Origin of the sequence: Pseudoalteromonas fenneropenaei (assembly GCF_042643375.1) — a bacterium.
Taxonomy (GTDB): Bacteria; Pseudomonadota; Gammaproteobacteria; order Enterobacterales; family Alteromonadaceae; genus Pseudoalteromonas; species Pseudoalteromonas fenneropenaei.
In genome coordinates this window covers 1-40,579 of record NZ_JBHRSD010000003.1, presented here as the reverse complement: position 1 = coordinate 40,579, position 40,579 = coordinate 1, and the positions used below count along the sequence as shown (strand labels likewise).

The 40,579-nt window shown below is 46.2% G+C and carries 36 protein-coding genes; 20 read left to right on the top strand and 16 right to left on the bottom strand.

Annotated features, from left to right (window positions below):
- Positions 1–481 precede the first annotated feature (481 nt).
- The 4 genes from ACFOEE_RS02920 to ACFOEE_RS02905 all read left to right on the top strand — a co-directional run bounded on the left by ACFOEE_RS02920 (position 482) and on the right by ACFOEE_RS02905 (position 4,762).
- Entirely contained in the window at positions 482–1,435 is a 954-nt protein-coding gene (locus ACFOEE_RS02920; protein WP_377120752.1) for a porin, read from the top strand.
- Between the two features lie 139 nt (positions 1,436–1,574).
- A complete protein-coding gene (phoB, locus tag ACFOEE_RS02915; protein ID WP_377120750.1) occupies positions 1,575–2,264 on the top strand; it encodes a phosphate regulon transcriptional regulator PhoB in 690 nt (229 codons plus the stop codon).
- Between the two features lie 123 nt (positions 2,265–2,387).
- Complete coding sequence (gene phoR, locus ACFOEE_RS02910) at positions 2,388–3,698, top strand: phosphate regulon sensor histidine kinase PhoR (protein ID WP_377120748.1); 1,311 nt, start codon at positions 2,388–2,390, stop codon at positions 3,696–3,698.
- 95 nt (positions 3,699–3,793) lie between these two features.
- The gene (locus ACFOEE_RS02905; protein ID WP_377120746.1) at positions 3,794–4,762 is read left to right on the top strand and encodes a PstS family phosphate ABC transporter substrate-binding protein; all 969 of its coding nucleotides are present in this window, start codon (positions 3,794–3,796) and stop codon (positions 4,760–4,762) included.
- Positions 4,763–4,861: 99 nt separating this feature from the next.
- Here the strand turns inward: ACFOEE_RS02905 and purD are convergent, their stop codons facing one another.
- The 11 genes from purD to rsmD all read right to left on the bottom strand — a co-directional run bounded on the left by purD (position 4,862) and on the right by rsmD (position 16,827).
- Positions 4,862–6,148 carry a phosphoribosylamine--glycine ligase gene (gene purD, locus ACFOEE_RS02900; protein ID WP_377120744.1) on the bottom strand — a complete coding sequence of 429 codons (1,287 nt, stop codon included), beginning with the start codon at positions 6,146–6,148 and terminating at the stop codon, positions 4,862–4,864.
- Between the two features lie 16 nt (positions 6,149–6,164).
- Positions 6,165–6,989, bottom strand: coding sequence for a class I SAM-dependent methyltransferase (locus ACFOEE_RS02895; protein WP_377120742.1), 825 nt, complete (start codon positions 6,987–6,989; stop codon positions 6,165–6,167).
- Positions 6,990–7,085: 96 nt separating this feature from the next.
- A complete protein-coding gene (purH, locus tag ACFOEE_RS02890; RefSeq protein WP_377120756.1) occupies positions 7,086–8,672 on the bottom strand; it encodes a bifunctional phosphoribosylaminoimidazolecarboxamide formyltransferase/IMP cyclohydrolase in 1,587 nt (528 codons plus the stop codon).
- A gap of 294 nt (positions 8,673–8,966) precedes the next feature.
- A complete protein-coding gene (fis, locus tag ACFOEE_RS02885; protein ID WP_005491017.1) occupies positions 8,967–9,257 on the bottom strand; it encodes a DNA-binding transcriptional regulator Fis in 291 nt (96 codons plus the stop codon).
- 2 nt (positions 9,258–9,259) lie between these two features.
- Positions 9,260–10,240 carry a tRNA dihydrouridine synthase DusB gene (gene dusB / locus ACFOEE_RS02880; protein WP_377120740.1) on the bottom strand — a complete coding sequence of 327 codons (981 nt, stop codon included), beginning with the start codon at positions 10,238–10,240 and terminating at the stop codon, positions 9,260–9,262.
- A gap of 323 nt (positions 10,241–10,563) precedes the next feature.
- Positions 10,564–11,442 (bottom strand): 50S ribosomal protein L11 methyltransferase, encoded by an 879-nt coding sequence (prmA, locus tag ACFOEE_RS02875; protein WP_377120739.1) that lies wholly within the window; start codon positions 11,440–11,442, stop codon positions 10,564–10,566.
- An 81-nt stretch (positions 11,443–11,523) separates the two neighbouring features.
- On the bottom strand, positions 11,524–13,377 hold the full coding sequence (rpoD, locus tag ACFOEE_RS02870; RefSeq protein WP_377120737.1) for an RNA polymerase sigma factor RpoD: 1,854 nt from the start codon (positions 13,375–13,377) through the stop codon (positions 11,524–11,526).
- Positions 13,378–13,479: 102 nt separating this feature from the next.
- Positions 13,480–15,237, bottom strand: a complete 1,758-nt coding sequence (gene dnaG, locus ACFOEE_RS02865; protein ID WP_377120754.1) for a DNA primase — start codon at positions 15,235–15,237, stop codon at positions 13,480–13,482.
- A 161-nt stretch (positions 15,238–15,398) separates the two neighbouring features.
- Positions 15,399–15,845 carry a GatB/YqeY domain-containing protein gene (locus tag ACFOEE_RS02860; protein WP_377120735.1) on the bottom strand — a complete coding sequence of 149 codons (447 nt, stop codon included), beginning with the start codon at positions 15,843–15,845 and terminating at the stop codon, positions 15,399–15,401.
- Positions 15,846–15,865: 20 nt separating this feature from the next.
- Positions 15,866–16,081, bottom strand: coding sequence for a 30S ribosomal protein S21 (gene rpsU, locus ACFOEE_RS02855; RefSeq protein ID WP_005491009.1), 216 nt, complete (start codon positions 16,079–16,081; stop codon positions 15,866–15,868).
- Positions 16,082–16,230: 149 nt separating this feature from the next.
- On the bottom strand, positions 16,231–16,827 hold the full coding sequence (rsmD, locus tag ACFOEE_RS02850) for a 16S rRNA (guanine(966)-N(2))-methyltransferase RsmD (protein ID WP_377120733.1): 597 nt from the start codon (positions 16,825–16,827) through the stop codon (positions 16,231–16,233).
- Positions 16,828–17,203: 376 nt separating this feature from the next.
- Here rsmD and ftsY point away from each other — a divergent pair, with 376 nt between their 5' ends.
- The 4 genes from ftsY to rpoH all read left to right on the top strand — a co-directional run bounded on the left by ftsY (position 17,204) and on the right by rpoH (position 22,200).
- Positions 17,204–19,246 (top strand): signal recognition particle-docking protein FtsY, encoded by a 2,043-nt coding sequence (gene ftsY / locus ACFOEE_RS02845; RefSeq protein WP_377120731.1) that lies wholly within the window; start codon positions 17,204–17,206, stop codon positions 19,244–19,246.
- A 117-nt stretch (positions 19,247–19,363) separates the two neighbouring features.
- Positions 19,364–20,041, top strand: a complete 678-nt coding sequence (gene ftsE / locus ACFOEE_RS02840) for a cell division ATP-binding protein FtsE (RefSeq protein ID WP_377120729.1) — start codon at positions 19,364–19,366, stop codon at positions 20,039–20,041.
- A complete protein-coding gene (gene ftsX / locus ACFOEE_RS02835) occupies positions 20,038–21,024 on the top strand; it encodes a permease-like cell division protein FtsX (protein WP_377120726.1) in 987 nt (328 codons plus the stop codon). Before ftsE ends, ftsX begins: the two co-directional genes overlap by 4 nt.
- A 312-nt stretch (positions 21,025–21,336) precedes the next feature.
- Positions 21,337–22,200, top strand: a complete 864-nt coding sequence (gene rpoH, locus ACFOEE_RS02830; RefSeq protein WP_377120724.1) for an RNA polymerase sigma factor RpoH — start codon at positions 21,337–21,339, stop codon at positions 22,198–22,200.
- 84 nt (positions 22,201–22,284) lie between these two features.
- Here the strand turns inward: rpoH and ispB are convergent, their stop codons facing one another.
- Complete coding sequence (gene ispB, locus ACFOEE_RS02825; RefSeq protein WP_377120722.1) at positions 22,285–23,256, bottom strand: octaprenyl diphosphate synthase; 972 nt, start codon at positions 23,254–23,256, stop codon at positions 22,285–22,287.
- Positions 23,257–23,621: 365 nt separating this feature from the next.
- On the opposite strand from ispB, the gene rplU reads away from it, so the two are divergent.
- The 7 genes from rplU to glsB all read left to right on the top strand — a co-directional run bounded on the left by rplU (position 23,622) and on the right by glsB (position 28,157).
- On the top strand, positions 23,622–23,933 hold the full coding sequence (gene rplU / locus ACFOEE_RS02820) for a 50S ribosomal protein L21 (RefSeq protein ID WP_377120720.1): 312 nt from the start codon (positions 23,622–23,624) through the stop codon (positions 23,931–23,933).
- 18 nt (positions 23,934–23,951) lie between these two features.
- Positions 23,952–24,209 carry a 50S ribosomal protein L27 gene (rpmA, locus tag ACFOEE_RS02815; RefSeq protein WP_005490996.1) on the top strand — a complete coding sequence of 86 codons (258 nt, stop codon included), beginning with the start codon at positions 23,952–23,954 and terminating at the stop codon, positions 24,207–24,209.
- 224 nt (positions 24,210–24,433) lie between these two features.
- Entirely contained in the window at positions 24,434–25,588 is a 1,155-nt protein-coding gene (gene cgtA, locus ACFOEE_RS02810) for an Obg family GTPase CgtA (protein ID WP_377120718.1), read from the top strand.
- A gap of 56 nt (positions 25,589–25,644) precedes the next feature.
- The gene (gene folA, locus ACFOEE_RS02805) at positions 25,645–26,136 is read left to right on the top strand and encodes a type 3 dihydrofolate reductase (protein WP_377120716.1); all 492 of its coding nucleotides are present in this window, start codon (positions 25,645–25,647) and stop codon (positions 26,134–26,136) included.
- 78 nt (positions 26,137–26,214) lie between these two features.
- Positions 26,215–26,592, top strand: coding sequence for a DUF3718 domain-containing protein (locus ACFOEE_RS02800; RefSeq protein ID WP_377120714.1), 378 nt, complete (start codon positions 26,215–26,217; stop codon positions 26,590–26,592).
- Between the two features lie 199 nt (positions 26,593–26,791).
- Positions 26,792–27,100, top strand: a complete 309-nt coding sequence (hpf, locus tag ACFOEE_RS02795; protein WP_377120712.1) for a ribosome hibernation-promoting factor, HPF/YfiA family — start codon at positions 26,792–26,794, stop codon at positions 27,098–27,100.
- Positions 27,101–27,233: 133 nt separating this feature from the next.
- Positions 27,234–28,157: a glutaminase B gene (gene glsB, locus ACFOEE_RS02790; protein WP_377120710.1), complete on the top strand. Its 924-nt coding sequence runs from the start codon at positions 27,234–27,236 to the stop codon at positions 28,155–28,157.
- A gap of 64 nt (positions 28,158–28,221) precedes the next feature.
- Here glsB and ACFOEE_RS02785 read toward each other — a convergent pair whose 3' ends face one another.
- Positions 28,222–29,526, bottom strand: a complete 1,305-nt coding sequence (locus ACFOEE_RS02785; protein WP_377120708.1) for an inosine/guanosine kinase — start codon at positions 29,524–29,526, stop codon at positions 28,222–28,224.
- A 288-nt stretch (positions 29,527–29,814) separates the two neighbouring features.
- Here ACFOEE_RS02785 and tadA point away from each other — a divergent pair, with 288 nt between their 5' ends.
- Positions 29,815–30,309, top strand: a complete 495-nt coding sequence (gene tadA / locus ACFOEE_RS02780; protein WP_377120706.1) for a tRNA adenosine(34) deaminase TadA — start codon at positions 29,815–29,817, stop codon at positions 30,307–30,309.
- Here tadA and ACFOEE_RS02775 read toward each other — a convergent pair.
- On the bottom strand, positions 30,300–30,458 hold the full coding sequence (locus ACFOEE_RS02775) for a hypothetical protein (protein ID WP_377120704.1): 159 nt from the start codon (positions 30,456–30,458) through the stop codon (positions 30,300–30,302). The two genes, tadA and ACFOEE_RS02775, sit on opposite strands and share 10 nt — an antisense overlap.
- A gap of 522 nt (positions 30,459–30,980) precedes the next feature.
- On the opposite strand from ACFOEE_RS02775, the gene purL reads away from it, so the two are divergent.
- Complete coding sequence (purL, locus tag ACFOEE_RS02770) at positions 30,981–34,865, top strand: phosphoribosylformylglycinamidine synthase (RefSeq protein ID WP_377120702.1); 3,885 nt, start codon at positions 30,981–30,983, stop codon at positions 34,863–34,865.
- A 68-nt stretch (positions 34,866–34,933) separates the two neighbouring features.
- Here purL and ACFOEE_RS02765 read toward each other — a convergent pair whose 3' ends face one another.
- Both ACFOEE_RS02765 and waaA read right to left on the bottom strand, forming a co-directional pair.
- Entirely contained in the window at positions 34,934–35,482 is a 549-nt protein-coding gene (locus tag ACFOEE_RS02765) for a DUF1415 domain-containing protein (protein ID WP_377120700.1), read from the bottom strand.
- A 6-nt stretch (positions 35,483–35,488) separates the two neighbouring features.
- Positions 35,489–36,748 (bottom strand): lipid IV(A) 3-deoxy-D-manno-octulosonic acid transferase, encoded by a 1,260-nt coding sequence (gene waaA, locus ACFOEE_RS02760; RefSeq protein WP_377120698.1) that lies wholly within the window; start codon positions 36,746–36,748, stop codon positions 35,489–35,491.
- A 158-nt stretch (positions 36,749–36,906) separates the two neighbouring features.
- On the opposite strand from waaA, the gene ACFOEE_RS02755 reads away from it, so the two are divergent.
- Genes ACFOEE_RS02755 through hldE form a run of 3 tightly spaced genes read left to right on the top strand, consistent with a single transcriptional unit; the run spans position 36,907 to position 40,422 of the window.
- Positions 36,907–38,361, top strand: coding sequence for a capsule assembly Wzi family protein (locus tag ACFOEE_RS02755; protein ID WP_377120696.1), 1,455 nt, complete (start codon positions 36,907–36,909; stop codon positions 38,359–38,361).
- Positions 38,362–38,391: 30 nt separating this feature from the next.
- Positions 38,392–38,976: an SIS domain-containing protein gene (locus tag ACFOEE_RS02750; protein WP_377120694.1), complete on the top strand. Its 585-nt coding sequence runs from the start codon at positions 38,392–38,394 to the stop codon at positions 38,974–38,976.
- 3 nt (positions 38,977–38,979) lie between these two features.
- Positions 38,980–40,422 (top strand): bifunctional D-glycero-beta-D-manno-heptose-7-phosphate kinase/D-glycero-beta-D-manno-heptose 1-phosphate adenylyltransferase HldE, encoded by a 1,443-nt coding sequence (gene hldE / locus ACFOEE_RS02745; protein ID WP_377120692.1) that lies wholly within the window; start codon positions 38,980–38,982, stop codon positions 40,420–40,422.
- Positions 40,423–40,579: the final 157 nt, after the last annotated feature.

Here is a 40,579-nt window from a genome sequence, read left to right as displayed (position 1 = left end):
TGGTGAACTCTCGATACTCACTGTGCTTATTAGATCAAAGGGCTAGATCTGTGTCTAGCCCTTTTTCAACAGTCTGAAAAGCCCCGTTAGGGGCTTTTTTTTGGATCAAATTTTTATCAAGCGCCGTGCTTGGGATCAGTTTCTTACTAACAAAAGTGCTGATCAGCCGCTAAAGATCATGGTCTAACGATAATAATTCAATGACTTACAATTAATCGCTGGAAAATCATACAAAATCAGCTGGGCACAGCCCGATCTCCGCAAGTTCGCTTAGTAAAACAACGATCCCAGTAAGATCCTCTTGGTATAAAACTGATCCCAGCGAGCACATGTTAGTATAAAAATGATCCTTAGGCGCTGACTTGATCTTGTCTAGTTAACAGCTAAATTTTAAGCACAGGGTTACACAATCATACTAAGCCCCTAACTTGATGTAGTAACGGTATTGTACTTAATTACTCTAACTCTATGAGACTGCGCCATGAAACCGATTTTACTGTGCTTAGCCTTACCTGCTCTAGTTACTAGTTCCTTCGTACTTGCTGATGATCAAACTGTAAAACTTTATGGTCGGGCACACATAGGTGTGCAACATAGTGATGATGGTACGGGGAGCGAAACTTCCGCAGAAAGCTACGCCTCGCGGCTTGGCGTCAAGGGCAGCAGTGCCATCAGTGAAGGGTTAGAAGGATTTTATAACATCGAGTTTGAAGTCAAAATGTCGGAAAATGCCAATGATGGTAAAGACGCGGAAAATATCACCGCTCGAAATCAGTTTGTTGGGCTGCGTGGTAAGTTTGGCGAAGTGTTACTAGGTCGAGATGACACCTCATTAAAGCGCTCACAAAACAGTTTTGATCTTATGAATGATTTTTCTGCTGATATCAGCAGTCTTATGGCGGGTGAAAACCGCCTTGGTGATACCATACGCTACACCACGCCATCGCTTGCACACTTGCGTTTTGAGGTCAGTTATATTGCCAAAGACAATAGCAAGCAAGGAGGTGAAAGTGGGTTGTCGATGGCGGCCAGCTATGGTGATAGCAAGTTTAAAGAGTTGCCGATATATGTCAGTGTGGCGCGCGATGAAAAAGTAGCGGGTCGCGATACGAGTCGCGTCACAGTGCAAGGTAAAATCGGCAATCTCACCTTAGGTGGTATGTATCAACAAAGCGAAAAGCTGTCCAGTGATGATAAGCAAGACAGCTACGCCGTCAGTGCTGCGTATAAAATCGACAGCTATACACTGCTTGCGCAGTATCAAGACAGCGAAAGTGACGCTGGAAAATTAAAAGACTCAGGCACTGGTACTTCTATTGGGGTTGAAAAGTCGTTATCAAAACAGTTACGTATGTACCTCTGGTACTCACAATTTGAATTAGATAATAATGCCGACCAAGATCATATGGCGTTGACCTTACGTTATGATTTCTAAAGTGAAAAATTATTTGCTTCGGTATTAAAAGGTCGCAATAAAGTTGCTGTTTGTCCACTAAGTCTCTACACTTTCATAAAACTGTCACACTAAGTCATAATAATGACAACAAGTTCGGTAACGAAAGAGATTAGTCGTAATGTCACGTAGAGTACTTGTGGTGGATGATGAAGCGCCAATCAGAGAAATGTTGGTGTTCGTCTTAGAGCAAAACGGATTTCAAGCCATCGAAGCAGAGGACTATGATTCTGCAGTCGCGGCTATGGTTGAACCTTACCCTGATATGCTGTTGTTAGACTGGATGTTGCCAGGCGGCAGTGGCATCCAATTGGCGAAAAAGTTCAAGCAAAGTGAATATACACGCCAAATTCCTATCATTATGCTGACAGCCCGCGGTGAGGAAGAAGACAAAGTGCGTGGTTTGGAAGTAGGTGCTGATGACTATGTCACTAAACCTTTCTCACCAAAAGAATTAATGGCTCGCATTAAAGCCGTTATTCGTCGCGTTTCACCAACTTCGTTAGAAGAAGCAATCGAAGTTCACGGCTTACGGTTAGACCCCGTTTCACATCGTGTAACTTCGGCTGGCAACGAGTTAGAAATGGGCCCAACAGAATTCCGCTTACTGCATTTTTTCATGACTCACCCAGAGCGGGTCTACAGTCGTGAACAATTATTGGATCATGTTTGGGGTACTAACGTCTATGTTGAAGACCGTACGGTGGATGTGCATATCCGTCGTTTACGCAAAGCGATTGCGCCACTTGGCCATGATCGTTTAGTACAGACCGTACGCGGTGCGGGGTATCGTTTTTCAAGCAAACTCTAGGTTTTGGCAAGTTGCCATCACTTTAGCTTGAAAACACACACCATACCCTGATGTGCGTAGACATTGTTGCGATTACCGAGCAACAAGCTTGGGTATATATGTGAGTAAGGGATATCATCCTGTATGTATCGAGTAGTGACCAAACAGGCGTTGTATAGACGCCTGTTTTTGTATTTTTTACCTCTCGCCTTAATTGGCATCTTAATTGGTGCGCCATTTGTATTGTTATTTATCGGTGCGTTTGCGCTGTTACTGTGGCACTACCATCAACTCTATCGTCTCAGTGATTGGTTACTGAACCAACGCAGTTTTAATCCGCCGGAAGGGGAAGGCGCGTGGGAGCAGATCTTTGAAGGGATCTATCATCTCCAGCATCGTAACCGTAAAAAGCGCAATGAACTTGCAGATCTGATCCGCCGGTTTCGTGAAGGTGCAGAAGCCGTTCCTGATGCCGTCGTCGTATTACAGCAAGATTTAAGCATAGTGTGGTGTAATCAGCTGGCGCTGAAAGTGCTTGGCTTGCAATGGCCAACCGATCATGGCCAACGTTTGGATAATTTGATCCGCGACCCCAAATTTGTCAAATACATGCAAGCGCATAATTTTGCTGAGGCACTTGAGCTAGATATCGGCCTTGTCGGTGAGCAAGTGCTGGAATTCCGTGTGATGCCCTATGCGCAAACCCAGTTAATGGTGGTAGTACGAGATATCACGCGTCTTAAGCAACTTGAACAAATGCGTAAAGACTTCGTTGCTAATGTCTCCCATGAATTGCGCACGCCGCTGACGGTGGTTACGGGTTATCTAGAAATGATGGACGCCGATAATATGCCGCCGCCTGCAATGTGGCATAAGGCGCATCTCACTATGATTGAACAGTGTAAGCGTATGGACAGTCTAGTGAATCAGCTCTTATCCTTATCTCGCATTGAAGGTGCGCGCAAGCAAGACAAAGACAAAGCTGTGGATGTACCTAATATGCTGCGGATCATTGCCACCGAGGCCAACTCCCTGAATCAAGACAAACAGCATCAAATCGAGTTTCGTGTTGATGCGCAGTTGGATGTGAAAGGGGCTGCGGATGAACTGCGCAGTGCCTTTTCTAATTTAGTGTTTAATGCCATTCACTACACAAAACCGCATGGTTCGATTCAGGTTGATTGGCAACTGAAAGAGGGTAAACCTTACTTTGCAGTCACCGATAATGGCGATGGTATTGCACCTGAGCACTTACATCGTTTAACCGAGCGCTTTTATCGTGTTGATAAAGCCAGAAGCCGTAAAACCGGTGGTTCGGGCCTTGGCCTTGCTATTACTAAACACGTTTTATCGCGTCATGATTCGCAGCTTAATATTGTCAGTCAGGTTGGTAAAGGTTCTTGTTTTTCCTTCAGTTTACCCAGCAATAAAGCGATTGTGCTGGAAAAAAACTAAGGTCATAAAATTGTCATACTGTAGTCATGTATTTGTCATTTAAACGACGCACAATGGTTCGCGTTAAGTTAATGGGACACACTTGGAGTCACCCAATGAAATTTAAAAATCTCGTCGCGGCAATGGGCGTTGCTGTTACTACGCTGGTGTCAGCACAAGTTACAGCTTTGGACAACACTTTACCTGAGTATCAAAAGACGTCAGGTATTTCTGGTAACTTCTCTTCAGTTGGTTCAGATACTCTAGCCAACATGATGACGTTTTGGGCGGAAGAATATAAGCGTATTTATCCAAACGTGAATATTCAGATCCAAGCGGCGGGTTCTTCTACTGCGCCACCAGCTCTAACCGAAGCGACAGCAAACTTTGGCCCAATGAGCCGTAAGATGAAGTCAAAAGAAATCGAAGCATTTGAAAAGCGCTACGGTTACAAGCCAACTGAAGTGCGTGTTGCAATCGATGCGTTAGCGGTGTTCGTACACAAAGACAACCCAATCGAAGGTTTGACGATTGACCAACTAGACGCGATTTTCTCTTCAACCCGTAAATGTGGTGCAGACAGCGAAATCAATCGTTGGGGCGATGTTGGTCTACAAGGTGAATGGGCAGCTCGCGATATGCAGTTGTACGGTCGTAACTCAGTATCTGGTACTTACGGTTATTTCAAAGAGAAAGCGCTATGTAAAGGCGATTTCCGTAACAACGTGAATGAGCAACCAGGTTCTGCATCAGTTGTACAATCTATTTCTTCGTCAGTGAACGCAATTGGCTACTCTGGTATCGGTTATAAGACTTCAGGTGTGAAAACAGTACCACTGGCGAAAAAAGGTGATGCGTTTGTGGATGCAACACTCGAAAACGTTGCAACCGGTAAATACCCAATGTCACGTTTCCTCTATATCTACGTGAACAAGCACCCGAACAAACCACTATCGCCAATCGAAGCTGAATTCTTGAAAATGGTATTATCACAAGAAGGTCAAAAGATTGTTGAGAAGGATGGTTATGTGCCACTTTCAGGCAAAATGGCCAGTGCTGAGCTACAAAAGCTAGGCCTGCTATAAGCAAAGTAATCCGCTTAGAAACAAAAAACCGCTCGATTGAGCGGTTTTTTTTATGCTTAACAGCAGAATATCAAAGCGCTAAATAATAGCGCTTATTGATTAAGCTTGTTCGCGGGCTATAGCACGGTAAGCGATATCAGTACGATATTCCACCCCATCCCAGTGAATGTCTTTTACCAGTGCATAAGCACGTTTCTGTGCTTCTGTAACGGTATGACCGAGTGCCGTAGCGCAAAGTACACGACCACCCGCCGTGACAACGTGCTCGCCGTCTTGCTTAGTACCAGCGTGGAATACTTTCTCACCTTCTGGGTAGCTTACTTGCAAGCCAGAGATAGCGTCACCTTTAGGATAATCACCTGGGTAACCTTTCGCTGCCAGCACAACGCCAACGGCGGCACGTGGGTCAAACTTGATTTCCGTTTTATCCAGCTCACCACGGTTGGCCGCTTCAATTAAGGTCACCAAATCAGATTGTAACCGCAACATGATTGGCTGAGTTTCCGGGTCACCAAAACGACAGTTGTACTCAATCACTTTTGGTGTGCCATCAGCCGCAATCATCAGACCTGCGTAAAGGAAACCAGTATATGGATTGCCTTCGCTTGCCATGCCTTCCACGGTTGGATAAATCACTTCATTCATGATCCGAGTGTGGATTTCAGGCGTAACCACAGGCGCTGGAGAATAAGCACCCATACCACCAGTATTTGGGCCCATGTCATTGTCGTAGGCACGTTTATGGTCTTGGCTAGTCGCAAATGGCAGTACGTTTTTACCGTCAACCATCACGATAAACGACGCTTCTTCGCCTTCCAGAAACTCTTCCACTACCACACGGCTACCAGCAGAGCCAAAGGCGTTACCTGCTAACATGTCACGGATAGCGTCTTCTGCTTCGGTTAAGGTCATCGCCACGATAACCCCTTTGCCGGCTGCAAGGCCGTCGGCTTTTACCACAATCGGTGCGCCTTTTTGCTGTACATAAGCAAGGGCGGCATCAATCTCAGTAAAAGTTTGGTATTCAGCAGTAGGAATTTGGTGACGCGCTAAAAAGTCTTTAGTAAACGATTTTGAGCCTTCTAGCTGCGCTGCGGCTTGAGTAGGGCCAAAAATCGCACGTCCAGCGGCGCGGAACTTATTCACTACACCGATGACCAAAGGAGCTTCTGGGCCAACTATGGTTAGCTCAATATGGTTCTGTTCAGCAAAGGCCAGTAAACCATCTAAATCGTCAACCGCAATGGCGACGTTTTGCAATTTTGGCTCAAGCGCAGTACCTGCATTACCTGGGGCGACGAATACGGTTTTTACTGACGGGTTTTGTGCGGCTTTGAACGCAAGCGCATGCTCGCGTCCGCCGCTGCCAATGACTAATACATTCATGGCGTTTTTATCCTATTTAGAGCTTTTTGAATTTGAGTGTCATACGGTCGCTCTCTCCAATCGCACGATATTTTGCAGCATCTTCTTCGCCTAAGGCGAGCGAAGGAGGTAAAGTCCACACGCCTTTAGGATGATCTGCCGTGTCTTTTGGATTGGCGTTCAATTCACTGCTCGCAACCAATTCAAAGCCTGCTTGTTTCGCGATGGCAATCACATAACTTTGTTTCATGTAACCACTGCGTTGTTGCTCTTCGTCACTGCGTGCTTCTGGCAAACGGTGTTCAACAACGCCAAGTATGCCACCTGGCTTAAGCGCGGTATTAAATTGCTTAAAGGCATTTAATACGGCTTCATCGCCTTTTTGCATATACCAGTTGTGAACATTACGGAAAGTTAGCACAAGATCAGCACTGCCCGCAGGGGCAATGGCGCTGTCGCCCAGTGGCGCAAATTCACTGAGTTTAGTCTTTTCAAAACGGGCATCTTTGGCAATTTTGTCTTTAAAACCGGCCAAAGAACGTTTTTGATAGTTGCTGGTGGCATCGGCTGGAAAATGTGCGGCATAGTAAGTACCGTGCGCTTTTAACGCTGGCGCAAGTATTTCACTATACCAACCACCACCCGGCGCGATTTCTACCACAGTTTGATCTTCTTTAAAGCCAAAGAAGGCCAAGGTTTGTTGTGGATTACGAAATGCGTCACGGGCACGATTTTCTGCACTTCTGTCGGCGTCTTGAATTGCGGCAACCAGACTGCCGTCTGCTGCACCTGCAAAAACAGGGGCGCTCAGCATAGTGCTACTCAAACATACTGCAACTAAAGCTTTAACTGCGAATTTCATGGCTTCTTCCTTCCAAGTTATGATTATGTTTTCATCAGCATACTGGAATTGGTCACGAACCAAAAGCGCGAAACCTGAGTTTCGCGCTTTTCTTTTTTAGTGACGGAAGTGGCGCATGCCAGTGAAGACCATGGCCATACCCGCTTCATCTGCGGCGGCAATGACTTCTTCATCACGCATAGAGCCACCCGGTTGAATCACCGCGGTAATGCCAGCCGCAGCGGCTGCATCAATACCATCACGGAATGGGAAGAAGGCATCAGAGGCCATTACAGACCCTTTAACTTCAAGGTTTTCGTCTGCCGCTTTAATACCTGCGATTTTTGCTGAGTAAACACGGCTCATTTGGCCGGCGCCAACACCAATAGTCATGCCATCACGTGCATACACAATCGCATTTGATTTCACGAATTTTGCCACTTTCCAGCAGAACAATAAGTCTTTTAGCTCTTGTTCAGTTGGTTGACGTTTAGAAACCACTTTGAGGTCGTCAAGGGTGACCATACCTAAGTCGCGGTCTTGTACTAAAATCCCGCCGTTAACCCGTTTAATGTCAACACCAGTAGTTTTCTTTGCCCACTCGCCACACTCTAATAAGCGTACGTTTTGCTTCGCGGCAACGATTTGTGCAGCAGCTTCTGAAATGCTAGGTGCAATGATCACTTCGACAAACTGGCGTGAAATAATCGCTTCAGCGGTGTCTGCATCAAGCTCACGGTTAAAGGCAATAATGCCACCGAAGGCAGAAGTTGGGTCAGTCTTATAAGCGCGCTCATAAGCACTCAGAATGTCTTTATCAACCGCGACACCACATGGGTTAGCATGTTTTACGATAACACAAGCTGGCTCTTTGAACTCTTTCACACATTCAAGCGCGGCATCGGTGTCAGCGATGTTGTTGTAAGAAAGTGCTTTACCTTGCAATTGCTTAGCAGTGGCAACCGAGGCTTCTTCAATGTGGTTTTCGACGTAGAAGGCCGCATCTTGATGCGCATTTTCACCGTAACGCATATCTTGCTTTTTGGTGAACTGCATATTGAAAGTACGTGGGAATTTAGTATTTTCTGTCGCTTCTTCGGTGTAATCCGGCACCATTTTGCCAAAATAGTTGGCTATCATGCCATCATATTGGGCGGTGTGTTCGTAGGCTGCAATCGCTAAATCAAAACGGGTTTTGTAGCTTGTTGAACCATTATTCGCTGCCATTTCCGCTAATACGCGGTCGTAGTCTTTGGCATTGACCACAATGGTGACGTCTTTGTGGTTTTTCGCAGCAGCGCGCACCATAGTTGGGCCGCCGATATCGATATTTTCAATGGCGTCTTCTAACGTGCAGTTGGGGTTAGCTACCGTTTGCGCAAAAGGGTAAAGGTTAACGACGACCATATCGATAGCAGAAATGTGGTTCTCAGCCATCACGCCTTCGTCTTGACCGCGACGGCCAAGGATGCCACCGTGGACTTTTGGGTGTAAGGTTTTTACCCGACCATCCATGATTTCAGGGTGACCTGTATAGTCTGATACTTCAGTGACAGTAATGCCGTTGTCGGCAAGGAGTTTACAAGTACCGCCAGTTGAGAGTAACTCAACGCCTTGTGCGGCTAGGGCACGGGCAAATTCAACGATACCGGTTTTGTCAGACACGCTTAACAGGGCGCGGCGAATTGGACGATGTAGATCCATGATGGTTTCGATTTCCTCAAAAACAATTTGCATACCAGAGCCGGACGCATCAGTAAGCCGATTGCCAAGCAAGCATCAAGTACGTTGCCAAGCAATTGACCTCAGGTACAAACCACTCAAGGTATAGGGGCTAGCTTAGAAGCGGCTATTTTAGCTTAAAATTGCCGGAAAAACGACGACAAAAACCGCAAGAGTGTGGGGAAATCGGTTTAGCTATAGTGAAGATTTTTTAAGTGCTTGAAACGACAAAAGCACCACTAGGGTGCTTTTGTGTTAAGTGGGCTTGAAACCGTATTAGTTCATGCCGTACTTTTTCAACTTCTTACGTAAAGTACCACGGTTGATACCTAGTAAGATAGCCGCACGAGTTTGGTTACCACGCGTGTAAGTCATTACTTCTTCAAGTAATGGCGCTTCTAACTCAGAAAGAACAAGATCGTATACGTCTTGCACATCTTGACCGTTCAATTGCTTTAAATAGTGATGAACAGCTTTTTTAACTGCATCGCGCAAAGGTTGCGGTTTCTCTTGTGACTGAACATGAGCGTTAGTGATAAATGGAGAAGTCACATTTTGTTCGAACATCGTTATCTGTCTCTTTCTTTCTCTAGTGTTTCAAAGTAATTCTCTAATGCCGTTATCTGCGCTTCGGACGCTTCAATGGCATTAAAAACTCGCCTAAATTGACCTTCATTGTCATGGGCCTGCAAATACCAAGACACATGCTTGCGGGCGATCCGCGCTCCCATAGGCTCACCATAGAACTGATGGAGTTGTACCACATGCTCCATCAAGATACTGCGAACCTCCTCAATCGGCGGTTCAGGCAGATGTTCACCAGTTTGCAAATAGTGGTCAATCTCTCGGAAAATCCAAGGACGACCTTGGGCGGCTCGACCGATCATCACGGCATCAGCACCCGTATAGTCCAACACCTGTTTAGCCTTTTGCGGTGACGTAATGTCGCCGTTGGCAACGACAGGAATAGACACCGCCTGCTTAACTGCGCGGATGGTGTCGTATTCGGCATCGCCTTTATACATACATGCACGCGTACGCCCATGTAGTGCCAAAGACACGATACCATTGCGTTCAGCAATTTTGGCAATCTCGACACCATTACGGTTATCCGGATCCCAGCCTGTGCGAAACTTCAGTGTAACTGGCACGTCAACCGCGCCGACTACGGCCTGAATAATTTCCTCAACCAGCTCTGGATATTGTAATAACGCAGAGCCTGCCAAACGTTTATTCACTTTCTTAGCAGGGCAACCCATGTTGATATCGATGATTTGTGCACCGTTTTCCACATTGAATTGCGCTGCCTGTGCCATCCACTCGGGATCAGCACCTGCAATCTGAACTGAGCGTAAGCCGGACTCATCAAGATGTACCATACGGTTTCTTGATTTATCCGTGCTCCAAACCTGTGGATTGGAAGACATCATTTCTGATACTGCCAGCCCAGCGCCCAGACGACGACATAGTTCGCGAAACGGACGGTCGGTAATTCCAGCCATCGGCGCGACGATGAGGTTGTTCTTAAGTTGGTAAGGACCTATACGCACGGTAATTCAAATAGCCTTGTTTCAAGGGGCGCTAAGTTTACGGTTTTTTTTGCAAAAATCAAAGGTTATAAATTGAACATAATTGCTTTTTTTTTGAACTTTTTGGGTTGACATTTACTAACGGTTTCAAGGGGAAGGAGATTTGTTGTAAAAATAACCAAAAAAGCCAAAGTAGGGACAAGGTGGTATTTTCTAATGACTGTAAAAAATGCGTAAAGCCTGTTAAACACAGGCTTTAGCTGTAACAAAGTGCTCACTGACGCAATTCGGCAATTTACTCTGACAGGCGCAAAATGCGCACATCACGAGGCTAAAAAAGGTCATTATTGCGCTTTAAGTTGGCCGCTGACACGGGTCCATTCACCTTCTTGAGCTATATCGTCAAGGTCGATAAAAGGTGCATAGACGTCCGCTACGGAACTAGCTTGTTCTTCCAAGATACCTGACATGGCAATTTTGCCATCTGGTTTTAGGAAACCAAGAATGATCTCATGCAGCTCACGTAGTGGCTGCGCAAGAATATTGGCAACCACGATGTCCGCCTTGAACTCCGGTTGGTCTTCCGGTAAATAGGCTTCAATTTGCTCTGCAACGCCATTACGAGCAGCGTTATCATAGGTAGCTGCAATCGCTTGCGGGTCAATATCAATACCGATAACCCGAGCGGCGCCAAGTTTTAACGCGGCAATACCTAAAATCCCAGAGCCACAACCAAAATCAACCACAGTTTTGCCACTTAAGTCTTGGCTATCTAACCAACGTAAACACAGTGCGGTAGTGGCATGGGTACCTGTACCAAACGCAAGACCTGGGTCTAGCAACACGTTTACTGCGGTTGGATCGGGAATATCGCGCCAGCTTGGGCAAATCCACAAGCGTTCACCAAACTGGATTGGGTGGAAGTTGTCCATCCATTCACGCTCCCAGTCTTTATCCTCTAACTGCTCAATTTTAAAATTCAGTGGCTCAGGATAGTGCTCAGTTAAATACGCGACCACCGCATCCATATCATGGTTAGCTTCATATAAACCCACCACTATGGTTTCTGGCCACAAAATCACTTCGCCCGGTTTAGGCTCGTAAATTGGATTGTTGCTACCGTCTAAAAAAGTTACACAAGGACATTCAGCATCGACTAACAGGTCGCTGATGGTATCGGCAGTTTCTTTGGTTGCATTGATGCGGATCTGGATCCAGGCCATGCTATTTCTCTCAGGCAAATTTTATTCAGGTATAGATTGAAAAAGGCCGCAGCAGCGGCCTTTTTAATCGGCTTTAGAACATTAAGATTTAATGTCTAAGAAGCTTTTCAGTAAATCTGAGCGTGAAGGGTGACGCAGTTTGCGTAGTGCCTTCGCTTCGATTTGACGGATACGTTCACGGGTAACGTCAAACTGTTTACCTACTTCTTCTAACGTGTGGTCGGTATTCATATCAATACCAAAACGCATCCGTAGTACTTTGGCTTCTCTTGCAGTTAAGCCTGCTAACACTTCGTTGGTTGCTGCACGAAGACTTTCCATGGTCGCTGAATCAATTGGCGACTCAATGGTGGTGTCTTCGATAAAGTCACCTAAATGTGAATCTTCGTCGTCACCAATAGGCGTTTCCATTGAGATTGGCTCTTTGGCGATTTTCAGCACTTTACGGATTTTGTCTTCCGGCATTGCCATACGCTCTGCTAATTCTTCAGGGCTTGGCTCGCGACCCATTTCTTGCAGCATTTGACGTGAAATACGGTTAAGCTTGTTAATCGTTTCAATCATATGCACTGGAATACGGATAGTACGCGCTTGGTCAGCAATCGAGCGGGTAATCGCCTGACGGATCCACCATGTTGCATAAGTCGAGAACTTATAACCACGGCGGTATTCGAACTTATCAACCGCTTTCATCAAACCAATGTTACCTTCTTGGATAAGATCCAGGAATTGTAGACCACGGTTAGTGTATTTTTTCGCAATCGAGATAACCAAACGTAAGTTGGCTTCAACCATTTCTTTTTTCGCACGGCGAGCTTTTGCTTCACCAATGCTCATACGACGGTTGATGTCTTTAATACGCTCAACAGATAAACCTGTGCTTTCTTCGATGGCTTTTAACTTGTTAACGCAGCGTTCGATTTCTGGACGCACTTCTTCCAATTTTGCTGAGTGTTTTTCACCAGCAGCGATTTCTGCGTCGATCCACGCTAAATCCGTTTCGTTGTTGGCAAAATGCTTAACGAAGGTTTTCTTTGGTACTTTTGCAATTTGTACGGCTTGTTTCATGATGATACGTTCTTGCACACGAACGCGGTCCATCATGTCGCGCATGTTATTTACCATGCGGTCAAATTGTTTTGGTACTAGCTTGAACATGCGGAATAGTTCGCCGATGTCCTGAATCGCTTGCTGTGCGTCTGGGTGCGCGCGGCCTTTGGCTTCGAACACTTCACGGGCGTGATTGTACAGGGCACGTAGCTTGTCGAAGTATTCACGAGCTACTTCTGGATCTGGGCCTGACTCGCCATCATCGCTGTCGTCGCGGTCTTCATCGTCACCATCGTCATCTTCGTCATCTAAGTCTTCTTCGCTAAGCTCTGAACCAACATGAGTGGCAGAAATAGGGAAGTCGTCTTCTTCAATGGCATTTGGGTCGTAGAAACCAGACACAATATCGCTTAGGCGAATTTCTTCGGCTTCAAACTTATCCCATTGTTCTAATAGTTCAGCGATGGCTTCTGGGTATTCAGCCACGCTCAATTGAACTTGGTTGATACCTTCTTCGATACGCTTAGCGATTAAAATCTCGCCTTCACGCGTTAGTAGTTCAACCGTGCCCATTTCACGCATGTACATGCGGACCGGATCTGTAGTGCGGCCAATCTCTTTTTCAACCGTTGCAAGCGCGGCTGCTGCTGCTTCTGCCGCATCGTCGTCAGTCGTGGTTTCTTGCATCATCAGGTCATCGGCATCCGGTGCGCTTTCCGCAACGGTAATACCCATGTCGTTGATCATACTAATGATGTCTTCTACTTGATCTGAGTCTATGATGTCTTGTGGAAGGTGATCATTGACTTCTGCAAAAGTTAAGTAACCTTGCTCTTTACCTTTCTGAATCAGAAGTTTAAGTTGTGACTGAGGAGATTGATCCATAGAGATTTATGCTTCCACTCTGATAAGTTGATTACAACAAGGCGCCTCGATATCCGGAACGGATTTTCGGGCGCAGTGAATAGAGTATATTAGCAGCAAAATTTAATTTTGACTAGATCTTCGGCTCTTTAGCGCAGTAGTTAAAAGCACCACCTCCTGCCGCTCTTCGCTGCTTAAACCCTCGGTTTTCTCTTTTATTAATAGGGTCTCAAGGTGAAGATTTAAACACTGATCTTCAATAAATTGGAAAGTTTGTTGAAATTGTTTCTCAAGCGCTTCGTCACGAATATTGTGCGGCCAGCCAGCAAGCTTTTTTAGCACCTCATATTCTTTTGAATCTCTAAAAAATTCAATTAGTTGTGCTGTATTGGCGGTTGGCTGAGCAAGACATAGTTGTTGCAGCTGTAAAAACAATGCAATGCCCGGTATTGCCATTTCCGCTAGTTCCGGTAAGTAGTCCACCGCTTGTGCCAGCTGTGGATGTTGAATAAGTAGACCAATTGCTTGGCGCATCGGCGTTACTTTAAATTTACGCTCTATGCTATTTTGCTGTTTTGGTGAGGTGAGTTTTTTACTGAGTTGCTCACGCGTTTTACCAATAAAACGTGCCAGCAGGTCAAGCAAACTGTCCTGATAAAAGTCGCTTGGGACTTTATCAATGAGTGGCAGCGCTTCGGCCATTAGCTTAGATTTACCAGCATCTGTGGTGATATCGATTTGCTCAGTAAGCTTCTGAAACAGCACTTGGGTGTAATCATCTGCTTGTTGCAAGCGAGCTTCAAATACTGCTTTGCCTTCCTTTTGCACCAGAGAGTCTGGGTCTTCACCATCGGGTAAAAACACAAACTGTAAGGATTTACCGTTGGTGAGGTAGGGAAGTGCATGCTCCAGTGCGCGCCAAGCCGCGTCTTTACCCGCGCGGTCGCCATCATAACAGCAGATCACCGTATCGGTTAAACGAAACAGGCTGTGCATATGCTCTGCCGTGGTGGCGGTACCAAGTGCGGCGACGGCGTAATCTATGCCCTGCTCAGCGAGTGCTACCACGTCCATATAACCTTCAACTATCAGCACTTGCTGCAATTTAGCATGCGCTTGTTTGGCTTCATACAAACCGTAAAGCTCAAAGCCTTTGTGGAAAATCCGTGTTTCTGGCGAGTTGAGGTATTTAGGACTTTGGTCTTTTTGCATCACTCGGCCGCCAAACGCAATAACTCGGCCGCGTTTATCACGAATTGGGAACATCAGGCGGTCACGGAAAAAATCAAAGCGACGGCCTGATTGGTTTTCGGTCGCGAGTTTTAAGTCAACCAGCTGTTGTTGTAATTCGTTATTACGGCCTAGTTGCTTGTAGAGCACATCCCACTCGGGCGGAGCAAAACCAATCTGAAATCGTTTAGCGGTTTCACCGGATAAGCCGCGACCCTTAATATATTCTATGACTTGCGCACCTTGGGGGTGCTGACGGAGTTGCTGTTGATAGAAATTGGCAGCCTGCTGCATCAGTTCATAATCAGAGCGACGTTGTTCTTGCGTTCGTTGTGGTGCGCCTGTGCCTTGCTCGCGCGGGACATCTAGGTTCAAGATGGCCGCTAATTCTTCAATGGCATCGACAAATTCAAGTTTGTCGTACTCCATGACAAAGGAGATGGCATTACCGTTAGCGCCACAGCCAAAGCAGTGATAAAACTGCTTGTCCCTTGAAACGGTAAATGAGGGCGATTTTTCGTTATGAAATGGGCAACAGGCTTGGTAGTCTTTTCCTGCCTTTTTCAGGCCAATCCGGCCGTCAATCAGGTCTACGATATCGATCCGCGCGAGTATATCGTCAATAAACTGTCTTGGGATCTTACCTGCCATTGTGCCTTGATACCTGTTTGGGAATACCTGAAGGTGAATTTCATCATACTCTGGAAAAGATTGCACGAAATGTCTCTGTGCAATGAGCGCGGAAATTTTCTCTGGGGCAAAATGAAAAAACCGAGCACTAGGCTCGGTCTTCGCATTCTCAAGTTTGGGGATTAGGCGTTGAGTTTTTGCTTAATTAAAGCAGAAACTTTACCCATATCAGCGCAGCCTTCGGCTTTGCCTTTGATGATCCCCATCACTTTACCCATGTCTTGCATACCAGCTGCACCCACTTCAGCGATCGCACTGTCAATTAGTGCTGATACTTCGTCTTCGGTCAACGGTTTTGGCAAGAAGGATTCCAACACTTCAATTTCGCTGGCTTCAATAGCAGCTAAATCTTCGCGGCCGGCGTCCATATACTGGGTATATGAATCGCGACGCTGTTTGACCAGTTTCACTAATACAGACGTAATTGCTGCATCATCTAAGGTGATCTGGTTGTCTATTTCACGTTGCTTGATTTCTGCAAGCACCATGCGAATAGCGCCAAGGCGTAATTTTTCCTTGGCTCTCATAGCGTCTTTTTGGGCGTCTTTAAGCTGTTCTAAAAGGCTCATCGAAACGAAACCAGAATCAACTAGTAAAGTTTAACGCGACGTGCGTTATCGCGAGAAAGCTTTTTCATGTGGCGCTTAACAGCAGCAGCTTTTTTACGCTTACGCTCTGTTGTTGGCTTTTCGTAGTGCTCGCGACGGCGAACTTCAGCAAGGATACCTGCTTTTTCACATGAACGCTTGAAACGACGTAGTGCAACGTCAAACGGCTCGTTTTCTCTTACTTTAATAACTGGCATTAAAAATTCACCTACCTAATTAATGAGCTAAGCTCAGGCTGTTCAGCAACTGTGATCAGTAACCGGACAATTGGTTCAAAAATGGTGCGGTATTGTAAGCTGACGCAACCACACTTGTAAAGCTTAAATTATAGCTAATTCTGAGGTCGTTAAGAAACGCTAATTTCTTCACGTAAATACAAGCGATAAGCGACTTGTCCGGCTTGTTTTTCTTTAAGTAATTGCCAGTTTGCGGGTGTTTCCAAGGCTAGTTCTTGCTCTACTTCTATATAGATAAGCGCGCTTGAATTTAGCCAGTGATTTTGTTCTAAGGCACGGCAAACGCAATTGGCTAGACCCATTCTGAATGGCGGGTCGATAAACACCACATCAAAACTTTGATCCGCTGGGCGTTGCAGCAGCTGTAAAGTGTCGGCGAGTTGTACATCGGCATTGGTTAAACCTAATGCTTGCACATTCTTGATGAGCTGTGCAGCCGCAGCTTGATCTTTTTCTATCAAGCGGGCGTTTTTGGCAAACCGTGACAGTGCTTCAAACCCTAAGCCCCCAGAGCCTGCAAAGCAGTCGAGCACAGCACTGTCACGAATATCATTCATTAACCAATTAAACAGCGTTTCTTTCACTCGGTCAGTGGTTGGGCGTAATCCTTGCACATCTTTAACCGGAAGCTTACGACCACGATATTTGCCGCCGATGATACGGATAAAACCTGCTTGAAGATGTGAAGAAGTTGATTTGTTTCTCATAGTTACACGGTCTGTCATGATTACGGCAAATAATATTATCAGCATTTTAGCTAAGCGATTGCCTTAGGTGACCCCATATCCATATGTAAAGAGCGATCACTTAACGGCAAGAAGGGCGGAATTTTATCATTAATCCGGCCGCCTTGCATTTTTTCAGTGCTTTAAAGCATGCTACACTGCGCGCTTAATAAGAAATATTGTTGGCCTGACATGTTAATTTCGCGTTTTCGCAAATAGTTAGCATGCGTTTTGAGATAGCTAAGTTGATTATGGTTTGAGTGATAAAAGCTGCACCGCATCAAGCTTTGTTTAATTATAGGTAAGATGTCGCCAAAGCGCTTAGTTAGCTGAATTTTATGCGTGGTTATAAAGGTTTATGGGAAAAACGAACAAATTTTTATCTTGGTTAGGTTTTGGTAAAAAAGCCGAGCAAGAAACTCAACAGGCAGAAGCTGAGCGTTTAGCCGCAGAGCAAGCAGCTCAAGTAGAAGCGGAGCGTTTAGCGGCAGAGCAAGCAGAAGCGAAGCGTTTAGCCGCAGAACAAGCAGCTCAAGCGGAAGCGGAGCGTGTAGCAGCGGAACAAGCCGCTAAAATAGAAGCCGAGCGTTTAGCCGCAGAGCAAGCAGCTAAAGTAGAAGCCGAGCGTTTAGCGGCAGAACAAGCAGCTCAAGCAGAAGCGGAACGTGTAGCAGCGGAACAAGCCGCTAAAGCAGAAGCGGAACGTTTAGCCGCAGAACAAGCCGCTCAAGCAGAAGCGGAGCGTGTAGCCGCAGAACAAGCCGCTAAAGTAGAAGCCGAGCGTTTAGCCGCAGAACAAGCCGCTAAAGTAGAAGCGGAGCGTGTAGCCGCAGAGCAGGCAGCTCAAGCAGAAGCGGAACGTTTAGCCGCAGAGCAGGCAGCTCAAGCAGAAGCCGAGCGTTTAGCCGCAGAACAAGCGGCTCAAGCAGAAGCGGAGCGTTTAGCCGCAGAGCAGGCAGCTCAAGCAGAAGCGGAGCGTGTAGCCGCAGAACAAGCCGCTAAAGTAGAAGCGGAGCGTTTAGCCGCAGAGCAGGCAGCTCAAGCAGAAGCGGAACGTTTAGCCGCAGAGCAGGCAGCTCAAGCAGAAGCGGAGCGTTTAGCCGCAGAACAAGCGGCTCAAGCAGAAGCGGAGCGTTTAGCCGCAGAACAAGCGGCTCAAGCAGAAGCGGAGCGTTTAGCCGCAGAACAAGCGGCTCAAGCAGAAGCGGAGCGTTTAGCGGCGGAACAAGCAGCTCAAGCGGAAGCCGAGCGTTTAGCCGCAGAACAAGCGGCTCAAGCCGAAGCTGAACGTGTAGCAGCGGAACAAGCCGCTAAAGTAGAAGCAGAACGTTTGGCTGCAGAGCAAGCGGCCCAAGCAGAAGCGGAACGTTTAGCGGCAGAACAAGCCGCCCAAGCGGAAGCAGAGCGTTTAGCGGCAGAGCAGGCAGCTCAAGCAGAAGCAGAGCGTTTAGCAGCAGAGCAAGCTGCAGCTCAACCTAAAAAAGGTTTTTTTGCACGCTTAAAAGAAAGCTTAGTAAAAACTAAGGTCAATATCGGTTCTGGTTTTGCCTCTTTATTTAAAGGTAAAAAAATCGATGATGAGTTATTTGAAGAGCTTGAAACACAATTATTGACGGCTGATATTGGGGTGGATACCACCAGCAAGCTGATCGATACCTTGACGGATGTGGCTGACCGCAAACAGTTAAAAGATGGCGATGCACTTTATGAACTGTTAAAGCAAGAAATGGCTAAGATGTTGAAATCGGCGGAGCAGCCGTTGGTCATTAATGCAGACAAAAAGCCGTTTGTAATTTTAATGGTTGGTGTGAATGGCGTAGGTAAAACCACCACGATTGGTAAACTGGCGAAGCAATTCCAGGCGCAAGGCAAATCGGTTATGTTGGCGGCAGGCGACACCTTCCGTGCGGCGGCCGTAGAGCAGCTACAAGTGTGGGGCGAGCGTAACAAGATTGCGGTCATTGCTCAGCACACCGGCGCTGATAGCGCTTCTGTCGTATTTGATGCATTTCAGGCCGCAAAAGCGCGTAATGTTGATGTATTAATTGCCGATACAGCAGGGCGTTTGCAAAATAAAGATCATTTAATGCAAGAGTTGGAAAAAATCGCGCGGGTAATGAAAAAGCTCGACCCAGATGCACCGCATGAAGTGATGTTAACCATTGATGCTGGGACTGGGCAAAATGCCATTAGTCAGGTTAACTTGTTTAATAAAGCCGTTGGTTTAACGGGGATTACTTTAACCAAACTTGATGGTACGGCAAAAGGTGGGGTGATTTTCGCGGTTGCGGATAAGTTCCAGATCCCAATTCGTTTTATCGGGGTGGGTGAAGGTATTGATGACTTGCGTACTTTTAACAGCCAAGACTTTATAGACGCGTTGTTCAGTCAAGAAGATTAATATCAAAACAAACAGGGCTGCAAAGCCCTGTGCGCTAATTATTTGAAGGCAACTCAGTGTGCAAGAGCTTCATGTAATTAGGGTAGAAGCCAAATAAACACAAGAATAGGGCGGGTGATGATAAAATTTCAGCAGGTGAGTAAAACGTTTCCCGGTGGCCATCAGGCGCTGCAAAAAGTCAGTTTTGAACTAGCGCGCGGGGAGTTAGCTTTTTTAACCGGACACAGTGGTGCGGGTAAAAGCACCCTGTTGAAATTAATCAGCGTGATGGAGCGACCCTCAGCTGGACAAGTGTTTATCAATGGTGTCGACCTCAACACCATCAGCAATCGTCAAATTCCCTATGTACGCCGTGATATCGGCATTATTTTCCAAAACCACAGGCTGCTAGACCGCTATACCGTGTTTGACAATGTTGCCTTGCCGTTGGTGATTGAAGGTACGCATCACGGCGCCATTACTAAACGCGTCCATGCCGCGTTAGATAAAGTCGGGTTACTGGATAAAATTAAATGCTATCCACATACCTTATCTGGTGGTGAGCAGCAGCGGGTTGGTATCGCTAGGGCGATTGTCAATTCTCCGCCACTCTTACTAGCAGATGAACCGACCGGTAACCTCGACCCTGAGCTGTCTATGGAGATTTTAAATCTCTTTGAGGATTTTAATCGCCATGGCACTTCAGTACTCATTGCGACCCATGATCTTGGCCTTATCGCGCGTATGAAATATCGCTCACTGACACTTTCTCATGGCCGTATGTCGCAAGATCCGCTAGCGGAGGCATTGTTATGAGTTTGCTATTTAAAGGTCGCCAAACTGGGAGTGAACGAGTAAAGCGTTCGCTATTTGCCAATCTATATTTCTTTGTTTTGATGGTGATCCGTCAGGGTGTGCAAAGCTTAGGGGAAATGTGGCGCACGCCGCTTGCCTCAATCATGACGATTTGTGTGTTAGGGTTAAGTTTAACTCTGCCCGCGACTTTGTACCTAGTAGTTAAAAACGTACAGCAGGTCAGTAGTGGCTTTCAAGAAGCGGCGGAAATATCGCTATTTGTTAAAGATGAGATGAGTGTTCAGCAAACACAAACCTTAGTGAAGCGGTTGGCGCTCTATCCTGAAGTAGAAGAAGTAACCTTAATTGACAAAGAAGCGGCATTACAAGAATTCAAACAAGTCTCAGGGTTTGGTCAGGCACTTGATTACCTCGACCAAAATCCATTACCTAATGTAGTACTGGTTACGCCTTCTAGCCGTCACCGTAGTGCCGCAGCAGCGCAAGCGCTCTTAGATAAGCTCGCCAAAGAGCGTGAAGTCGAGTTCGGTAAATTAGATATAGAATGGCTGGAGCGTTTGAACGCCTTGTTAAGTTTGCTACGCGAGAGTGTTATTACCATTGCTGTGCTGCTATTAACCTCCGTCACACTCATCATAGGTAACACCATACGCTTGTCTATCATGGATAAAAAAGCTGAGATCCAAGTGATGAAGTTAGTGGGAGCGACCAACAGCTTTATTCATACCCCGTTTTTATGGACAGGGATCTGGTATGGCATTATGGGTGGGTTTATTGCGTTTATTTGCTTAGCTGCCATGATGTGGTGGTTAGAGGCGGCGGTCACTCGTGTTGCCGGTGTTTACCAAAGTGACTTTGCGTTACTTGGTTTAACCGCCCAAGAATTAGGGGTATTGCTCATAACTGCGATTGCACTTGGCTTCATTGGCTCGTACTTATCGGTCAATCGCTACATAAAAGAAATTGAACCCGATAAAGTGTAATCGTATATTGCCGTCTACATAGTTTGGCTGATTCAGCAATGACTCAGCCAAAGCTTGCTAAGCTCCTGTCTTGACGTTGTTTTCTTGTTCTTCAAGGTTATTTTTGTCGCGTTACTGTCATATTTAGCAGCTAAACTTGCACTGCAAAAAGCTCACTTTAATTATTGTTTAATTAAACAAAACAAACAGTTACAAACTAATTTGGCAAGGGCAAAAAAAGACTTGCAATGACCCTGATAACGGGTTATAAATTATTTAGCACTCTCAAGGGGAGAGTGCTAAAACTAACGAAATTTGTCACTGAGGTGAAAAATGGGCAACGATTTATACGCAATGGCACTATCAACTGGACAGCAAAGCGCGAGTTTAGAAGGCTACATTCATGCAGTCGGTTCTATTCCTATGCTTGATGCAGAACACGAGAAAGCGCTGGCCACACGTCTTCATCAAGACGGTGATTTGGATGCGGCAAAACAACTCATTATGTCTCACCTCAGATTCGTGGTGCACATTGCTAAGAGCTATTCAGGTTACGGTTTACCACAAGCTGATCTTATCCAAGAAGGTAACATTGGCTTAATGAAAGCAGTAAAACGTTTTAATCCAGAAGTTGGGGTACGCTTAGTGTCTTTCGCGGTACACTGGATCAAAGCAGAAATTCACGAATATGTACTGAAAAACTGGCGTATCGTGAAAGTGGCGACCACTAAAGCACAACGTAAGTTATTCTTTAACCTTCGTAAAAACAAAAAGCGTTTAGGTTGGTTTAACCAAGAAGAAGTCACCACGGTTGCTAATGAATTGGGTGTGAGTGAGCGCGAAGTCCGTGAAATGGAATCGCGTATGAGCGGCCAAGATATGGGCTTTGATTTGACTGCCGATGAAGAAGAAGGCAACAGCTCTGGCACATTTTCACCTGTACAATATCTAACCGATGGTAATGGCGACTTAGCTGATACAATTGAAGAAGAGCAGTGGCAAGAACAGTCGCACAATCGCTTATTTTCTGCGTTAAAAACCCTTGATGAACGCTCACAAGACATCATCAGTGCGCGTTGGTTAGATGACGATAAAGCGACATTACAAGAACTCGCTGAAAAGTATCAGGTCTCTGCAGAGCGCGTACGTCAGCTCGAGAAGACCGCGATGAAGAAACTTCAGCAAGCTATGGTTTAAGTCAAGCTATTAACTCAGTTTCGAGCAAGCATTTAACAAAAAGCCCCAACACTCAGTGTTGGGGCTTTTTGCTTTGGGAGGTTGTTAGTGATCGCGCTGTACGGCGATATTCGCCAGCGCAACTAATGCTTGCTTGTACGGCGAGTCAGGTAAAAAGTTAAGACAAGCTATCGCTCGGTCTGCCTCAAGCTGGGCTTTTTCCATGGTCAAGTCTAGCGCTTTGGTTTGGGCTAAGGTCGCGAGAATATCATCCAAATAGTTCAGGCCGTCGCTGAACTCAATAGCGTGACGGATCTGCGCCACTTGCTCTGGTGTGCCGCGTTGCATCGCGTAAATCAACGGTAGTGTTGGCTTACCTTCAGCTAAGTCGTCACCGATGTTTTTACCTAAGGCTTTAGCGTCCGCGCGGTAATCCAATACATCGTCTACCAACTGAAAGGCAGTGCCTAAGTGCATACCATAGAGCTTCATGGCTTCTTGGGTGGCCGTATCACGTTCAAGAATAATGGCGGGCAGTAAAGTGGCCGCTTCAAACAACTTGGCGGTTTTACTGTAAATCACTTGCATGTAACTGGCTTCAGCTGTGTCTGGATCGTTGCAATTCATCAGCTGTAACACTTCGCCTTCCGCAATGATATTAGTAGCATCAGCAAGAATACGCATCACTTCCATGTTGTTAAGGCCAACCATTAATTGAAATGAGCGGGTGTAGATAAAGTCGCCAACTAATACGCTTGCGGCATTACCAAACTCTGCATTGGCAGTAGGTTCACCGCGACGTAATAAAGATTCATCTACAACATCGTCGTGGAGCAAAGTAGCGGTATGAATAAACTCAACTATGGTTGCTAAGGTAACGTGCTTATCACCCTGATAACCCATCGCTTTAGCCGCAAGGAGAGTGAGCATTGGGCGCACGCGCTTACCACCACTGTTGATGATATAGAGTCCGAGTTGGTTTACTAACGCAACATCTGAGCGCATTTGCGCATGGATCAATTGATTGACGCTGTTCATTTCGTCGTTAATCAGCGTCTGGATAGCCTTAATATCCATTCCTCTCCAAGCCATATCTATGAGATTAACGGCGCGATTGTACTACAAAAAATAACAGGTCACGATATTTTGTCAGGCTGTGACTGAAAAAACACAGTAATTTTCGGTGATTAGAGTGAAAAGTGAACGAACCTGTTCCTTGTTTGGCTAATTTGGCAATTATGACGATTTGATGTAAAAAGCACTTGGCATAAGGCGAAAAATCGATACAATAGCAAAAAATTTTATTCGCCCTCGTTCGAGTTATTTTTTATTCGATTTTTGCTCAAATGGGCTTGCGCGAGGCTACGCATTAGCGTAAACTTCGCGCCCTATCGAAGAATATTTAGTTGCGTCGATTTGAGGGCGCACAGACGGAGTTAATTATGTACGCGGTTTTCCAAAGTGGTGGTAAACAGCACCGTGTGACTGAAGGTCAAACAATTCGTTTAGAGAAGCTAGACGTTGAGACTGGTGCAGCAGTTGAATTTGATTCAGTACTTCTAGTAGCTGATGGTGAGAAAATCGAGATCGGTGCCCCGTTCGTAAACGGTGGTAAAGTGACTGCTGAAGTAGTTTCACACGGTCGCGGTGAGAAAATTAAGATCGTTAAATTTAGACGTCGTAAGCATCACCGTAAAGAAATGGGCCACCGTCAGTGGTTCACTGAAGTTAAAATCACTGGCATTAGCGCTTAATATTAGGGGTACGTAAAGATGGCACATAAAAAGGCAGCTGGTAGTACACGTAACGGTCGCGATTCAGAAAGTAAACGCTTAGGTGTTAAACGTTTTGGTGGCGAATCAGTATTAGCGGGTAACATCATCGTTCGTCAACGTGGTACTAAATTCCACGCTGGTACTAACGCATCAATCGGTCGTGACCACACTATCTTCGCAACTGCAGACGGCAAAGTTGTGTTTGAGCAGAAAGGTCCACTTAACCGTAAATACGTTAGCATCGTTGCTGAGTAATCGGTAAAGAATCAGAAAAACCCCGCTTAGGCGGGGTTTTTTGTTTTTATGGATTAAGGGCGCGGAGAAAACCGTAAAACGCTGTTATAATATAGCCCAGATAATCCGATCCAAATTGCCGAGGCAGTGATGAACCACTGACATCTTAGGATGTAAAGTGAGTGATAACCTTACCAGCTAGGCAATAGGTAAAAACACCTCAAGCGAGTCAAAAGAGAGTAAGCATGAAGTTTGTTGATGAAGTTGAAATCCGCGTAGAAGCCGGTGATGGCGGCAATGGCGTGGTGTCGTTTCGACGCGAAAAATATCTACCGGATGGTGGCCCAGATGGCGGCGACGGCGGCGACGGTGGTAGCGTCTTTTTGCAAGCCGATGAAAACCTCAACACTTTGATTGATTACCAGTTTGAGCGCTTTCATATGGCAGAACGTGGCACCAATGGCCAGTCGCGTAACTGTACCGGTAAAAAAGGCGAAGATTTGATAGTCCGTGTGCCAGTTGGAACGCGCATTATCGACGTTGATACCGAAGAGGTGATGGGCGATTTAACCCAGAACGGTCAAAAGCTATTGGTAGCTAAAGGCGGTTGGCACGGTTTAGGTAATACTCGTTTTAAATCGAGTACAAACCGCGCGCCACGACAAAAAACCATGGGTACCAAAGGTGAAGTGCGTAATTTGCGCTTAGAGCTAATGTTACTTGCGGATGTGGGTTTACTGGGCTTACCAAATGCCGGTAAATCGACTTTTATTCGTAGTGTGTCAGCGGCGAAGCCTAAGGTAGCAGATTATCCATTTACTACTTTAGTACCAAACCTTGGCGTGGTGCGCCCTGCTGTGGGCAAGTCATTCGTTATTGCTGATATTCCAGGTTTGATTGAAGGCGCATCGGAAGGGGCAGGTTTAGGTTTTCGTTTCCTGCGTCACTTAGAGCGTTGTCGAGTGTTATTACATATCGTTGACGTATTGCCAATTGATGGCAGCGATCCGGTTGAAAACGCCTTTGCGATTATTAACGAACTGCATCAATATAGCCCTAAGTTGGCAGAGAAACCGCGTTGGTTAGTGCTTAACAAGATTGACCTGTTACTAGAAGAAGAGCAGGAAGAGATCTGTTCAAGGATAGCGGAAGAACTTGGTGAAGAAACCAATGTTTATCGTATTTCTGCTGCAAACAAGCTCAATACACAACAATTGTGCTTTGATATTATGGCGCTCATTGATAGTTTACCACGTGATAAGTTTGCAGAAGAGCAACAGCAAGAAGAAGTCGAATTCAAGTGGGATACTTACCATAAAGAAGCAACCAAGTCTGATGATGATGACTGGGACGACTGGGATGAAGATGATTACGACGTTGAGGTAGTTTATCAACGTTAAAAAAGGGGCCGTAAGGCCCTTTTTCATAGCTGAAGATTAGAATAAGAGAGAGCATTGTGATTATTTCAATGATTGCTGCGATGGCAAATCATCGTGTGATTGGCAAAGACAACCAAATGCCTTGGCATTTACCAGCCGATTTAGCCCACTTTAAGCGCGTTACTTTAGGTAAGCCAGTAATAATGGGCCGTAAAACCTTTGAATCTATCGGTCGTCCATTACCGGGTCGGCGCAATATTGTGATCAGCTCAAATCCTGATTTTAGCGCTGCCGGAATTGAAATCGTCTCGTCCCCTGAAAAGGCACTGGCCCAAGTGTCTGAGTGCGACGAAGTGATGATCATTGGTGGTGGACATATTTATCAAACCTTTCTTCCGATGGCTGAGCGTCTATACTTAACTTTTATTGACTTAAATGTAATAGGGGATACGCAGTTCCCAGATTACGAAAGTGCGGCTAACTGGCAACAAATTGAAATAACTTGCAACGATCCTGATGATAAAAACCCTTATCATTACCAGTTCGTAACGCTTGAGCGTAAACGATGAAATGTTGCTAACATTTGTAATGGTTGCTACAATTAGCCTAGTACTTACATACGAACAAAGTATTAAAAGGGCCCTCGAATGAAATTATCTACCGTGTTAGTATCAGCATCTCTATGTTTGGCGTCAGTAGCGTTTTCAAATGCTGCTAAAGCGAACGACCAACTTGCTCTGTCTCTGTGCGAGTATGTGGCCGCAAATGACAAAAACCGTTTACGAGATACGCTGAAAACGGCAAGGGTAAAAATGCGCAACGTATACGATTCAGTATTGTGCAATGGCAACAATCTGTTACGTCACGCAATTGCAAGCAATGCAGTTGACGCTGGTGAGTTTGTGGTTAAAAACTTACCGAAGAGCGCACTAGAAGATGGTGCTGATATCGCATGGGCTGAAGGTAATGGCCAAGGCGGTTCTGCGCTTATCGCGATTATCAAAGAACGTGTTGCTGGTAACTAAGCATACGATCTGAATGCGAAAAGCCTCACACTTGTGGGGCTTTTTTGTCACTGAGAAATTTCCCCAAAACGAAAACTACTGCTTTTGTCGTAATTCTCGAAAATGTCATTTTAATCACAAAAAATTTCCATATTAGCCCTTGAGCTTTATCAAAATGCCCTCAATACTTGTAGTGAGACAAGCTAAAAAGGGAGTCGCTATGAAAGTAAATGTTTCAGGTCATCATGTAGACATTACCGATGCCATTAAAAAACACGTAGACGAAAAGTTTAACAAGATAGCGAGTCATTATCCGTCGCTGCTGTCATTGGACGTTATTATCAGCAAAGAGCATAATCGGTTTTATGCCGAAATTAACACCAACTATATTGGGGTTCATCTTGCGGTGAAAGGAGAAGACGACGTGATGTACCCTGCAGTTGCTAATGCTGCCAAGAAGCTTGATTCCGCGTTGCGTCACCGTAAAGGCCAAATTAAGGCCAACAAACATGAAAAGCTAACAGGTTAAAAACGCTAAGCGTACCATTTTTTAATGCAGTACAAGATTTTTAAGTGAAACACAATTGAAGGGCCTTGTGGCCCTTTTTTCTTTGTCGAGGCTTAGTTAGACTGCATCCCAAGATAGTTTATAGCGGTAAGTCATGACATCTCCAGATTATCAGGCACTCCTTGATGCCACCGTCACTCGGGTAAAGCCATTACTAGCGCAAGGCAAAGTGGCCGATTACATTCCGGCTTTAGCAGAAGTCGCACAACAGCAATACGCCATAGCGTTAGTCACCAACGATGGGCAATGTTTTTATGCCGGCGACAGTGAAGCGCGTTTTACGATTCAATCGGTGTCAAAAGTAATGACGCTTACTTTGGCACTGCAACGCTATGGTGAAACATTATGGCAACGGGTGGGGAAGGAGCCTTCGGGCACTGCGTTTAATTCTCTAACTCAGCTGGAATTTGAGCATGGCATACCGCGGAATCCTTTCATTAATGCGGGCGCCATTGTCACCTGTGATGCTTTATTTTCGCGTCTCTCTGCTCCGATTCATAGCATGTTGGAGGCATTTCGCATTCAAGCTGGGAACAGTAAAATTATCATAGACAAGAAAGTGGCGAACTCAGAGTATGAGCATCGCCACCGCAATGCAGCAATGGCGCATTTGATGAAGTCGTTTGGTAACTTTGACAATCAAGTCGATGAAGTCTTACGTGCTTATTTTAGCTATTGTGCAATTGAGCTGAACGCTTTGGAGCTTGCTAAAGCATACAGTTATTTATCGAATCACGGCTTTTGCCAGTTTTCTAAGCAGCAGTTACTAACGGCGCGCCAAACTAAGCAGTTAAATTCTTTATTATTTACCAGTGGGTTATATGACGCCGCCGGTGATTTCGCCTATCGGGTTGGTATGCCGGGTAAATCCGGGGTATCGGGGACGATTGTTGCTGTAGTGCCGGGGAAATTTACCGTTGCGGTGTGGTCACCAGGTTTAGACAAAGTGGGCAATTCTATTGCTGGCATCGCTGCACTGGAATATCTATCTATGCAATTGGATGTTTGCGCGTTTTAATAACAAGCTACATCAGCACTAAGGCCATGACTTGCCTTAATGCTGATGTCGTGTTGAGACAGAGTTACTGATCCCAGTAGGCTTGTTCCAGTGAGTCTTCGCGTTCAGGCAAGCCGCGCGACAAACGTGGCGAATGCTGCACTAGTACTTCATAGCTGGCGCGGTTGGCATATTTGCTGATTTGCGCCAGTGATGAATAGGTAATGGCCTTTTGTTCATGCTTTGCTGAATTGGGCACATTTAGTTTGTGGTAAACGTTTGCTGAAATATCATGCAGTACCGCAGCTAGCGCACAATCGCCCGCGCCATTGGTATTTTTGATGCTATCAGGGCCGCCCATGTATGGTGCAGAATGCGTGTATACTCGTACCGGATGTTGGCAGTCGCTTTTACGCATAGCGCGTGAGTATTCGTAGTGATTAAACTCAGGAATGGCACCTGGCAATAACGGGTGTTCGGTTTCACGTTTAAAACTGTCTTCAACATAGCCCGCCATAAACATGCCGCGCGCACCTGCGGTACAGATCACCATATCAACCCAATCAAGAGCTTTGTCAGCGGCTAATAACGGGTCGGCAAAACCAGTAATGGCTTCACCTTCCTCTTCGTTCATAGCCAGGATATCGACATATTTTTCCACAAACTCAGCCCACCAAACGGGGTCTTTTTCAATCAGGAATTTGGTGCCGAGTGTTAACACTACAGGCACACCCGCCTCATTTGCATATTCAACCGCCTGCATGGTGGCTTGCGTCATGGTTTCGTCACCTTGGGTGCGCATTAAATACGCACTAATCAGTAACGCAGATGAGTTTTGGATCAAAGCTTTGTCGATAGACTCAGGGCGTAAATGGTTCATTAACCCGGCGCTGATAGCGAAGGTGCGCTCGCCACTGTCATCAATCAAAGTAAAACAGCGGCCAATTGGGCCATCGACAGGCTGTAAATAGTTGAGATCAACACGGCTAGAAGTGTTACACAAAAAGCGATAGGCATAGCTGCCAATGCTGATATTTTCGCTCATCACACCCAATAACACAGAACGGTCATCGGCCAACACTGAGTAATTGTGCAAGGTGTTACCTATGGTGCCGCCAGCAAATTCATATTCAACCATCTTGTCACGTTTCAAACGCTCGTAGAGCGCATGAGTGGTTTCGCTGTCGATAACTTGTGACATGCCACGTTTAAGTTGGAATTCATCCAAAAACGCGAGGTCGACTTTAGCTTCGATATCCACTACGATTTGGTCAATACCACAAATATAGTTGTGTGCAAGGCGATCACTGGAGTGAAATTGGCTTATCAGTGGATCTTTGTCTTCCACTGGAAAGTAATGTTTTTGCCTGCGGCGTCCCGGAAATTTCATCTTCTACCCGTGTGTTGTGAGCTTAAGAATTAAAAAGCGGCGAATTATAGCGTAAAGCCTAAAAGCGAAGCCATGCCATTTTGCCTAATTTTAGCAATAATCCCCAAATCGCGCTGTACTTGCTATACCTTGCCTACATAAAACCGCTGCGGTGTTGGCTCGATGTGCTGACCATAATTCAATCGTCTGTCTGTGCGCACGGGATTACTCTTAGGTCGTCTATCTGCAATTCAAAGTCATTTGGGTATATAATCGGCGCGCAGTGAAGGCATAAGCGAAGAATTGAACATGACGACACAACGCTCAGATGAAGAGTGGATGATGCAAGCACTTATGCTTGCCGATAAGGCTTGGCAGCAAGGGGAGATCCCCGTTGGGGCAATTTTGGTAAAAGACGATGAAGTGTTAGGAGAAGGCTGGAATCAGTCGATTACTTTGCATGACCCCTCTGCCCATGCGGAAATGATGGCCATTCGTGCTGCTGGCAAAGCGCTTAAAAACTACCGCCTAGTGGATTGCACTTTGTATGTTACGCTTGAACCTTGTTCTATGTGTGCGGGGTTGTTGGTGCACAGCCGCGTAAAACGCGTGGTTTATGGTGCCTCAGATGCCAAAACAGGTTCGGCGGGTTCAATTATGAATCTGTTACAAGAACCTAAACTCAATCATCAGGTCGAGATCACTCGGGGCGTGTTGGCTGAGGCTTGTGGTGAGAAATTATCAGCGTTTTTTCGTGAGCGCAGGCAACAAATAAAAGCGGCGAAGCAAGCGACTCAAGGCTGAGCCGCTGGTTCTTCGACTTGGATCATGGCGAATTGACGGCGCCGATGAAGAATTTTTTTATGGATATTTTTCAAGGTAATACGGCGACGATTAGGCGACGCATTACGCACATTGCGTTTAAATCTTGCAGTTCGACGTCTCTTTAACATCTGAACCTCCTTATCTGTGAGAGCGGGTGTTACCAAGAGTAACCTTTAGAATGTGATATCTGTTTGACAAGCAAGCTATGCGTTGGGTTCCATTGATAAAAATTATGCATTCTAAACGTGAATGGAACGGCTAGCTTTTGGGCTTGGTCAACAGCACTGAACGGGGGGTCCTCGTGGCGATACGCTTCCATTTTCTCGCGTACCTTCGTTTTGATACTAGCTGGTTTTCCCCTGAAACGGTAGTATTTTATCAGTGCTGCTTGTGACTTTTTGTGACATTGTTGTCGCGTTAGATATTTTCCTTAACCGCTCTTTTTACCTTGGTTGTGATGCAGCGTGACGCGGTGTTTTCCTACTATAGCTTGGTAACACTTGAACTGAGATCAAGTAGTTAGCAGCACAATCAGCAAAGTACTGTGATTTTTTCCGCTTTTGACATTTTTGTGTTAAATCCAACAGCTATTTCGACTATAATAGCGACCCAAAATATCGTTCAATCCTTAACCCCGGATGAAAATACCTATGTTAATCTTACGTGGTGCGCCAGCACTTTCTGAGTTTAAAGTTCAAAAGATCCTTGAAAAATGCGCAGCAGCGAACCTACCAGTGTCTGGTGTGTACGCTGAATTTATGCATTTTGCTGATCTCACAGAGGCGCTGACCGAGGCGGAATCAGACAAGCTACAAAAGCTGTTAACGTACGGTCCAACCATTCCTCTACATGAGCCACAAGGCGCATTAATCCTGGTTACTCCTCGCCTTGGCACGATTTCTCCGTGGGCATCTAAGGCAACTGATATTGCCAATAACTGTGGTCTAGCTAAAGTACACCGTGTTGAGCGTGGTATCGCTTACTATATTGAGGGTCAGTTATCTGCAGAAGAGCTGGCAGAAGTCGCTAAGCTAGTACACGACCGCATGACTGAGTCAACGCACACCACGCTTGAAGCTGCCGCGCAGCTATTCCGTGTTGAGTCGCCACGTCCTATGTCATCTGTGGATATTTTGGGTGGTGGTCGTGAGGCGTTAGTAGCAGCAAACGTCGAGCAAGGCTTTGCCTTAGCGGACGACGAAATTGATTACTTGGTAGAAAACTTCCAAAAGTTAGGTCGTAACCCTAACGATATCGAATTATTTATGTTCGCGCAGGCGAACTCTGAACACTGTCGTCACAAAATCTTTAATGCAGATTGGACTATCGACGGTGTGGAACAGCCTAAATCACTGTTCAAAATGATCAAAAATACTTACGAAACGCACAGCGAAAACGTCTTATCAGCTTATAAAGACAACGCTGCGGTAATGACAGGGTCAAAAGCAGGTCGTTTCTTCCCAAATAACGAAGGTGAATACGCGTATCATCAAGAAGATATTCATATTTTGATGAAAGTTGAAACCCATAACCACCCAACAGCGATTGCGCCATTCTCTGGTGCGTCGACTGGTTCTGGTGGTGAGATTCGTGACGAAGGTGCAACTGGCCGTGGTTCTAAGCCAAAAGCAGGTTTAGTCGGCTTTACGGTATCAAACTTACGTATTCCTGGTTTTGAACAGCCGTGGGAAAGCGATTTTGGTAAGCCAAACCGCATCGTCAATGCGCTCGATATTATGATTGATGGCCCACTCGGTGGCGCTGCGTTTAACAACGAATTTGGTCGTCCAAACCTACTTGGTTACTTCCGTACTTACGAAGAGAAAGTGAACAGCCACAACGGTGAAGAAGTACGTGGTTACCACAAGCCAATCATGATTGCCGGTGGTCTTGGTAACATTCGTGAAAGCCACGTGCAAAAAGGCACTATTCCAGTTGGCGCGAAGTTAATTGTTCTAGGTGGTCCTGCGATGAACATCGGCCTTGGTGGCGGTGCGGCTTCTTCAATGGCATCAGGCCAATCAAACGAAGATTTAGATTTTGCTTCTGTACAACGTGAAAACCCTGAAATGGAACGTCGTTGTCAGGAAGTGATTGACAAATGTTGGCAGTTGGGCGATGCGAACCCGATTGCCTTTATTCATGACGTTGGTGCGGGTGGGATCTCCAATGCGTTCCCAGAGCTGGTCAACGATGGCGGTCGCGGTGGTAAGTTTGAACTACGTAACGTACCAAACGATGAACCGGGTATGGCACCACACGAAATTTGGTGTAACGAATCACAAGAGCGTTACGTTCTTGCGGTTGCAGCAGAAGACTTCCCACGTTTTGAAGCTATCTGTAAACGTGAGCGCGCGCAGTACGCGGTGATTGGTACCGCGACTGAAGAGCGTCATTTAACGGTTTCGGATAGCCATTTTGATAACAATCCGGTTGATTTGCCACTTGATGTATTGTTAGGCAAGCCGCCAAAAATGCACCGTGACGTGACCTCAAAGCAAGCGCAAGGTCAGGCACTGGATACTGCGGGGATTGATTTAGCCGATGCGGCGATGCGCTTATTGCGTTTGCCAACCATTGCAGAAAAAACCTTCTTAATCACCATTGGTGACCGCACTGTGACTGGTTTAGTGGCGCGCGACCAAATGGTTGGCCCATGGCAAGTGCCAGTTGCGAACTGTGCGGTAACGGCAGCGACCTACGACACTTACCATGGTGAAGCGATGTCTATGGGGGAGCGTACTCCAGCGGCACTACTTAACTATGGTGCCTCCGCACGTTTAGCGGTTGGTGAGGCACTGACTAACCTAGCTTGTGCCAACATTGGTGGCCTTGAGAATGTAAAACTCTCGGCAAACTGGATGGCAGCAGCCGGTCACCCGGGTGAAGACGCTGGTCTTTACGAGGCAGTTAAAGCGGTGGGCGAAGAGCTATGTCCAGCGCTTGGCTTGACGATTCCGGTTGGTAAAGACTCCATGTCAATGAAGACCAAGTGGGATGAAAACGGTGAAGAGAAATCGGTTACTGCACCATTGTCATTGATTATCACTGCATTTGGTCGTGTTGAAGACATTCGTAAAACAGTGACGCCACAACTGCGCACTGACAAAGGTGACACTAGTCTAGTATTGGTTGACTTAGGTGCAGGCCAAAATCGTTTGGGTGCATCTTGTTTGGCGCAAGTTTATAAGCAACTAGGTGACAAAACCCCAGATGTAGATAGCCCTGAACTACTAAAAGGCTTCTACAATGCGATGCAAGCTTTAGTTGCTGATGCTAAATTGTTGGCTTACCACGACCGCTCAGACGGTGGTCTATTCACCACTATCGCAGAAATGGCTTTTGCGGGCCATACTGGTGTGAGCGTTTCGCTCGATGGTCTAGTTGGAACTGATCTCGAAGTGCTGTTTAACGAAGAGTTAGGTGCTGTGATCCAAGTGCGCAATGACGACTTAGCGGCAGTGCAAGCGGTACTTGTTGCGCATGGCCTAGATGCGGTAACGCACGTCATTGGTACGTTAAACGCAGACGACCAAGTCATCTTTAACCGTGCTGGCAAGTCAGTACTTGCGCATGCTCGTACTGAGCTACGCACTGTATGGGCTGAAACCACCTATCAAATGCAGGCCATGCGTGATAACCCGGCGTGTGCTAAACAAGAGTTTGATGCCAAGTTTGATGCCAAAGACCCAGGTTTAAATGTGAAATTAGGCTTTGATATCAATGAAGATATCGCAGCGCCTTATATTGCTACGGGTGCTAAGCCGCGCATGGCCATTTTGCGTGAGCAAGGTGTTAACTCGCATTTAGAAATGGCAGCCGCCTTTAATCGCGCAGGTTTTGCGGCGATTGACGTTCATATGAGCGATATCCTTGAGGGTCGTATCACCCTTGAGCAATTTAAAGGTTTAGTCGCCTGCGGTGGTTTCTCGTACGGTGACGTACTAGGTGCTGGTGAAGGTTGGGCGAAGTCTATTCTATTCAATGACATGGCGCGTGCGCAGTTCCAAACGTTCTTTGAGCGCCCAGATACTTTCAGTTTAGGGGTATGTAACGGTTGTCAAATGATGTCAACGTTACGTGAATTGATCCCAGGTACTGAACATTGGCCACGCTTTGTACAAAACAAGTCGGCCCGTTTTGAAGCACGTTTTAGCTTAGTTGAAGTACAAGAAAGCCCGTCAATCCTGTTCCAAGGTATGGCTGGCTCACGTATGCCAATTGCGGTATCGCATGGTGAAGGTCATGCTGAGTTCCGTAATACGGCAGCAATTGAGCATGCGTTAAGCTCAGGCACGGTAGCGGTGAAGTTTGTTGATAACTATGGCAATCCAACCGAAAACTACCCAGCTAACCCGAACGGTTCACCAGCGGGTATTACTGGTATTACCTCACTTGATGGTCGTGCGACAGTCATGATGCCTCACCCTGAGCGTGTGTTCCGTGCAGTCGCTAACTCTTGGCGCCCAGACGAGTGGCAAGAAGACAGCCCATGGATGCGTATGTTCCGTAACGCACGTAAATACATAGGTTAAGCGATTAAGGTTGCGAGACTAACAAAAAAGGCGCTCACTAAGCGCCTTTTCTTTGTCAAAATAATGGGTTAGCGGTTATCTGAGTTGCAGTTGGCGAGCAGTTGTTGCCAAAAAGCCATACCTTTACGGCGGGCTAAACGTATGTTGTTGTCCGGAATACTATCCGGATCGTCATAATTTTCCAGCGCTAATGCCATGCTTGCCTCGCGGATCAAATGTAAGGTTGGATAGGGCGCGCGATTGGTATAATTGGCAGGGTCGTTTTCGTCGCTGTCAGCAAACACATAGTTCGGATGAAAGTTGGCGATTTGGTATTTACCTTCATAACCTTGTGCAGCCAGCAACGCATTAGCAAGGTCAACTAAATCAAGAAATTCGTCAAAATCAGCAAACCCCGCGGGGAAAATCAGTAAAGTCGTCTCTCGCTCAGGGTATTGATCAAGGGCAATGCAGGCTTCAATCATGGCCAAAACGGCGTCTTCCAAAGTTGTGGCGTTGTTGACGTCGTAATGAATGGTATTTTGCTCGACTTCTTTGCGAGCAAATGGGCAGAAGTTATATTTAACAATGACATTACTCACCCAGTTTTGCATGCTGAGGACAGTGGCGTTAGACATCTTACATTACTCCAGATGACGATAAATCAGGTCTAAGGTGCGCGCTTCGGCACCTTGATTGGCAGCTAAACAGCGCTGTGCGTGTTGCCCAAGCTGCTGACAAGCTTCTGCGTCGTTGAATAAATTGGCCAATTGCGTTGCAAGTGCAGTGCTATCTTGTACTATTTTGGCACCACCAAGCGCTAATAGTTCAGGATAAATATGGGCAAAGTTATGATAGCTGGGGCCGCTTAAAATACCGACTGCAAAGGCCGCCGCTTCGAGCGGGTTATGGCCGCCACGATCTATCAGGCTACCGCCCACATAAGCGATATTAGCCGCGCCGTAAAGGCGTTTAAGCTCCCCTAAAGTATCGGCTAGCAATACTTGTGTGTGAGCCGTGAGCTGCATTGCAGTTCGTGAGCAAAAATGCAAACCCGCTTGTTGAATTAAACTGGCCACTAGAGGAAATTGCTCAGGGTGGCGCGGTGCAATAATAAGCAGAGCATTTGGGTGAATGAGTAACAGCTGCTGATGCGCAGCCAACACTTGTTCATGTTCGCCAGGGTGGGTAGAGCCTGCGACCCACACCGGACGTTCTGGCCATAGCGCTTTTAGCTCAGCGACCGTTTGCTGGTCTTCATCGCTGATTTGTAAGTCAAATTTTACTGAGCCCGTGACAGTGAGTTTACTTTCATCCAGCCCTAGCTCGACAAAACGTTTGCCATCGGTACTACTGTGGCAACCAACCGCGCTAAGTTGGCTTAGCATAGCTTGGCTAAGCGCAGCAAAGCGCTGATAACCCTGAGCTGATTTTGCTGACAGTCGAGCGTTTAGTAGTATGGTCTGACAGCCATTTTTTTGCGCAGCAGCAATTAAGTTAGGCCACAATTCAGTTTCAAATAAACACACTAATTTTGGCTGCAATACGCGGATAAAACGGCGGCTGATATGCCAAAAGTCCAGCGGTAAGTAACAAACTTGTACACTGTTGCCAAATTGTTGCTGAATTTGGGTGCGCCCCGTTGGCGTATTGCAGGTGAGGATCAATCGTTCATCGCGGCTGCTTAATAGTTTTTTGATAATAGGCGCAGCGGCAAGTACCTCGCCGACAGAGGCACAGTGAAAAACCAGCGCGTGTTTAGGTAAGTGAGTTAGTCTAAGCGCCAAGCGTTCAGCAAAATGGTAACGATAAGCAGGTTGCTTGTTGCCTCGCATCACGTACAAGTACAGCAAAATGAGTGGAGCCAGTAAATACAGCAGCACACTGTAGGCAAAACGGGACATAAGTGCCTCAATCTATAATTCAGCGGCCATTTTAGCGCTCTGGACATTTGGTGCAAGTCACTCACCTTGGTAATTACACTTTTAAACAGCTAACAAACTGTGTTTCTTGGGTAAATTTGTTAGTATGGAATAAATTTGTCATTCATTCTTAGCCCATAATGAAAAAGCGTGTTTGTTTAGTGCCTCTATTAGCTGCGTTGATGTTGCCAACTGCGTTTGCAGCGCCAACAGCTTATCTGCCGCTTGGCTCTGATCCATTACTGGAATATCAAGTCGAACAATTATTTGCCCTGACCACGGGGACGCCTTCGGCCAAGCCTTATCGTTTGACCGATATTCATAACGCCTTGCGCCATGCAAGAACCAAACAACCAGCCTTGTATGATGCGATTGTGGATAAGTTAAAAATCTACAATAGCCGCGATGCGGTAGTGCGCCAAGGAGTTGAACTAAGGGTCAAAAATGGCGAAACGCATGCGCTTGGTAATGACCGCGGTAATACCTCAGCTGAGTATGCACAGCTTTCGTTTGAAGGGATTTGGCGAGGCAGTGAAAACACCTTAATGCAGGTTGGCTTGGAATATCGCGTGAAGGCGGCTGAATTGGTCCCGTATAACACCTTTGTTGCTTATTCGCTTGGTAATGTGCAAGTTGATTTAGGTTACAAAGAGCATTGGTTGTCGCCGTTTAAGCATTTCGCACAGGTGTATTCTAATAATGCAGAGCCTTCTCCATCAGTATCACTTGGCTTAGTGTCACCTTTGCACAATTGGTGGAATTTGGACATTGAGCTGTTTTACTCCGAGTTAGATCATGTTGAAGATGGTTTTTATCATCAGGGACAAGTTGTCAGTGGCACGCCTCAATTAGCAGGCACACGTTTACATTTTGAGCCAGTTGAGGGTTGGACAATTGGCTTTAATCGCATAATGCAGTTTGGTGGTGGCCCGCGAGATGTGTCTGTCAAAGATGTTTTTAAAGCGTTTTTTGACCCAGCAGGGCAAGACAATCGTGATTTAAGTGGAGGCACATTTGATAGTGAGCTTGGCGACCAGTGGGCAACTATCACTTCTCACCATCAGTTTACAGAATGGTTTAATGGCGAAATTTACTTCGAGTATGGCGGGGAAGATACCAAAGATCATAAAAATTACCAGTTTGGTAATTTAGCCATCAATGCCGGCGTCTATTTACCCACCCTGACGGATAAATCATCACTGCGCTATGAATACAGCAATATGCATAGCCGTTGGTATACTAACGAACTTTATTTTAAAAATGGCAATACGATTGATGGTTTTGTGGTCGGGAGTTTTATTGCCGATAGTCGGGTATTCGGTGATGACAATCCATCTAAAGCACACATTTTGGAATGGGTGTATAATAGCAGTTTGAGTTCACAATGGCGGTTAAAATACACCACGATTGCGAAAGAGAATGTCGAGGATTCTGGTTTTCCTATCATAGACTTTACCTATCAACACCGTGCTCATGAACTTGAAATTGTCCGTAACGAACGTTGGCAAGATAAACAAGTAGAAGCCAAGCTAGCGGTTGGTAAAGATGTGTTTGGTGAAAACTATTCTTGGTTGTCTCTTAATATTTATTGGTAATTCACACGGGCTTAATTACTAGGAAATCATATGTCAAAGCTAGAAGCCGTTGCGGCAAGTTATTTAGAAAGTCTTGCACGGCACAATGCCGTGTTTGCGACCATGGCAAATTATCAAAACGAGTGCCAAGCGCTGTTGGCTGCTTGTATGCAAACGCTGCAATCAGGCGGTAAAGTGATTTGGTGTGGCAATGGCGGCAGTGCTGCGGATGCCCAGCATTTGGCGGCAGAGTTTGTGGTGCGTTATAAGAAAGAGCGTGGTCCTCTGGCTGCAATCGCTTTGACAACCGACACTTCTATTCTTACTGCGCACAGCAATGACTACCATTTTGACACTGTGTTTGAGCGCCAAGTACTAGCACTGTGTAAACCGGAAGATTTAGTCATCGGTTTAACCACGTCCGGCACTAGCGCCAACATTAATCTAGCATTAGCGGCAGCGAATGAGATTGGCGCGATGACAGTCGCGCTTACTGGCCGTGAAGGTGGCAAAGTAAAAGACATCGCAAAATTGCCTATTATCATTCGCAATGATGAAACAGCACGCATTCAAGAAGCGCACATGTTTATCGGCCATTGGTTGTGCGAAGCTGTTGATATGTTGGTTGCGGAGTAAGCCATGGAGTTGTCGTTTTTACAGCATTTGTCCAAGGCTAAAGTGTTAGTGGTTGGCGATGTAATGCTCGACAAATATTGGCATGGTGATACCGGACGAATTTCTCCAGAAGCGCCTGTGCCAGTAGTCAAAGTCGCGAAAGTAGAAGACAAAGCGGGCGGCGCGGCTAACGTAGCGAAAAATATCGCGCATTTGGATGGTCAAGTCGGGTTACTTGGTTTGATAGGTGAAGATGACAATGGCCAAGTGCTTGAAGCGATTCTTGCAGCTGATCATATCGCTTCTCAGCTCGTTAAAGTGGCCGAGCTACCGACTATCGCCAAAATGCGCGTTATCTCGCGTCATCAACAAGTGGTGCGTTTAGATGTTGAAGAGCCGTTTAGTCTTAGCCACAGTGAACTGCTATTAGCACGTCTTGAGAATGTGTTAGCAGACTACGATATTGTGGTGTTTTCTGATTACAACAAAGGGGCGCTTGGCCATATCGAAGCCATGATAAAGCTTGCTAAACAAGCCGGTAAGCTAGTGCTCGTTGACCCTAAATCACATGATCTCAATAAATATCGTGGTGCTGATATTATCACCCCCAATCTTAGTGAGTTTCGTCTTGCTGGTGGTGATAGCCAATCTGAAGAGACGCTCACCGAGAGTGCGCGCAAACTGATTGCGGATGCGGGAATTGGCGCCATGTTACTGACGCGCTCAGAGCAAGGCATGTCACTTATCAACGCCACTGAGAAACATGATTTTGCAGCGCAAGTATTGGAAGTGAGCGATGTGACCGGTGCGGGTGATACTGTGATTGCCACCCTTGCTGTGATGCTAGGTGCTGGTATGGCGGCAAAAGACGCGGTGGAAATGGCAAACCTTGCTGCAGGCATTGTGGTAGGTAAATTAGGTGCAGCCACTGTGTCGCCAGAAGAGTTAAGCCGTAAGCTTGGCCAGTATTTAAAAGCCACGGGCGAGCATTATCAGACCCCATTTGATGATGTCTTGAAACATATTGAGTTTGCCCGCCAAAGTGGTGAAAAAATCGTTTTCACTAATGGTTGTTTTGATATTCTCCACGCAGGGCATGTGCGCTATTTGGCTCAAGCCAAAGCGCGTGGTGACCGTTTGGTAGTCGGGTTGAATAATGATGAGTCGATTGCTCGACTGAAAGGTCCAGAGCGTCCAGTTAACCCTTTAAATGAGCGCGCTATGGTGTTATCGGCGCTGGCGTCGGTGGATTGGGTGATCCCGTTTGGATGTGTTTCGGAAAATGACACCCCAGCGGCGTTAATCGAAAAAGTGAAACCTGATGTACTCGTTAAAGGCGGCGATTATACTGTCGAACAGATTGCTGGAGCTGAGTTTGTGTTGGCTAATGGCGGTACAGTGGAAGTATTGAGCTTCTTGGATGGATGTTCAACGTCTAACGTGATCCGTAAAATCAAAGCCCAGTAATATAGTTGGCTGAGCCAATGTGCATAAAAAAGCCGGTTGAACCGGCTCAGATTGTTTTGAGTGGCCGTGTCTAAGGTCTTTTGAGGGGGTTTAGCGGCGTTTTCGAGGCTATTTGCTAGTGTGCAGCCACGAGTGCCATTTTCTTCATATTTTGACA

Excerpts from the sequence above, each read along its gene's own strand:
- ACFOEE_RS02895 (WP_377120742.1), bottom strand. The coding sequence starts at position 6,989 with ATGAAATTCGCAGTTAAAGCTTTAGTTGCAGTATGTTTGAGTAGCACT.
- rplU (WP_377120720.1), top strand. The coding sequence starts at position 23,622 with ATGTACGCGGTTTTCCAAAGTGGTGGTAAACAGCACCGTGTGACTGAA.
- glsB (WP_377120710.1), top strand. The coding sequence starts at position 27,234 with ATGACATCTCCAGATTATCAGGCACTCCTTGATGCCACCGTCACTCGG.
- purL (WP_377120702.1), top strand. The coding sequence starts at position 30,981 with ATGTTAATCTTACGTGGTGCGCCAGCACTTTCTGAGTTTAAAGTTCAA.
- purD (WP_377120744.1), bottom strand. The coding sequence starts at position 6,148 with ATGAATGTATTAGTCATTGGCAGCGGCGGACGCGAGCATGCGCTTGCG.
- ftsE (WP_377120729.1), top strand. The coding sequence starts at position 19,364 with ATGATAAAATTTCAGCAGGTGAGTAAAACGTTTCCCGGTGGCCATCAG.
- ACFOEE_RS02750 (WP_377120694.1), top strand. The coding sequence starts at position 38,392 with ATGTCAAAGCTAGAAGCCGTTGCGGCAAGTTATTTAGAAAGTCTTGCA.
- ACFOEE_RS02755 (WP_377120696.1), top strand. The coding sequence starts at position 36,907 with ATGAAAAAGCGTGTTTGTTTAGTGCCTCTATTAGCTGCGTTGATGTTG.
- phoB (WP_377120750.1), top strand. The coding sequence starts at position 1,575 with ATGTCACGTAGAGTACTTGTGGTGGATGATGAAGCGCCAATCAGAGAA.
- tadA (WP_377120706.1), top strand. The coding sequence starts at position 29,815 with ATGACGACACAACGCTCAGATGAAGAGTGGATGATGCAAGCACTTATG.
- cgtA (WP_377120718.1), top strand. The coding sequence starts at position 24,434 with ATGAAGTTTGTTGATGAAGTTGAAATCCGCGTAGAAGCCGGTGATGGC.
- fis (WP_005491017.1), bottom strand. The coding sequence starts at position 9,257 with ATGTTCGAACAAAATGTGACTTCTCCATTTATCACTAACGCTCATGTT.
- rpoH (WP_377120724.1), top strand. The coding sequence starts at position 21,337 with ATGGGCAACGATTTATACGCAATGGCACTATCAACTGGACAGCAAAGC.
- ACFOEE_RS02775 (WP_377120704.1), bottom strand. The coding sequence starts at position 30,458 with ATGTTAAAGAGACGTCGAACTGCAAGATTTAAACGCAATGTGCGTAAT.
- ftsX (WP_377120726.1), top strand. The coding sequence starts at position 20,038 with ATGAGTTTGCTATTTAAAGGTCGCCAAACTGGGAGTGAACGAGTAAAG.
- rpsU (WP_005491009.1), bottom strand. The coding sequence starts at position 16,081 with ATGCCAGTTATTAAAGTAAGAGAAAACGAGCCGTTTGACGTTGCACTA.
- rpoD (WP_377120737.1), bottom strand. The coding sequence starts at position 13,377 with ATGGATCAATCTCCTCAGTCACAACTTAAACTTCTGATTCAGAAAGGT.
- ACFOEE_RS02785 (WP_377120708.1), bottom strand. The coding sequence starts at position 29,526 with ATGAAATTTCCGGGACGCCGCAGGCAAAAACATTACTTTCCAGTGGAA.
- hpf (WP_377120712.1), top strand. The coding sequence starts at position 26,792 with ATGAAAGTAAATGTTTCAGGTCATCATGTAGACATTACCGATGCCATT.
- ftsY (WP_377120731.1), top strand. The coding sequence starts at position 17,204 with ATGGGAAAAACGAACAAATTTTTATCTTGGTTAGGTTTTGGTAAAAAA.
- ACFOEE_RS02765 (WP_377120700.1), bottom strand. The coding sequence starts at position 35,482 with ATGTCTAACGCCACTGTCCTCAGCATGCAAAACTGGGTGAGTAATGTC.
- ACFOEE_RS02860 (WP_377120735.1), bottom strand. The coding sequence starts at position 15,845 with ATGAGCCTTTTAGAACAGCTTAAAGACGCCCAAAAAGACGCTATGAGA.
- ACFOEE_RS02920 (WP_377120752.1), top strand. The coding sequence starts at position 482 with ATGAAACCGATTTTACTGTGCTTAGCCTTACCTGCTCTAGTTACTAGT.
- prmA (WP_377120739.1), bottom strand. The coding sequence starts at position 11,442 with ATGGCCTGGATCCAGATCCGCATCAATGCAACCAAAGAAACTGCCGAT.
- dnaG (WP_377120754.1), bottom strand. The coding sequence starts at position 15,237 with ATGGCAGGTAAGATCCCAAGACAGTTTATTGACGATATACTCGCGCGG.
- purH (WP_377120756.1), bottom strand. The coding sequence starts at position 8,672 with ATGGATCTACATCGTCCAATTCGCCGCGCCCTGTTAAGCGTGTCTGAC.
- ispB (WP_377120722.1), bottom strand. The coding sequence starts at position 23,256 with ATGGATATTAAGGCTATCCAGACGCTGATTAACGACGAAATGAACAGC.
- ACFOEE_RS02800 (WP_377120714.1), top strand. The coding sequence starts at position 26,215 with ATGAAATTATCTACCGTGTTAGTATCAGCATCTCTATGTTTGGCGTCA.
- ACFOEE_RS02905 (WP_377120746.1), top strand. The coding sequence starts at position 3,794 with ATGAAATTTAAAAATCTCGTCGCGGCAATGGGCGTTGCTGTTACTACG.
- rsmD (WP_377120733.1), bottom strand. The coding sequence starts at position 16,827 with ATGAGAAACAAATCAACTTCTTCACATCTTCAAGCAGGTTTTATCCGT.
- waaA (WP_377120698.1), bottom strand. The coding sequence starts at position 36,748 with ATGTCCCGTTTTGCCTACAGTGTGCTGCTGTATTTACTGGCTCCACTC.
- phoR (WP_377120748.1), top strand. The coding sequence starts at position 2,388 with ATGTATCGAGTAGTGACCAAACAGGCGTTGTATAGACGCCTGTTTTTG.
- rpmA (WP_005490996.1), top strand. The coding sequence starts at position 23,952 with ATGGCACATAAAAAGGCAGCTGGTAGTACACGTAACGGTCGCGATTCA.
- hldE (WP_377120692.1), top strand. The coding sequence starts at position 38,980 with ATGGAGTTGTCGTTTTTACAGCATTTGTCCAAGGCTAAAGTGTTAGTG.